Below are 56,877 nucleotides of genomic sequence, written 5' to 3'. Positions count from 1 at the left end.
GCAAGCATTGCCAGACGGATCATCGCCCGTTCAACAAGCGCCATTGCCGGGGCCGTCTGGCCTGCGGATCGCAATGTCAGGTCCGTATCTGTCAGAACGGTCAGGGCAGTCTGAAGTTTCGCTGCACCCCAGCCTTGCGCTTGCCTTACAATCCGATCCCGGCGCTTTCCATAGATTGGCGGGCGCATCTTGCTGATCCCCTGTGCCGCACCACCGGGGTCTGAGGCACATGCATATAACGTGCGGAAATGCCGAGTGGCCCCGATACACAACGCGACCGCATCGGTGCCCTGCGATTGCAACCTTCGGATCAGCGGACCAATCTCTCCGGCGCGACCCTCGGCAACGACGTTGAGAACATCATCCAATGCGGCCTCGGTCGAGCGCGGGGCGCAAGCTTCGATATCTTCGATCGTCAGTTCAGTTGCGTCGTCGGACTTGTAAAGCGACAGCTTTTCAATGGTCTGAGAGAAATCGCCGGGGCTGATGCCGGCAGCCAACTCGGTCAGGGCCGACATGGAATCGCGAGGGATGTTCTTCAAACCGGCTTGTGTCAGAACCCGCTCAATCTCGTTGCGCGAAGGCGGATCATCGTAAATTCCGGTCGCAAACGCTGCAGGATGTGCCTCGAATGCCTTGCGCATTTTTGAACTGGCCTTGAGCTGCCCAGCCGTAACGACAATCTGCGCATCGCCGGGGCGCCAATCCTCCAGCGCCGCAAGGATCGCAGGCGCTGCGGCATCGGTTGCGTCTTCGACCAGAACGGCGCGGGGGCCGGGAAAGAAGCCAACTGCCTTTACCGCATCCAAAAGCGCTGCGGGGTCCGTGCGCAAGTCGGCCCCCGGCAATCGGGTCAGGCGCATCTCTTCTTCGGCATTTGGGCCCAACAGCGCCGCAAGAACCTGCTGGCGCTTCAGCGCCACGCGCATGGCGTCGGCCCCGTAGATCAGCAGACCGGTCTTGTCTGCGTCCGGTTTAGCGAAATAGCCCTCGGCCTCGCGCGGGCTGAGTTTCATTGAGCCAGGCCCGGTGCCGCGTAAAGGCGGCTGACGATCTGATCAGAGAGAATGACCATCAACCTGTCAGTGGCGTCGCGCTCATCCGCAAGGGTCGACACTGTCGAACCCGCTGCCGAATACCCGACAAAGTCCGAAACCGTTCCAGAAGTCATAATCTGACCTGTTTCATTCGACTTAAGGGCGAATCTGGCACGGCCCTCGATCGTATACCGGTCGGTATCGTTGGTTGTTCGGATGGCCGCCCGCCGCGTCTGGGTGACCAAGTTTACATCCAGTTGATAATCCTTGACTGACCCGGAACTGCGACCCAGCCGTTGTTCCAGATTTTGAACCAGCAAATAGCTTTCAACATCATTTGGTGCGGAAACCTGAACTTTGCCGTTCAGGGCATCGCCTGATCCGCCGGGGGCGTAAACAGGCTCAAAACCGCAGGTGGCAAGCGCCAGCGGCAGCATTAACAGGGTTCTGCGGTCAAACAACGACATTCACGATCCGGCCTGGGACAACAATCACCTTTTTCGGCGCATTGCCATCCAGCGCCTTTTGCACAGCTTCGGTGCTGAGCGCGATTTTTTCAACCTCTGCCTTGTCCATATCCTTGGGAACGCTGATTTCCGCGCGGCGTTTGCCGTTGATCTGGATCGGCAGGGTGACGGTATCGTCAACCAGCATCGCCTCATCCGCGACGGGCCAGGGGGCGGTGGCAACCAGCCCCTCGCCGCCCAGTAACTGCCACAGTTCCTCTGACAGGTGTGGTGTCATGGGGGACATAAGTTGCGCCAGCGTCTTAGCGGCTTGACGTTTGGCGTCAGAGCCTGCCTTGGATTTGGCCAGCGTGTTGGTAAAGGCATAAAGCTTGGCGATGGACGCGTTGAAGCCAAAGGATTCGACCCCGCCGGATACATCGTGGATGGCCTTGTGCATTTCGCGCAGCAGGGTTTCGTCTTCGGCATTGGCCGGAGCGTCCGATTCCGCGATTTCCGACGCGATGCGATGCACGCGGCTGAGGTGCTTGAACGCGGCCTCGGCCCCCGATGCGGTCCATTCAACGTCACGCTCTGGCGGCGAATCGGACAGAACGAACCAGCGGGCGGTATCTGCGCCAAAGGCCGAGATGATGCTGACCGGATCCACCACGTTCTTCTTGGATTTCGACATTTTGGCTGAGGGGATGATCTCAACCTCGGTGCCGTCGGCCAGTTTGCCGTCGGTCACGTCCTCCGGCAGGTGATAAACCGGGCGGCCATTGGCGTCGCGGGTCTGGTAGATCTCATGCGTGACCATGCCTTGCGTGAACAGCGCATCGAACGGTTCAATCGCCTTTTTTGGTAGGTGGCCGGTGATCTGCATCGCCCGCGCAAAAAAGCGGGAATAAAGCAGGTGCAGAATCGCGTGCTCGATCCCGCCGATATACTGGTCGACATTCATCCAGTATTCGGCTTCGGCCAGATCGGTGGGTGTTTCGGCGCGCGGAGCGGTGAACCGGGCGAAATACCACGACGAATCGACGAACGTGTCCATCGTGTCGGTTTCACGCTTGGCCGGTGCTCCACAGGACGGGCAAACGCAGTCGCGCCAGGTCGGGTGACGGTCCAGCGGGTTGCCGGGTTTGTCAAAAGTCACATCGTCGGGCAGGCGGACCGGCAGGTTCTCTTTCTTCTCGGGCACCACGCCGCAGGTATCACAATGGACAACGGGAATCGGGCAGCCCCAATAGCGTTGGCGGCTTAGCCCCCAATCGCGCAGACGGTACTTGGTGACACCTTGGCCCCATCCGGCCTTTTCAGCGAAATCGACGGTGGTGTTGATGGCCTCGTCGCCTGTTGCCTCGGTCAGGCCAGCGAAGTGGTTCACCCAGCGGACTTTTTCGGTTTTCGGCGGAACGAATGCGAGTTTGTCGACCGGAGAGTCGTCATCCAGCGCAAAGAACGTATCGACCACGGGCAGGCCGTATTTGCGGCAGAAATCCAGATCGCGCTGATCATGGGCCGGGCAGGCGAAAATCGCGCCGGTGCCGTAATCCATCAGGATGAAGTTCGCGATCCAGACCGGCAGTTCCCAATTCGGGTCCAGCGGGTGTTTTACTTTGATGCCGGTGTCATAGCCCAGCTTCTCGGCGGTCTCGATCGCTTCTTCGGTGGTGCCACCCTTGCGGCATTCCGCAACAAATTCAGCAACTTCTGGGTTTTCCGCCTCAAGCTGTTTGGCGATCGGATGGTCGGGTGAAATACCGACGAAAGACGCCCCCATCAGCGTATCAGGGCGGGTCGTGTAGACGGTGATCGGTTCGCCGCCATCAGTGCGTTCAAAGCCGAACTGCAAGCCGCGCGACTTGCCGATCCAGTTTTCCTGCATCAGGCGGACTTTGGCAGGCCAGTTGTCCAGCGTATCCAGCGCGTCCAGCAATTCCTCGGAATAGTCGGAAATCTTGAAGAACCACTGCGTCAGTTCCCGGCGCTCGACCAGCGCACCCGAGCGCCAGCCGCGGCCGTTTTCAACCTGTTCATTGGCCAGAACGGTCATATCGACGGGATCCCAGTTCACCACGGCGTTCTTGCGGTAAACCAGACCAGCCTCGAGCATATCCAAAAACAGCGCCTGTTGCTGGCCGTAATATTCCGGATCACAGGTTGCAAACTCGCGCGACCAGTCGATCGACAGACCCAGCGGTTTCATCTGACCGCGCATGTCGGCGATATTGCCATAGGTCCAGTCTTTGGGGTGGCCGCCAATGGCCATCGCCGCGTTTTCCGCAGGCATCCCAAACGCGTCCCAGCCCATTGGGTGCAGCACATTGTGGCCGGTTGCCAGTTTGTGCCGCGCGATCACGTCGCCCATCGTGTAATTGCGCACATGGCCCATATGGATTCGGCCAGACGGGTAGGGGAACATCTCAAGCACGTAATATTTCGGCTTATCCGCCTTGTGGTTGGCGGTGAAGATCCCGGCCTTGTCCCAGGCCTCTTGCCATTTAGCTTCGATTTCGTTGGCCGAGTAGCGCGACATCGTGCGGTCCTTCATGAATGAAAACGCCGGGAATGAACCCGGCGTGGTAATATTGTGATTTTCGGCGGGTTGCTAGAGCTTGTTGTCCGCAATACGCAACTGACGGGCGCGGGACAGGATGGCATCCTCGACCGCGCGTGTAGTTGCGGCGCTGACCGGTGCGCCGCCGCTGGATTGCAATGCCACCGACAAAGAGCGCGCCGCCAGAGCCGGGTCGCTGATATGAACCGTCGCCCGATACGAGCGCCCGCCACCCGGGGGTGTCCCGTAACCCGTTACAATTATGCCAGTAAATGGGTCGACCTCTTGTACGGGCAGGAAATTCAATACATCCAGCGACGCCGCCCACAGATAGCGGTTCACATTTGTAACCTGCTCTGCGTTTCTGGTGTCGAATACATCCCAGATGGTCGAACGGTTGGGATCGTTCAGTTCGCGTTCGCTTGATCGTCCGCTGTCTGTATTAAGCAGATCAGGGTTCGGCGCGGCCCCTCGATTCTGTCCGCAGGCCGACACTGCGGCGGCCACTATGATCAAACCGATAATCGTCTGCAGGCGCATCGTCGACTGGTCCTGTTTCACTTGGTCTCGTTCGTTCAGTGATACTCCTAGACAAGGTCCAGTGCGGCAACAACCCTCTTATTGTAACAAATAAGCGGTATTGCTGATGCTTTAAGGCTCAAAACGGACTGTGGCATCCTTGCACCAATCTGTTGCCAATGCGGGCTGTCCAATTATCCCGTGCTTGCGCGAAGGGGGCAAAAAGAGCGAAACGGTTCCCGTGCTGAGACATGTGCTGAGGCATGTGTCGAGTAGAAAAACTTTGAAACCGAGGGAAACAAGATGAAAAAAGTTCTCTTCGCATCGACCGCTCTGATCGCAACCGCAAGTGTTGCAGCGGCCGACGTACGCTTTAGCGGTTACGGCCGCTTTGGTATTGGATACCAAGAAGACCGCACCGGTTCGGTTGCGAACTTCACCACCACTACAAGCGGTGCAATCACCGGCGCTGGTACCGCCACTGTCGACACCGACAACACCATCCTGATCTCGCGCTTCCGTCTGAACATCGACGGCGTCGTTGAAACCGATGGCGGCGTTGAGTTCTCGGCTCGTGTTCGTCTGCAGGCTGACGAAAACGCCGGTAACGGTGAAGCAAACGCAGCCGGCCTGAACGGCGCACGCTTCTCGGTCATCTACGGTGGTCTGCGTGTTGACGCGGGCAACGTTGCAGGTGCCTTCGACAACTTGGCAAACTACTACGGTAACGAGCCGGGCCTGGAAAACTTCATCGGCCAGTACTCGGGCGTTAACTACAGCTTCCTGGGTTACTCGTCGACCGGTTCGGGTTCGAACGCTGTGTTCTTCCAGTACGCAGTTGGCGACTTCGCATTCGGCGCATCGTATGACCAGGCAACCGTTGCATTCGGCGGTGTTCCTGAAGATGCAGACCGCTGGGACATCAGCGCGACCTACACCTTCAACAACATCACCGCAGCTCTGGCCTACGGTCAGACCGATGGTGGCTCGTTCGGCATCGACCCCGACCTGCTGGTCTTCACCCTGGGTGGTGAATGGGGCGACTTCTCGGGCACCCTGTTTGTTGGTGACGAAAGCGACACCGCTCCGAACGCAGCTGGTGAAGCAACCGACGACACCTTCTACGGTCTGTCGGCAGCTTACAATGTTGGTTCGGCTCTGACCCTGACCGCCGCTTACGGTGACGGTTCGGCAGACGGTGACACCCGTCAGTATGGTATCGGCGCAATCTACGACCTGGGTGGCGGTGCATCGCTGCGCGGTGGTATCGGCGACAGCAAAGTCGGCAGCGCAGACAGCACCATCCGTGCTGACTTCGGTGCTCAGTTCAACTTCTAAGTTGATCTGAACAGCAAGGTTTAAGGGCAGGTCTTCGGACCTGCCCTTTTCTTTTGGGCCGACATGGTGTTTTGCTGCCTCAAACCAATTGAGGATCCCCATGTCGCTGCATGATATTGCCACTCGTATCCAAAAAGCTGAAACCGCTGCCGGGCGGCCAAACGGGTCTGTTAAGCTGATTGCCGTGTCCAAGGTACAGCCGAACGAACGCGTTCGCGGTGTTCTGGATGAGGGGCACCGCTGTTTTGGGGAAAACAGGGTGCAAGAGGCCATGGGGAAATGGCCCGACTTCATGCGGGACTATTCTGATATTGATCTGCATCTGATTGGACCGCTCCAGACGAACAAGGCGCGTCAGGCCATGGAGTTGTTCAGCGCGATACACTCTGTCGATCGCCCCAAGCTCGCCAGAACGCTGGCGCGTCTGGCGCAAGAGATCGGAGCCTGTCCCGACTTGTTCATACAAGTGAATACCGGGGAAGAGGATCAGAAGGCCGGTGTCATTCCTGCCGAGGCAGATGCATTCATCGCCGAATGCCGTGATCTGGACCTGCCATTGGCCGGGTTGATGTGTATCCCTCCGGTCGAGGAAGAGCCCGCGCTGCATTTTGCGCTGCTTGCCAAAATCGCAGACCGGAACGGGCTAACGGGGCTGTCCATGGGCATGAGCGGTGATTTTGAAAAGGCCATCGCATTGGGCGCAACCCATGTGCGTGTCGGATCGGCGATCTTTGGCGAGCGTGTCAAACCGCAGGAATAATCAGCCGTGTATCGGGTGTTATCCTTCCGGCGATCCAATGAAGGTGTTCCCTTCGAAACGCAACGCAACCTTCGGTGGGATAGCCCGGTCTCCTCCACTGATGCAGAAAAATTGCCGAACCTTTTCCCGGAACAGCGTTCGGCCAGTTCCAGTCGGTAAGCAGAACCAGATCGTATAAGGGATCCGGCCGGCGCAGCTTTTCATGGCTGAACGGGTAGGGCGCGCTGACCAGTTGGTTATAGCGATCATCGCCGCTGTCATCCGACCACAGATCCCACGGCCCAATCGGGATGGCCCATGGAGTTGGCGCCGCGATCCGGTCGGGCCGGAAAAGCATACCCACGATACGGTGAACACCGGTCGGGGTTGCGCTGTCGCCCTCACGCTTGGTGTTGCTGAGCCCACCCTTGCCGATCGAACAGGGAAACATACGCCCGGCAAACCGGACGCCCCGCGGTGTGAGCACAAGGTCATAGGGGGTCAAAGCAGATGGCCCGATTTTTCCGCCTTGGTCGCCAGATACCCGCGATTATGGGCTGTTTCTCCGACCTTCAGCGGAACGCGTTCCGTAACGGCGATTCCCGTCTTTTCCATCATCGCGATCTTGGCCGGATTGTTGGTCAGCAGCCGCACGGCACTGAAGCCCAGCGATTTCAAGATATCCGAACCCAAACGAAAATCCCGTTCGTCATCCTCGAATCCCAGCCGATGGTTGGCCTCGACCGTGTCGAAGCCCTGATCCTGAAGGAAATAGGCCCGCATCTTATTGGCCAGCCCGATACCGCGCCCTTCCTGGTTCAGATACAACAGCACCCCGGCCCCTTCCGTTCCCATCTGGGCAAGCGCACCCCGAAGCTGCGGGCCGCAATCGCATTTCAGGCTCCCCATGAGATCGCCCGTAAAACAGGCCGAGTGTAAACGGGCCAATACGGGTTTACTACGGTCGGGACGTCCGATTTCGATGGCGTAATGTTCCTCGCCGCCATCTTCCGGACGAAAGACGTGAAGCCGCCCGGCCTCGGACACCTCCATGGGCAGGCGCGCGGCTACCACTTCGTTCAGAATGCTGCGGTCTGCCAGATGCGGTGCTGCCCGGGTGTGATCAATGCAGGTGAGGCCATGTGCGCTGGCAAAGGCGCGCCCGTCATCAATGGGGACAACAACGGCTGCGGGAAGCAAGCGGGCGGATTTGGTCAGGGCAATGGCGATACGATGCAGGCTGGAGCTGCCCTGACGTTGCGTCATCAGGGGGCCTTTCATCGGTGCGTTCAGATCATCGGACGGGTCGGCGACCGCTTGAACCCAACCGATATCCGCATCGGCTGGAATAATCACCCGTGCCAAATCCCCATCATAGGCTCGCGCCCTGAGCGTTTCTGCCCGGCGCACGGTAATGGCGACGACCGGTTCACCGCCCAGCCCGCGCAAATCCGCAAGCCGTTGGGCGCTTAGTGTTTCTGACGCGATTGCAAGAACGCTGAAGCCGCTGTCATCTGTCAGGATGACAGGCACACCCATACGCAGGTCCGCACGCGCGCGTGCCAGCAGTTCCGAGATATCCGGGATGAGACTCATTTATGTTACCCTGTAACGATTAGCCCTTCCTGTAGCCTGATCGGACGGAAATGTGAAACATTTCCTCATCATCAGACACGAGGGCGTGAGACGATTGCAGCAAACCTTGTTGATTGCATCTTTGACGCGCAAGTGGTGGAAAAGGCTTAGGAGGACCAGATATGGCACAGCTTAAGAAAATCCTGCTGGTGGACGACGACGAAGATCTTCGCGAAGCTCTGAGTGAGCAGCTTGTGATGACCGAAGACTTTGACGTGTTCGAAGCGTCCGACGGGCAGTCCGCCATGGAGCGCGCCCGCGAAGCGATCTATGATCTGGTTATTCTGGATGTCGGCCTTCCAGATACCGATGGTCGCGAACTGTGTCGCCTGATGCGCAAGCAGGGTGTCAAAAGTCCGATCCTGATGCTGACGGGGCACGATAGCGACGCCGACACCATTCTGGGCCTTGATGCCGGTGCCAATGATTACGTACCCAAGCCTTTCAAATTCCCGGTCCTTCTGGCCCGTATCCGTGCCCAACTGCGCCAGCACGAACAGTCCGAGGACGCGGTCTTTGTTCTTGGGCCGTATACCTTCAAGCCTGCGATGAAGATGCTCATCACCGAAGATGACCGGAAAATCAGGCTGACCGAGAAAGAGACAAATATCCTCAAGTTCCTCTACCGCTCGGCCGACGGTGTGGTTGCGCGTGATGTGCTGCTGCACGAGGTTTGGGGATACAATGCCGGTGTCACCACGCATACGCTGGAAACCCACATCTACCGCCTGCGACAGAAGATCGAGCCCGATCCGTCGAACGCGCGCCTTTTGGTCACAGAGTCGGGCGGATATCGTCTTGTGTCGTAACTTTGATGGAATGATGCAGATCAAAGTGATACTCTGGAGATATATTTAGGTTACTCCCAACCCGTGCATGTCCGGGTAATGACATGTACCTCCCTGTTGGACTGCCGGGCCTTTGGCCCGGCTTTTTTTGTGGGAAGTTGGGGATGGGTGTCTGCTTTGAGCCCAAAGCGGTTTCTTCCTCCTGCCGGCAGAAATGATCATACGAGTCATATCCAGTATTCGCTTTTATGAACCCCAAAGCTGCAGGCCACAAAACCCAAATCGCGGTCTATTAGTGGTCATCGCAGCGGTGAAACGTCAGCCCTTGTCGCCGGGTTCAGATCGCCATTCGGGTCAGTCAGAACGCTTGCGGGAAAAGACACCGAGACGGGCATGTCACTCGTGTCTACGCAGAGCATGTGATTGTTGTCTCCGTCACCCAAGTTGGCCAGCGCAGCTGGCTTTATGTCGCGCCGGGTACCGTCGGCTGCGGCGACGGTGATCGTGTAAAGGTCGCGCTCTGCCTCGCCGGGTTCGGTGCCGTCTTCCAATGTCACGCCGCCCTCCCACGTGACACGGACTGCCTGTACGATTCCTTTTGTCGGACAAAGACTGCCTCTGACACGGCGAGGCCCCAGCGTACCGACTTGTGTCCAATCTTCCACGACTTCAGCCAGGGTTATCGATGGACCGTCTTCGAGGGGTATCACCGGCACACTAGCTCCCCGATAATCCACGGTCCCATCGATGGAATGCAAATGGCCGATGATGTCAACTCTGACAGGCGGGTCGCTGTCTGCGGGTCCCAATTGTCCTATCAAAAGAACCGTGCGCAACTCACCAGGGTCTGTGGCTGGCAGGACTGACGCGCAGTGCATTGTCCCAATTGCTCCTGATTGGGTCGTGACCCGAAAATCCCCCGCCTGCATCGTCGAAATGTCTATTTCAGTCGAGAAGATCACAGGCATTCCGGTATTACCCTCAGAACCTCTGCAAATCACATTCGAGACGCGAGGCAGTGCATCGAGCCCGTGAAAGGCTGAAAGGAGTTCAGCGGATTGACCGTTCGCCTCTCTTGGCAGGCCAGCATCTACGGTCGTATCAGAGAGGTCGCGATTGGATATGTTATCGGTCCAAACACCTGGTCCGTAAAGTAAGAACCACGTGAAAGCTAAGGTAATAAGCGCAACCACGGCACCCAAACCGCCTAAGATAAACCGCTTCGAGATGCCTTTGGGCATTCAATGTACCTCCGCGCTATGTTGCTTGCGATTTAAATTCTTAACCGAGACTTCCTATCGCCCAAAGCAACATTAGAGAGCTGCGGAAAAACCAAACGACTTGAACAAATGGATACCGATCGTGCTGAAAGCCCAAGTATTGCGCCATCTATGAGCGACTGTATTGTCCGCAGAACAGACTTGCAGTCTCTTTCCCCATGGCACCCCATCCCAACCCACGCTAACCTCCGCGCAACCCACGACAGAGGATTCCCCAATGCCCTTTACCCTTGCCACCTGGAACATCAACTCGGTCCGTCTGCGCGAGCCTATCGTGCTGAAATTGCTGCGCGACGAAGCCCCCGATGTGCTGTGTCTGCAAGAGTGTAAATCGCCGGTCGAGAAGATCCCGACCGAAGGCTTTGCGGAACTGGGCTATACCCACATGGTTGCGCGTGGGCAGAAGGGATATAATGGCGTTGCGATCCTGTCGCGTATCCCGATGGAGGAAGTGGGTGACAAGGATTTCGCTGGTCTTGGCCATGCCCGCCACATCGCGGCACGGCTGGAAAACGGCGTGACCATCCAGAACTTCTATGTCCCCGCAGGTGGCGATGTGCCGGACCGTGAGGTGAATGAGAAGTTTGGGCAGAAGCTGGATTACCTCACCGACATGCGCGACTGGTTCCATGCTGAAAAGCCCGAAAAGTCCATTCTGGTGGGTGATCTGAACATCGCCCCGCGCGAGGATGATGTTTGGTCGCACAAGCAACTGCTCAAGGTCGTTTCGCACACGCCGATCGAGGTTGAAGCGCTGGCCGAGACGCAGGATGCAGGCGGATGGGTCGATGTCACCCGCCAGGATATCCCCGAGGGGCAGCTTTACAGCTGGTGGTCGTACCGTGCGCGCGATTGGGATGCGGCCGATAAGGGACGGCGGCTGGATCACGTCTGGGCCACGCCTGATATCTCGAACGCGGGGCATTCCAGCCGCGTGTTGCGCGATGCGCGCGGATGGGAAAAGCCCAGCGATCACGCTCCGGTCTTTGCCACTTTCGACCTTTAATTCTGCAATTCAACCCTTGGTTTCTGCCCTATGCGGTTGCATATAGGGCGCAAGTTCGAACGAAAGAGTGAGTGTCATGGACCTTCTGAACAGCGCAGCCAGCCCCGATACAGCGGATCTGATCAAGGACGGGTCCGAGGCCACGTTTATGGCCGACGTCGTCGAGGCTTCGCAGGAAACTCCGATCATCGTGGATTTCTGGGCGCCATGGTGCGGGCCGTGCAAAACTCTGGGACCTCTGCTGGAAGACGCTGTGACCGCCGCCAAGGGCGCAGTGAAGATGGTCAAGATCAACGTGGACGAGGCGCAGATGATCGCCTCGCAAATGCGTATTCAGTCTATTCCGACCGTCTATGCGTTTTTCAAGGGTCAGCCGGTTGACGGGTTTCAAGGCGCGTTGCCGGGGTCCGAGATCAAGGCATTTGTCGACCGTGTCATCGAAGCAGCAGGGGGCGAAAGCCCAGGCGGGCAATTGGATGACGCCGTTCAAGCGGCCGAAGAAATGCTGTCGGAAGGCGCCGCTGCGGACGCGGCGCAGACCTTTGCTGCCATTCTGGGCGAGGATCCGAACCATGCGGCGGCTTATGGCGGTTTGGTGCGCGCCCATATCGCAGCCGGTGATCTGGAACAGGCCGAGGCCATTTTGAACGGTGCCCCTGCCGAAATTTCCACCTCTGCCGAAGTGGAGGCGGCGCATGCGCAACTGGAATTGGCCAAACAAGCCGCAGATGCGGGCCCTGTGGCCGAACTGACTGCGGCGGTTCAGGCTGACGCGAACAACTATCAGGCCCGTTTCGACCTAGCGCAGGCGTTGCATGCCAATGGTGATGTGGAAGAGGCCGTAAGCCAGTTGCTTGAACTGTTCCGTCGGGATCGCGAATGGAACGACGGCGCAGCCAAGGCGCAGTTGTTCACGATCTTCGACGCGCTCAAGCCAAACGACCCGATTGTTCTGAATGGGCGGCGCAAACTCAGCTCGATGATATTTGCCTAATCTCTGATCAGAGCTACACTGGGGTACATGATGCATCCCGCTGATCTGCCGGAAACGGTTTCCGTCTTTCCTTTGCCCGGGGCGCTGCTGTTGCCCCGCTCGCGCCTGCCGCTGCACATTTTCGAGCCGCGCTATCTACAGATGTTGGACGACGCCCTGAAAACGCCCGAGCGTTTGATCGGGATGGTGCAGCCGAACCCCTGCCAAAGCGACGACGACAAGCTGCACCAGATCGGCTGTGCGGGGCGGGTGACGCAGTTTTCGGAAACCGAAGATGGCCGTTACCTGATTACGCTGACCGGGATTTCGCGCTTTCGCGTCAAGTCCGAGTTGGACGCCTTTACCCCTTATCGTCGCTGCCAGGTGTCCTGGGATGGGTTTGACCGCGACTTGGGCCGGGCCGAACAAGATGACGGGTTCAACCGCACAAACTTTCTGACGCTGCTAGAGCGGTTTTTTTCGTCCCGGCAGCTATCGACCGACTGGGATTCGTTGAAGGACGCGGATGATGAACTGCTGGTCAACTCGCTGTCCATGCTGCTGGATTTTGACCCCGAGGAAAAACAGGCCTTGCTAGAAGCGCCCTGCCTGCGTACCCGTCGCGAAACTTTGGTAACACTGATCGAATTCGCCATGCGCGGCGGATCGAGCGAGGAAAAGCTGCAATGACCACACCTGAACATGCCTTTGACCGCCGTATGCTTGAGGCGTTGATTTGCCCGCAGACGCAGACAACCCTGCACTATGATGCGGAAAAGCAGGAACTGGTTTCAAAGGCTGCGGGGCTGGCTTTTCCGATCCGCAACGGCATTCCGGTGATGCTGGTCGACGAGGCGCGGCAACTGGATTAAATCGGACGCCCCTGAAGCAGTTTCGGCAGGTCCCCGGTCAGTCCGGCGGCCTCGCGCACGAAGCCCCGGCGCAGGCCCGGAAGTGACCCGACGATCCCCATCCCGATGTCGCGCCCAACGCGTAACAGGGGGTTGTCATTTGAAAACAGTTTGTTGAACACGTCTGTCGCCATCGCCAGCGACGCCGTATCAAAACGGCGCCACTCCTGATAGCGCTCCAGCACCAGAACCGATCCGATATCCTCGCCGCGCCGTCCGGCCAGGGTCAGCACCTCGGCCAGCGCACCCACGTCCCGCAACCCGGCATTAAGCCCCTGACCGGCGATAGGGTGCATACCGTGTGCGGCATCTCCGACTAGGGCCATTCGTTCGCCAATGAATGCGTTCGCGATCGTCAGGTTCAAAGGATAAGTGAACCGATCCCCGGCCAGCTTGATATCACCAAGGAAATCACCAAAGCGAGGGCGCAGGACCTGCAGATAATCCGCTTCGGGCAGGGCATTGATGCGTTTTGCAGCGTCGGTCCGTTCGCTCCAGACAATCGAGCTGCGGTTGCCGGTTAATGGCAGGATCGCAAGCGGACCCGGCGGCATGAAAAACTGATGCGCGATACCGTGATGGGGCAGGTCATGTTCGATGGCGCAGACCAGAGCAGTCTGTCCGTAATCCCATCCGCTGCGCTTGATACCCGCACGCGCAGCCGTACCGCTGCGGCGACCATCGCACCCCACAAGCAGGCAGCCCGTCAGGGTCGAGCCGTCATTCAGAGTTAGGGTGACGCCCGTTGCGTCGTGATCCTGCGCAATGACTGTTCGGCCACTGATCTGCGTGATGTTGCTGTCCGCGTCCATCGCATCCAAAAAGGCTCGGCGCAGATGGCGATCCTCGACCATGTATCCCATCGGGCCTTCTTCGATCTCGGCGTGATCGAAATGCATGAAGAAGGGTGATGGCCCGGTCCCTGCGTGCCCGTCCGTGACCTTGATCTCAAGCATCGGCTGGGCGTGGTCGGCGACCCGTTCCCACACACCAATTGTTTGCAGCAAGCGTTGAGAGGCCAACGCAAGCGCATAGGCTCGCCCGTCGAACGCGGCGTTTTTCCGAACTTTCTCGGCCAGGGCGTCGATGATGGTGACTGTGTGTCCTGTCTGAGCTAATGCCAGCGCCAAGGCGGGACCGTTCAGACCGCCACCAACGATCAGGATATCGGGCTTGTGTTCCATGCCGTGCAATATGCGCGCCCTTTCGGGATTGTCCATATGCGGTCCTGTCGCTACCGTCGCCCAAAGCGAATTTTTCCAAGGGGGTAGGAATGCAGGATTGGTTGACCATGACCGCGTGTGATCTGGGCCGAGGCATTGGAATGGGCCAGATCGACCCTGTCGAATTGACCGAAACCTACCTGTCCGCCATCACCGCGCACCCCCACCGGGACCGCATTTATGCCCGCGTTACCGAAACACGCGCCCGCGCCGAGGCCGAAGCTGCGCGCGTGCGGGTCAAACTGGGCTTGCGCCGGTCCCTGCTAGATGGTGTGCCGATCAGTTGGAAAGACTTGTTCGATACCGCTGGTACAGAGACCGAGGCCGGAACAGCCCTTTTAAAAGGGCGCGTCCCTGACCGGGATGCGGTTGTTGTCAGAAATGCAACGGCGATGGGGGCGGTTTGTCTGGGAAAGACCCACATGAGCGAACTAGCCTTTTCCGGGCTGGGTCTGAACCCGATCACCGGAACGCCGCCCTGTATAGACGATGTCGACGCGGTGCCGGGCGGGTCTTCCTCGGGTGCTGCGGCATCGGTCGCGTGGGGGCTGGCCGCGGGCGGTATTGGGTCGGATACAGGTGGGTCGGTCCGTATTCCTTCGGCTTGGAACAATCTTGTCGGGTTGAAGACCACTGCAGGGCGCGTAACGCTTGAGGGGACTGTGCCCTTGTGTTTGCGGTTTGATACGATTGGCCCATTGGCGCGTTCTGTCGAGGACGCCGCTCATCTGTTGGCGCTGCTGGAAGGCGGCACGCCCGCTGACCTGCGGGGTGCAACGCTGCAGGGCCGCCGTTTCGCCGATTTGCAGAATGTGGCCAAGGATGATCTGCGGGATGGCCCGGGCGCGGCTTACGAATCCGCACTGGACCGTTTGCGAGAGGCCGGAGCCGAGATTGTCCCGCTAGAGGTGCCCGAACTGAACGACGCCATGAGCCTGTCCGGTGTCCTCTATACGACCGAAGCCTACGGTCTGTGGCGCGACGTGATCGAGGCCAACCCCGATGCAATGTACCCAGAGATTCTGGAGCGGTTCCGCGCGGGCAAGAACGTGTCAGGGCCGGATTACATTGCGGCCTGGTCCCGGTTGAAAGCCTGCCGGACCGCATGGGATGCAGCGACGGCTGGTTTTGACGCTGTGCTGGCCCCAACCGCGCCGATCCTTCCCCCGAATCTTGAGCGGTTGATGACGGATCATGACTACTATGTCACCGAGAACCTGCTGGCATTGCGCAACACCCGGATCGGCAATCTGATGGGATTGGCCGCGTTGACCGTTCCAACGGGAACGGCGGGGTGCGGGTTGATGATGATGGGGTATCCGGGATCGGAAGAAGCGCTTTTGCGGGTGGGTGCGGCGGTCGAAACCGCTCTGGCGTGAATGCCACAATCCCCTGATTCGGCGTCGCTTTGTCTGGACTAAGCGGAATCCGACCTGTAATCTGCCAAAAAACGGGGCGAAAACGATCCCGGCATTGAGGCAGTAGTTATGAATTTTCCCGAGCGGTTCTCGAACCTACCGGAATATGCTTTCCCGCGTCTGCGCACCCTGTTGGATCATCACCAGCCGGGCGGTGATGTCATTCACATGACCATCGGCGCGCCCATGCACGATTTCCCCGCATGGGTGACAGATGTAATCATGGAAAACGCGGCCGGATTTCAGGGATACCCCCCAAATGAGGGCTCTGCCGAGCTGCGTGGCGCAATCATCGATTGGATCAAACGCCGCTATGGTGTGACGATGGACCCAGACGCCAATGTCATGGCGCTGAACGGTACGCGCGAGGGGCTGTACAACGCGGCAATGGCATTGTGCCCCGAGGAAAAGAACGGTCATAAACCGGTCATCCTATGCCCCAACCCCTTTTATCAGGTCTATATGGTCGCCTCGATCTCGATCGGGGCCGAGCCGGTATTTGTGCCTGCCACCGCTGCAACCGGCCATCTGCCGGACTACGCAGGTCTGCCCGAGGATGTTCTCAACCGCACGGTTGCGGCCTATATCTGTTCCCCGGCCAATCCGCAGGGCGCGGTGGCGTCGCGCGACTACTGGGCCGAACTGATCCGGCTGGCCGAAAAATACGATTTCCGCATCTTCGCGGATGAATGCTATTCCGAGATCTACCGCGATGAGGTCCCGACCGGCGTTTTGACCGTCGCGCAGGAACTGGGCGCAGATCCTGAGCGGATCACATTGTTCAATTCGCTATCCAAGCGGTCAAACGTCGCCGGCTTGCGTTCCGGCCTGATCGCAGGTGGCCCCGAGACGATCAAACGGGTCAAACAACTGCGCAACTACGCGGGCGCACCCTTGCCGCTGCCTTTGCAGGCGGCTGCGGCAAAGCTGTGGGCGGATGAGGCGCATGTGGCCGAGAACCGCGCGCTCTATCAGGCAAAATACGCCATTGCGGATCAGGTATTCTCTGGCATTCAGGGGTATATGGCACCGCAGGCCGGGTTTTTCCTTTGGTTGCCGGTCGATAATGGCGAAGAAACCGCATTGAAGCTGTGGCAGGAAACCGGGGTCCGGGTACTGCCGGGCGCATATCTTTCTCAAGGCGATCCGGGGCAAAACCCGGGCGAACAATTTATCCGGGCTGCTTTGGTGGCCCCAAAAACAGAGTTGCAGCAAGGGCTGATCAAGCTCCGCGACTGCATCTATTCGTGAGGTACGAGGGCAAAATGGCATCATATAACGCGCGCAATCGCGATCCATTGCTGGACAGTACGACGCAAGCCGCCATTGAGCGGCGCAGCAAAGAGCTGATCGGCATTGCCTTGATCCTGCTGGGCCTGGCCGCAGCCGCGATGATCTGGTCTTACACGCCGGACGATCCCAACTGGATGGTGTCGACCGATGCGCCGGTGCAGAACTGGATGGGCCGGATCGGTGCGTCGATTGCCGCGCCCCTGTTCATGATTGTCGGCTGGGGCAGTTGGAGCATTGCGCTGGTTCTGATCGGATGGGGCGTGCGATTTGCAGGTCATTTTGGCGAAGAACGTGCGATTGCCCGGCTAATCTTTGCTCCGATCTGGATAGCGATTGTGTCCGTATACGCGGCAACGCTTGTCCCAGGCGAGGCGTGGCGTACCACGCACAGCTTTGGGCTGGGTGGTCTGTTTGGTGACACGGTTATGGGCGCTTTGCTGACGCTGTTGCCGATCTCGTCGCATTTCATGGTCAAGGTGATGTCTTTGGCCATGGCGGTCGGAATGTTGTCGCTTGGCGTGTTTGTTCTGGGGTTCACCAAGGATGATGTGCGCAAAGGGTTCCGTGCATTCCTGTTGGGTCTGGTCATGTCATACGATGGGTTGATGAACCTGCTGGGCCGGGGCGCCGCAGCGACAGCGCAGGCCGCCCGTGATCGCCGCGCGCAATGGGACGACCGTAAAACGGCAAGGGCAGAAGCCGCCGAAGCTGTTTTTGAAGATGAACTGGCCTATGCCGACCCCGTATTCGACGAACCCCCACTCGAGTCGCCGGAGTCTGTGAAAACAGGCCTTCTTGCGCGGATGCCTTCCTTGATCCGCCGCCCAGAGCCGATGCCCGAGCCTGAATTGCTGGATCGTGAGCCCGTCGCCGGGTTTGACGAGATGCCGGGAGAAGACCGTATTCGCTCAAAAATTTCCGCCGCCGTGCGCAACCGCAAGGTCGCAGCCGGTGAGATGACGCCTGAGCCTGATCCGAACCTGCCGCTGACCAAAGGGCGCGGCAGGGGGCCGGATCCGCTTATCCTGAATGCAGGCGGGGCTGGTGACTTGCCGCCTGAACCCCCGATGACGTCGGCGGGTTTGCCGGTGGAACCGATGATGTCAGTACCTCAGGCCACCGACTGGCAAGAGCCCGTGGATCAGGCGGATGATTTTGGCACGGGTTACGAGGATGAGGCCGTGTTCGAAGATGTGGCGGAATCCGTGCCGCAACAGCGCCCGGCTGTGAAAATCCCGGTTGCCGAACCCCGCAAACCGGTCGTTGCGCAGCCCGTGCGCCGCGCACCGCAGCCGTCGCGCCGAGCGCAGGCCGAGGCACAACCAGCGCTGTCCTTCGAGGAAAAGCATTCTGATTTCGAACTGCCGCCCTTGGGGCTGCTGTCGAACCCCTCCAGCATTCAGCGCCACCACCTGAGCGATGAGGCGCTGGAGGAAAACGCGCGGATGCTGGAAAACGTGCTGGACGACTACGGCGTGAAGGGTGAGATCGTAAGCGTCCGCCCCGGCCCCGTTGTCACCATGTACGAGCTTGAGCCCGCACCGGGCCTGAAAGCAAGCCGGGTGATCGGTCTGGCCGATGACATTGCTCGGTCCATGTCGGCGCTGTCGGCGCGGGTTTCGACATTGCCGGGCCGCTCGGTCATCGGGATCGAACTGCCCAACGAAAACCGCGAAATGGTGGTGCTGCGCGAAATCCTCGCCAGCCGGGACTTTGGCGACGGCAACCACGCGTTGCCGCTGGCCTTGGGTAAGGATATCGGTGGTGAATCCGTTGTGGCGAACCTTGCGAAAATGCCTCACCTGCTGATCGCGGGGACCACGGGGTCCGGTAAATCGGTGGCGATCAACACGATGATCCTGTCGCTGCTGTACAAGCTGACGCCGGATGAATGCCGCCTGATCATGATTGACCCCAAGATGCTGGAACTTTCGGTTTACGACGGCATCCCGCATCTGCTGTCCCCTGTTGTGACCGACCCGAAAAAGGCTGTGGTTGCCCTGAAATGGGTCGTGGGTGAGATGGAGGATCGTTATCGCAAAATGTCCAAAATGGGCGTGCGCAACATCGCAGGCTACAACGGCCGTGTGAAAGACGCGCTGGCCAAGGGTGAAATGTTCAGCCGCACGGTCCAGACCGGATTCGATGATGAGACGGGCGAACCGGTGTTTGAGACCGAAGAATTCGCGCCCGAAGCGATGCCCTATATCGTGGTCATCGTCGACGAGATGGCCGACCTGATGATGGTTGCAGGTAAAGAGATCGAAGCCTGCATTCAGCGTCTGGCTCAGATGGCGCGGGCTTCGGGTATTCACCTGATCATGGCCACGCAACGACCTTCGGTCGATGTGATTACCGGTACGATCAAGGCGAACTTCCCCACCCGGATTTCGTTTCAGGTGACGTCCAAGGTCGACAGCCGCACCATTCTGGGCGAGATGGGTGCCGAACAACTGCTGGGGCAGGGGGACATGCTCTATATGGCGGGTGGTGCCAAGATCACGCGCTGCCATGGTCCGTTTGTCTCGGATGAAGAGGTCGAGGAAATCGTCAGCCACCTGAAACAGTTCGGCCCGCCAGATTACATGAGCGGCGTCGTGGATGGCCCGGCCGAGGAAAAAGCCGACAATATTGACGCCGTGCTGGGCCTGAACACTGGTGGCAACACGAACGGTGAGGACGCTTTGTACGATCAGGCCGTGGCGATTGTGATCAAGGATCGAAAATGTTCGACCTCGTATATTCAGCGAAAACTCGCCATCGGATACAACAAAGCCGCGCGACTGGTCGAGCAGATGGAGGATGAAGGCGTTGTTTCCTCGGCAAACCATGTCGGAAAACGCGAAATCCTTGTGCCCGAGCAATAAGTGGCTTTGCGGAATACCGCCGTATCAAAATCAAGTGACGCGCTGAAATTATGGGTTTCAGCGCGTCTGCTGCTTTAGGCACCCCTGAAATCGGATTTGGATATTTGATAACAGCGGCGAAACGCATATCTGGTAGATCATGAAACAGATTGCTTTTGCCCTGGCCCTGACGCTGGCTGCGCCGGCTGCGTGGGCCGCTGAAAAACTGCCTTTGTCGCAGATCTCCAACTATCTCAACGGTCTGAAAACCGTTGAGACCACGTTTACGCAGGTCAATGATGACGGTTCATTGAGCACTGGTAAACTGTGGATGGAACGGCCGGGCAAGATGCGGTTTGAATATGATCCACCAAACAGCGCGGTTGTTCTGGCGCGTGCAGGAACGGTTCAGATATTCGACCCGAAATCCAACCAACCACCCGAGCAATACCCGCTGAAGCGCACACCGTTGTCGCTGGTACTGGCGCGCAACGTCAATCTGGGGCAGGCCAATATGGTCGTCGGGCATGAGTTTGACGGAACAGCCACGGTCGTTACCGCTCAGGACCCGAAAAATCCCGATTCGGGCCGGATTGAGTTGATGTTCACTGGCGATCCGATAGAGCTGCGCAAATGGGTCATCCACGACAATGCCGGTAGCCAGACTACTGTTTTGCTGGGCCAATTGGATACGGATAACAGGTTGGATCAAAGCCTGTTTTCCAACCGCGCGCGAAGCGGGTCAGGCAATCGCTGACCCGCTGAGTTCTCTTAGTACCGACAGCCGGCCAACTGTGCCTGATACAGCTTGGCGCGCGCATCCACGTCATTTGCGACGTTCAACAGCCAAGTCTTGCTGTAGTGGCTACCACGTGCATATCCCGTATGACCTTCGTGATAGGCGAGATACTGGTTGCGCGTGTCGCTGGGATGAATCCCGTTCCGCTCATAGCTTTTGTTCATGTACCAGCCGATGAAATCCGAAGCGTCCCGGATACGGTCGCGCTTGGCACGGCGTTTGCCGGTCTCTTTCTGGTATTCATCCCAGGTTCCGTCCAGTGCCTGACTGAACCCATAGGCGCTGCTTTGACGGCCCATCGGGATGACGCCCAACACGTATTGATGCGGTGTCCTTGCGTCATGGCGATAGCGGCTTTCCTGATAGATAGTCGCCATCTGGACGTGAACCGGGACGCCCCATTTGCGCTCGGTGCTTTTGAATGCCTTGATATAATCCGGCCGTTCGCGCGCAATGCTGCACGCGTCATTTAGCTTGCTGGGCGGTTGCTTTGACCCGCCCCCACAGGATGCCAAAAGCAGCACCCCGAAGAGTACGATAAGAATTCTGCTCATGTGCCTCGTGCCTTTTTTCTTTATTCTAGCGCAGATTGCGCTCCGAGGAAATCACAATCGCTATAGAACGATAGCTAGAATAATAGGCAAAGCGGCAACAGACAGAACAGTTGAGACCATGACCAGCCCGGCGACGGCGTCTGAATCTGCGTCAAACCGCTCGGCCAGCAGGTATGAAGTCACCGCAACCGGCGTGCACATTTGCACAAGCAGCACCCCAAATGCGACGGCATCAAGGTCAAACGCCACCGCGATCCCCCACCCTAAAACAAAGCAAACCGCGAGTTTTAGCAATGAAAGCCAGATGGCCTGACCCAACTTGCGGGTGGTCAGGCGCGCGATGGCGACGCCCACGGTGATCAACATCATGGGAATCGCCATTTGCCCCAGCAAGTCCAGTGTATTGGTCAGAAAGACCGGGGTCTCCCATCCGCGCCACAGGAACAGCGCGCCGAGCAATGTGGCCCATACCATCGGTTCGCGGGCAACTTTGCCAAACGCGCCTTTGCCCGCGACCAGATAGATGCCGTAAGTGAACGAAAGCAACGCGGTAACGGCCAGAAACACGACCGCAAACCCCAAACCCGCCTGACCAAAGGCAAACAGGCACAAGGGCAATCCAAGATTTCCGGTGTTCCCAAAGATCAACGGCGCCAGATACGTCCGTCGATCCAATCCGCCAAGCCGCACGAATACCTCAAAGGCAACTGCAAGCACGACGTGACCCGCAATGGCCGCCACAGTGAAACGCGTCAGTTCTCCGGCCGGGATCTCGGTCTGCATCAGCGCAACAAAGATAAGGCTGGGCACCGCAAGGGTAACCGCAAGGCGGGTTACAAACTGCAGCCTGTATTCAAACCCCAGTTTGACCCAGACAAAGCCGATACCCGCCAAAAGAAAGACAGGGGCCACGATTTCAAAGACTGTCAGTAAGAGGTTCACAGACTGTTTCCCTAAATTTCAGATCAATGATTGGCATTCTCGCGCGGAAAGAGGTAGTAAGACCCTTGGGGGCTGTGAAAATGCTTAAGACAAACGCCAAGTACCGTTTGGGCCAGGTGGTCCGCCACAAAAAACATCCCTTTCGGGGGGTGATTTTCGACGTGGATCCAGAGTTTTCCAATACCGAAGAATGGTATCAGGCCATTCCGGAAGACAGCCGCCCGATCAAGGATCAGCCGTTCTATCATTTGTTGGCAGAGAATGATCAATCCTTCTATGTTGCTTATGTTTCTGAACAAAACCTGATTGCCGATCAGTCGGGCGAACCTGTGGAACATCCTGATATCCCCGACATGTTCGGCCCGTTCGAAAACGGGGCATATCCGCTGCACTTTCATTTGAACTGATCGGGTGCGCGCTCTGCGCTCGGATCAATATCCCAGCGCACAACCGTCTTTCCTGGGATCGCTTCCGCCTTCCAAGACGCCATCTTCACGGATCCTGATTGCCTGGGCGCCGCCAAGTGGTGTTTCTGGAGTTTGGACATTGTGACCCATGCTGGCCAATTGTTGAGCGACCTTGGGCGGAATTCCGCGCTCTAGCTTAAGAACGCCTGCATCTGCAAAGGCACGCGGGGCGTCAATACTTTGCTGAAGTCCCAGCCCGTGATCTGTCAGGTTGGACAAAAGCCGGGCGTGCCCGGTTGGTTGAAAAGCGCCGCCCATAACGCCGAATGGCATGGTGACGCGCCCATTTTCGCAGAGCATACCCGGGATGATCGTGTGCATCGGGCGTTTGCCGGGGCCCATTTCATTGGGGTGCCCGGGTTCAAGCGTGAATCCGGCCCCTCGGTTTTGCAGCAGTATCCCGTATTTCTCGGACGCGATGCCCGAGCCAAAGCTGTGGAAGATCGAATAGATCAGGGAAACGGCCATCAGGTCGCGGTCAACGACCGTAATGTAAACTGTGTCTTTGTGGATTGCCTCGGTCAGGGGGGCCGCCGCAGGCATCGCGCGTTTGGGGTCGATCAGGGCTGCCAGCCTGTCGGCCAAGACCTGATCGCAGAATAACTCGGCCCGCGCAGTGTGATCAGGGTCTGCAATGAACCGGTTCCGCGCATCATATGCCAGTTTCGAGGCTTCGGCCTCGATATGTATGCGCTCGGTCCCGAAGGGATCCATGCTGGCCAGATCGAAGCTTTTCAGAATGTTCAAAAGCAGGATCGCGGTCGCACCCTGACCGTTTGGTGGGTGTTCGACAAGGTCAACACCCTGATAATTGCCAACTACGGGCTGGGCTTCGGTGCATTTGGTTGCCTGAAAATCAGCAAGCGAATGTCCCCCGCCCATTTGCGTCAGTGCATCGACCATGTCTTGCGCGATATCGCCAGAATAGAAGGCGTCGCGCCCCCGCTTGGCGATCTGGCGCAGAACTTCGGCTTGACCAGGCGCGCGGAAGACCTGCCCGACCTTCGGCACTTTACCGTCGATCAGGTAATGACCGCGCGCGGGACCCTGCAGTGTTGCCTCGCCAGTTTGCCAGTCGAACGCGACCCTTGGTGCGACCGGCACACCGATGTCGGCGTAGTGAATCGCAGGCTGAAGGATCGCGTCGAGGCCCAGTCTACCTTCGGTTTCGGCCAGATGGCATATAGCGTCCACCGCACCGGGTATGGTGACTGACTCCGTTGTATTCAGCGGCACAGTCGTCAGACCGGCATTGCGCAGTTTCTGGGGGTCCGCCGCCGAAGGTGCTCGCCCCGAACCATTCAGCGCGCGGATTTCATTTTCTCCGGCCCGGTTGAAAAGCACAAAGCAATCGCCGCCCAGCCCAGTCATCTGCGGTTCGCAAATACCCAGAAGGGCGGCCCCGGCGATCGCCGCATCCATTGCGTTGCCGCCTTTTTGCAGAATGTCCACTGCGACTTGAGCTGCCAAAGGGTGCGATGTGGCACACATGCCTTCTGTCGCCAGAACTTCGGATCTGCCCGGAGTGTGAAAATCCCGCATAGCTTTGTTTCCCTGATTGAACGCGCCGAAGGTATCGCGCAGGCAGATATTGTCCAGTCAAATCAATGGGAAGTTCCTCGGCGCCGTTCACTGGGTGGGGGCTGTGACACTGGACGCCGAGGGAAGCTATCTGAGCTACGAGAATCACTATGCCCTTTGTTTGCGGCGTGACCATGGTTTGATTGTGGCGATTTTGGGTCAGCCGGAGTCTGGAAAGTCGAACCGAAGCGACAGCCTGTTGCAGCCCCTTTTGCGCTCATATCGGATGTCGCTGGTCAATTCATGGATCAGGAACCAGCCAAACCCACCCTCGGGCAATTCATCAATCGTTTCGCCCAATGCTGCAGGAATGCCTTCGGGAATACAAAACCCTGGCAGAGGCATGCCGGTGTCGGAAATCAGGATGTCGAGCCAGTTCTGGTGAAAGCGGCAATGTACCTGCACCCGGGCCGGGGTTATCCCGGCATACGCATGTTCGACCACGTTGTTGATAGCCTCTGCCAGCGCGATTTTCACGTCACCGGCCTTGTGACCGGGCAGGCCCTTTTCTTCTAGGCACAAGCTCAACCTGGCGATGCCAAGGCTGGCTTCTGCTTCTGTCGCGACAAAACTCAAATCCAGGCAGTTACAGTTACTCATTGGTGTCGTGCCAATTCCGTTGAGCGGCTGGTTAGTCTGTGGGGGCGGACAGCGCGTCGTCCAGCGACGCAAACAGCTTGAAAACCGTATCCATGCGCGTCAGCCGAAATACCTTTTCGACAAAGGGATGCAGTCCGGCCAAATCCAGCCTGCGACCATTGCCGAGCTGCTTCATCGCAGCGACGATGGCGCCAAGACCGCTGGAATCAATGAACTCTACATGGGTCAGATTCAGAATGACCCGCGCATTGCCACCTTGAGCTTCGTTCCTCATGTCTTCCTTGAACTGGATGGCCATAGCTGCATCTATCCGGTCTGAATGAACCGTGATGATCTGTGTGCCGCCTGTTGTTTCGCTGGTCAGGCTCATGCGCGATGATCCTTTAAACTGAAATTCAATCGTAGAAATACGCTAGACGGCAATTCTTACCATTCGGTATCCATCATTCCGGAAAACAGGAGGAGCACCCCGATGAATCATGTTGTTATTGCAGGCGCGGCCCGGACACCCATGGGCGGATTTCAGGGCGTGTTTGACGGTGTGCCAGCGGCCGATTTGGGGGGCACTGCCATTCGCGCTGCGTTGCAAGGGGCCGGAACCCAGACGGTAGACGAGGTTCTGATGGGTTGCGTTCTGCCCGCTGGTCAGGGGCAGGCACCGGCGCGGCAGGCCGGGTTTGCGGCGGGTCTGGGCGAAGACGTCCCCGCCACAACGCTGAACAAGATGTGCGGCTCTGGCATGAAGGCTGCGATGATGGCATTCGACCAGATCGCGCTGGGACACGCGGACACGATGGTCGCGGGTGGGATGGAGAGCATGACCAACGCCCCTTATCTGCTGCCGAAAATGCGCGGCGGGGCCCGGATCGGGCACGGGCAGGTGGTTGACCACATGTTCCTTGATGGATTGGAGGATGCCTACGACAAGGGTCGGCTGATGGGCACCTTTGCCGAGGATTGTGCGGAAGCCTACCAGTTCACCCGCGAAGCGCAGGATGAATATGCGCTGCGGTCCCTGTCCAATGCTCTGGCTGCACAGGAAAGCGGGGCGTTTTCGGACGAGATCACTCCGGTCGTTGTCCCGACCCGCAAGGGTGAGGTGCAGCACGCCGCGGACGAACAGCCGCAATCTGCCCGACCCGAGAAGATACCCACACTGAAACCTGCATTCCGCAAAGATGGGACCGTGACGGCAGCCAACTCATCCTCGATCTCGGATGGCGCGGCTGCGCTTGTGTTGGCGTCCGAGGATGCGGCCAAAGATCAGGGGCTGACCGTACGTGCGCGAATTCTGGGCCATGCCAGCCATGCTCAGGCGCCGGGGTTGTTCACAACCGCACCTGTCCCCGCCGCCCAGAAATTGCTGTCTAGGATCGGATGGTCCAAGGATGACGTCGATCTGTGGGAGGTGAATGAAGCCTTTGCTGTTGTGCCGATGGCATTCATGCATGAAATGGGCTTGCCGCGTGACAAAGTGAACGTAAATGGCGGGGCCTGTGCATTGGGGCACCCGATCGGCGCTTCGGGCGCGCGCATTATAGTGACGCTTTTGAATGCGTTGGAAAAGCGCAACCTGAAACGGGGTGTCGCGGCGATCTGCATCGGTGGCGGAGAAGGCACCGCGATCGCGATCGAACGTGTTTGACCCATGGGCGGTTTCGGCATAGGTGGCGTAGCAAGACGACCTATGCCGGACAATCCAAGATGACCGTTGATTACGACCTGCTGGCGAAAACCATCTCAGCCCTGACCGAAGGGGAAACTGACGCGGTCGCGCTTATGGCAACCGTCGCGTGCGAGGTGCATCATTCCGACGACCGGTTCGACTGGACCGGGTTTTACCGCGTGACAGAACCGGATGTTTTGAAGATCGGCCCGTATCAGGGCGGTCACGGATGTCTGGTTATCCCGTTCGAGCGGGGAGTCTGTGGCGCCGCCGCGCGCACGGGCGAGGTGCAGCTTGTGCCCGACGTGGACGCTTTTCCCGGCCATATCGCCTGTGCATCGACCACGCGGTCAGAACTGGTCTTGCCGGTGCGAAACGCGTCAGGCGACATCATTGCCGTGTTTGACATCGACAGCGATCAACCGGACGCATTCACGCAGCAGGACGCGGATGCGCTTGGTGCAATTCTAAGTTCCGTTTTCGCGAGTTAACTCCGGCAAGTGCGGCACTGGCCGGAGCATTATTTGTTACGCGCTGAGGATCTTGGCTTTTTGGGCTGCGAATTCTTCGTCTGTCAGAACGCCCTTTTCCTTTAAGGCGGCAAGACGCTCCAACTCGTCCGCGGTGGATACCGTCGCGACGGATCGGATATAATCCTTCTGTGCTTCTTCGATTTTGTTCATCGCCTCGACATTGTGTTCATGCATCTTTTCGCCTCGTGCGATCAGATAGGACAGAACCCCAAGCCAGGGAACAAGGATAACAAACGCGATCCATGCGGCCTTGCCGAAACCGCTCAGGTCTTTTGAGCGGAACACATCGGCCACCACCGAAATCATTACCCAGAACCAGGCTACCATCAGGAATAGCCAGAAAATCGACCACACTATGTCGAAAAACCCGATGCCATTTTCCATGTCTCTTCCAACCCTTTGCCAATATAAGATTATTTCAGGAATTCAGTAACTACGTCAGTGTAGCAGACAGTTTCCTCTTTGGCTGCGGATAATTTTTGATTGAAAGTTCGCGTGTGTCAGGGTGGGAAGTGGGTGGCCAGAAAGTACAGAACAGCACCCTGCAGACCGAGCACCAGATAGAGGTAAATTGAAAACCGTCGCTTGCGGGTTTTGTGTTGGAAAATCCAGCGTCCCAAAACCGCGCCCGGTGCCCCGCCGATCACGGCGAGCCATAGCAGTTTGGCCTCGGGCACGCGGGTTTTGCGACGTTTGGCGCGCAGTTTGTCCCATCCAAATGTCAGCAGGGTCAGCAGGTTAATGACCCAAAGATACGCAACTGCAATCCACATATCCGACGAATAAACAATCCCCGTCAGACACCCAAGTGAAAAAATGCTTGGAAATTTCACCGACTCAGGTCATCGTGAAAAAGTCACTAAAATTTTCACGAACAACCGGAGCACCACGTGAACAGCCAAGCCCCAAACAGGTCGACTCTTGGCGCGGATATCCGGGCATTGCGCAAAGCGCGGGGTCTGACCCTGACCGAGATCGCGGCGCGTCTGGAGCGTTCGGTTGGATGGCTCAGCCAGGTCGAAAGGGACAAGTCCGAGCCGTCGATCTCGGACCTGCGCCAGATCGCCGAGTGTCTTGGTGTGCCGATGTCGATGTTGTTCGCACATTCAGCCGCACCAGCGGACGAACAGGGGTATATTGTGCGCGCTGGTTCACGCCGTCCTATGGGATCGGGTGAGGAAGGTTTGATCGAGGAATTGCTGTCACCTGATCTGACCGATGATTTCGAAATGGTGCATTCCACGTTCGAACCCCGATCCCAAATGCAGACCCCCGCCGATCGTCCGACGCAAGAGGTCGGCTATGTGGTGTCCGGCCGTCTAGACTTGATGATTGGAGGACGGCAGTTCTCGGTCGGGCCGGGGGACAGTTTCCGCATCAAACATGAACCCTACCAATGGGCCAACCCTTATGATGAGCCCGCCGTGACCGTCTGGGTCATCGCGCCACCGGTGTATTGAATGAGCTTCGAAGCCTGGACCATATTCGCGCTGTTTTGGGTGGTGTTCGTGACTACTCCGGGGCCAAACGCGGTGAATTGTATCTCGAACGGGATGAGCCTGCCGTTTCCCAAGGCAATGCTGGGGGTGTTGGCGATCCTGACGCAGGCCAGCGCGTTTCTGATCCTTTCGGCGCTGGGCATAACGGCGCTGATTGCGGCCTCTCCCACAGGGTTTTTCATCGCCAAGCTGATCGGCGCGGGGTTCCTGATCTGGATGGGCATCCGCGGTTGGATCAATGCCAGCAAGCCTGCGCCTGCGTCCGAGCGGCCAGCGCGCCATGTCTATCTGCATGCGTTGGCGGTGGCGACGATCAACCCCAAAAGCGTGGCCGGGTATCTGGCAGCGTTTTCTCAGTTCGTGCAGCCGGACGTGCCAGTCTGGCAGCAGATGGGGGTGATCATGCCGACCGCACTGATCATCACAACACTCAGCTATACCGGGTTCACCCTGTTGGGTGCGCTGATGGGCAAAGCGGCCTTGGGGGCTGTGTTCAACATCTGGGTCCGCCGCGTAATGGCGACCTGTTTCATCATTTACGGCGTGCTGCTGGGCACCAGCTCAACGCCAGCACCAAGGGGGTAAAGACATGCACACCGGTTCCTGCCTTTGCGGCAAGGTTGCGTTCAAAATTGTCGGAGATCTCACGCCGCCAAATGCCTGCCACTGCGGTCAATGCCGCAGGCAGTCGGGGCATCTTTGGGCCTCAACCGTCACGCATCAGGACAACCTCAGCTTTACCGCCAGCGATACACTGGGTTGGTATCGCGCCTCGGATATCGCCAAGCGCGGTTTTTGCAGCGCCTGTGGCTCGTTCCTGTTCTGGCAGCACAATGACGAGGACACGATTGCGGTTTCAATGGGGTCTCTGGACGAGCCCACTGGCTTGAAACTCGCTCGGCAAATCTTTGTCGCTGACAAGGGCGATTATTACGACATCCAAGACGATCTGCCCCAGCGGGCACACTGACAGAGGATCAAGACCATGAGTGATTTTCCAACCAAGGCCCGTGTGGTCGTTATCGGCGGTGGCGTTGTCGGCTGTTCGGCGCTGTATCATCTGGCCAAGAAGGGCTGGACTGACTGCGTTCTGCTGGAAAAGAATGAGCTGACGGCGGGCTCGACTTGGCACGCGGCGGGGAACGTGCCGACCTTTTCGACCTCGTGGGCGATCATGAACATGCAGCGCTATTCGACCGAGCTGTATTCGCGGCTGGCGGACGAGGTCGATTACCCGATGAACTACCACGTCTCGGGCTCAATCCGTCTGGCGCATAGCAAAGAACGGATGCAGGAGTTCGAGCGTGCCATGTCCATGGGTCGCTATCAGGGCATCCCGATGGAGATGTGGACCGCGGAAGAGGCCAAAGAGCGCTATCCTTTCCTTGAAACCCATGATCTTGAGGGTGTGCTGTACGACCCCACCGACGGCGACATCGACCCGGCGCAGCTGACGCAGGCGCTGGCTAAAGGCGCGCGGGATTTGGGACAAAAGATCATCCGCTTCTGTCCGGCGACTGGCGTGACTCAGCACGACGACGGCACGTGGACCGTTCACACCGACAAGGGCGATATTGCCTGTGATTACGTGGTTAATGCCGCCGGGTACTATGCGCAGCGCGTGGGCGAATGGTTCAAACCCTTTGGTGGGCGCACCGTGCCTGCCATGGTCATGAGCCATCAGTACCTGCTGACCGACGAAATCCCGGAAATCGAGGCGTGGTCGAAGGAAAACGGCGGCAAGCTGCCGCTGCTGCGCGACGTGGATATCTCGTACTATCTGCGGCAGGAAAAGAACGGCTTCAACCTTGGCCCGTATGAGCCCAACTGCAAGGGTCATTGGATGAGCGAAGACGATCCGATGCCCGAGGATTTCAGTTTCCAACTGTGGAACGACGATCTGGACCGGATCGAGGACATCGTCACCGACGCGATGGAGCGGGTGCCGTTGATGGCAACCTCGGGCGTGGGTCGGGTGATCAACGGACCGATCCCCTATGCGCCCGACGGGCTGCCGCTGATCGGGCCGATGCCCGGTGTTCGAAATGCGTTCGAGGCGCACACATTCACCTTCGGTATCGCGCAGGGTGGTGGCGCTGGCAAGGTGCTGGCCGAATGGATCGTCGATGGCGCGACCGAATGGGATATGTGGGCCGTCGATCCGCGTCGTTACACCGACTACACCGATCAGGACTACTGCAACCAGAAGGGTATGGAGGTCTACGGCAACGAATACGCCATGCATTTCCCGCATCACGAATGGCCTGCGGCGCGCGACAAGAAGCTGTCTCCGGTTCATGACAAGATCAAGGAACTGGGCGGGGTTATGGGTGCCTATAACGGCTGGGAACGCGCCAATTGGTTCGCCAAGCCGGGCGACGACACCTCGCTGGACGCGACGCATACATGGGGCCGATCCGGCCCGTGGGAGCAGCGGATCAAAGAAGAATGCGAGGCCGTCCGCGACCATTGCGGCGTGCTGGACTTGCCGGGTTTCTCGCGCTTCATGGTCAAAGGCGAAGGCGCGGCCGAGGCGCTGCGCGGGCTGGTGACGGGTGGTCTGCCTAAGGTGGGCCGGATCAATCTGGTCTATATCGCCGACGACCGGGGCCGCATCCTGACCGAGATGTCCTGCTTGCGCTTGGGTGAAGATGAGTTCGTCATGATCACAGCCGCCACCGCGCAATGGCATGACCGGGACATTCTGGTGAATGCGATGCCCTCTGGTATCAGTGTCGAGGATGTCACCACGACACGCGACACGCTGATCGTCACCGGGCCGAAGTCCCGGGACATTCTGTCGGGGGTGACCGATGCCGACCTGTCGCTGGGCTGGTTGACCCATCAGGCTGCCACGGTGGCCGGAAAACCTGCCTATCTGATCCGCGTATCCTTCGCGGGCGAACTGGGGTGGGAGATTCACGCCCTGAACGACGACATGCCCGCGATCTATGATGCGATCCTTGAGGCTGGAGCCACGCCGTTTGGCATGTATGCGCTGAACTCGCTGCGGATCGAGAAAGGCTACCGCGCATGGAAGGGCGATCTGTCGACCGATTACTCGCTGCTGGAAGGCGGGTTGGGGCGCTTCGTCAAACTGGACAAGCCGCAGGATTTCCCCGGCAAGGCCGCGATCCTGAACGAAAAGCAGCAGGGGGTGAAGAAGTCATTTGTGACTCTGACGGTCGAGGCCGGTGACTGCGACGCGCCCTACATGTCCTGCATCTGGCAAGGCGATCAGATCGTGGGTGAGACAACGTCCGGCGCATGGGGTTACCGCGTGGGCAAGTCTATCGCACTGGGCATGATCAAGTCGGAACTGGCAAATCCGGGCACGGCGCTGGAGGTTGAAATCTACGGTCGAAAATACCCCGCCGTGGTACAAGAGGACCAACCGCTTTGGGATCCAGCCAACGAACGGCTTCGGGCCTGATGGCTGTGCCAAACGTCATGCAAGGCGTCTATCTGACCCACCATGGTGGACCAGAGGCGCTTGAATGGCGCGCGGATATCCCGGTGCCACAACCCGGACCCGGTCAAGTGCTGGTTCGGGTTGCCGCCGCCGGGGTGAACAACACCGATATCAACACGCGCGTCGGTTGGTATTCCTCGGATGTGACCGGTGCGACAGATGCGGTGGATCAGGAGGTCGACGCGGGCGGCTGGGGAGGCGCGCTGTACTTCCCACGCATTCAGGGCGGCGATCTGTGCGGCATAGTTGAACAGGCCGCGCCGGGCACGGGTTTCACCAAAGGCCAGCGCGTAACCTGCCCGATCAACCTACCGCGCCCACGCCCCGGCAACCCGACTGGCTTCATCGCTTTGGGGTCCGAGATTGACGGGGCCTTCGCGCAATATTGTCTGGTCGAGGCGTCTGATCTGTACGATGTGTCGGCCTCACCCCTGTCAGATGTCGAAATCGCTGCCGTCCCCTGCGCTTTTGGCACGGCGGAAAACCTGCTGACCCGCGCAGGCGTGACTGCCGGGCACAAGGTTCTGATCACCGGAGCCTCGGGTGGGGTTGGTCTGGCCGCCGTACAACTGGCCCGGCTGCGCGGGGCGACCGTGTGGGGCGTCACCAGTCCTGCCAAGGCCGAGGTGGTGAGGGATCAAGGCGCGATTGATACGTTCGACCGAGGCGCGCCTTTGCCGAAAGACATGTTCGATGTGGTGATTGACGTGGTCGGCGGTCCCGCATGGCCCGATCTGATCCTGTCACTGAAGCCCGGCGGGCAGTATGCCGTCTCGGGAGCTATCGCCGGACCTATCGTTCAGGCCGACCTGCGCGATATCTATTTGCGCGACATCGCCATTCACGGCTGCACCCATCAGGCGTTCGAGGTTTTCGGCCGATTGGTCGAACTGATGAACGCCGGCCGGGTAAAACCATTGATCTCGAAAACCTATCCGCTAAGAGACATTGCCAAAGCGCAGGCAGACTTTCAGTCCAAGGCGTTTGCGGGAAAACTGGTTCTCATTCCCTGAGGAAAGGTATGGAAATGGCGGATATCACTCTGTTGGACGGCTCGATTGGGCAGGAGTTGGTCAAACGTGGCGGCGAAAAGCCTACACCTTTGTGGTCGACGCGGGTGATGATGGATCAGCCCGAATTAGTGGGGCAGGTCCATGCAGATTACTTTCGACGCGGCGCGACCGTGGCGACTACGAACACCTACGCTATCCACCGCTCGCGTCTGGTACGCGAAGGGATCGAGGATCAACTGCCGGCCCTGATCGACACGGCGTTGACGCAGGCGGAAGGCGCGCGACCTGCGTCGCGTGGGCGGATCGCCGGGGCGCTGGGGCCTCTGCTGGCCTCGTACCGGCCCGACCTGAAACCCGATGTTGAAGAGGCGGCGCTGAAATATGCCGAGCTGGTCGGTCTGATGAACGATCGGGTGGACCTGTTCCTGCTCGAAACCGTGTCCTCGCTGCAAGAGGCCGAAGGCGCGCTGCGCGGCACGGAAAGCGCGACTAAACCCGTCTGGCTGGCGCTGTCGGTGATGGACACTGACGGCACCCGCCTGCGCTCGGGCGAGCATCTGGCGCAGGTCGCGCCGCTGGTGGATCGCTGTAAGCCGCAAGCGGTGCTGATCAATTGCACCCGCCCGGAATCAGTGATGCCCGCGCTGACGATCCTTGAAACGATGGGCCGCCCGTATGGGGCCTATGCCAATGGCTTCACCGGCATCACGCAAGAATTTCTGGAGGACGCCCCCACCGTTGATGCGCTGGAAGAACGTCATGACCTGACCCCCGAAGCCTATGCCGATTTCGCAATGTCTTGGGTCGAGCACGGGGCCACCATTGTCGGCGGCTGCTGCGAGGTCGGCCCTGATCATATCGAGGCATTGGCCCACGCGCTGCACGCCGCCCGACACAGGATCGTGTAGGGCGATGGCGACACAGCAGCATTTCGATATCCTCGTCGCCCCCGGCTATGTGCTGCTGGAACTGGCGTCGCTGGTCGAGGTGCTGCGTCTGGCCAACCGCGTCTGCCCACATCCGCCTTTTACCTATGCGTATAAATCCCTGAAGGGCGGCCCGATCCATTCCAGCAGCGACGCGATGATCCAGACCGAGGCCGTCAGTGCCCAACCCAAGGCGGATTACTTGTTTGTCATTGGCAATACCGATCCCGATCACCCTGACCTGTCGTTGGGTCGCGTGGTGTCCGACTATACCTATCGCGGCGCGCAGGTGTTTCTGCTGGCCGAAGCCGCCAGTCGTTACATCGACGAACACGGAACTGAGGATATGGCGACCCATTGGGAGAACGCTTCGTTCCTGCGCGAACGCGGCGCCCGGTTCGAGGCCAAGCTGTCCATCGCCACCCAGCAAGGCGCTGTAGTGACGTGTGCGGGGATGGAGGCGACGACCGATGTGGCTTTGTCGGTGATCGGCCGTCACATCTCGGGGCCCGCCAAGATGACCGTGGCTGATATCATGTTGCACGAGAACATCCGCGATTTTTCCTCGATGCAGCCGTTTTCCGGCGCGCGCCTGACCGCCACCGGGGATGCCAAGCTGGACCTGTGCATCAAGCTGATGCAGGCTAATATCGAAGACCCCTTGCCGATCCATCAAATCGTCGAAGAACTGCACCTGTCCAACCGTTCGCTTGAGCGCAAGTTCAAGACTTTCTTCGGCACCACCCCAAACGGATTCTACCGCGAGATGCGGTTGGCCAAGGCCAATAACCTTCTGCTCAACACTACAATGAGCGTGCGCGAGATCGGCCTGGCCTGCGGGTTCCCGAACGGATTTTCGTCTGTCTACAAAAGCTTTTTCGGCGTCACGCCGTTTGTTCTGCGCCGCGAAAAGCGCGTAGCACATCGGTGAAAATTACCGATATTGTGACGCTTTTGGCACATTTATTGTCGATCTTCCATGCCAATTTGACCCAAACCTGACAGTGCGGAGGTTTCAGGATGGTTGATCTTCCCAACAAGGCCCGTGTGGTCATCATCGGCGGCGGCGTCATCGGATGCTCGGTCGCATATCACCTGACAAAAAAGGGCTGGAACGATGTTGTCCTGCTGGAGCGCAAGCAACTGACCAGCGGCACAACATGGCACGCGGCAGGCCTGATCGGGCAGTTGCGCGCAACGTCGAACATGACCAAATTGGCGCGCTATTCGGCCGAGTTGTATCTGGGGCTCGAAGAAGAAACCGGCGTGGCAACGGGGATGCGTCAAGTCGGGTCGGTCTCGGTCGCGCTGACCGACGAACGTCTGGAAGAGCTTTACAGGAACGCCGCAATGGCCCGCGCCTTTGGCGTCCCGGTCGAAGAGCTGTCTCCGACCGAGGTGAAAGAGCGCTACGGGCATATCAATCTTGATGGTGTGACCGGGGGGGTCTGGTTGCCGACCGATGGCCAGGCCGATCCCGCCAATATTGCGCTGGCACTGGCCAAGGGTGCGCGCCAACGTGGGGCGATTGTTCAGGAACGGGTAAGAGTTTCCGGCATTTCTCGGCAGGGGAGGCGGGTCAATTCTGTGGAATGGGTCAGCGATGATGGCATGACGCAAGGCCATATCGAATGCGATATGGTCGTGAACTGCGCGGGTATGTGGGGGCATCAGGTCGGCCGCATGGCAGGCGTAAACGTGCCGCTGCACGCCTGCGAGCACTTCTACATCGTCACCGAAGGCATCGACGGTCTGACCCAACTGCCGGTACTGCGCGTGCCGGATGAATGCGCCTATTACAAGGAAGACGCGGGTAAAATCCTGCTGGGGGCCTTTGAACCTAACGCAAAGCCCTGGGCGATGAATGGAATCCCCGATAGTTTCGAATTTGACCAACTGCCCGAGGATTTCGACCACTTTGAACCGATCCTAGAGGCGGCGGTAAACCGGATGCCGATGCTGGCCGAGGCGGGAATTCATACGTTCTTCAACGGGCCGGAATCTTTCACGCCCGATGATGCCTATCATCTGGGTCTCGCGCCCGAGATGGACAATGTTTGGGTCGCTGCCGGGTTCAACTCGATCGGTATCCAATCCGCCGGTGGTGCGGGTATGGCACTGGCCGAGTGGATGGACAGCGGAGAAAAACCCTTTGACCTGGGCGATGTAGATATTGGTCGGATGCAGCCGTTTCAGGGCAACAAACAGTATCTGTTTGAACGCTCCAAGGAAACGCTGGGCCTGCTCTATGCCGACCACTATCCCTATCGCCAGAAGGCGACCGCACGCGGGGTACGGCGTACGCCCTTCCACCATCACCTGCTGGAACAGGGTGCTGTCATGGGTGAACTCGCCGGGTGGGAACGGGCCAACTGGTTCGCCAACGCAGGTCAGGAACGCGAATACCACTACAGCTGGAAACGTCAGAACTGGTTCGAAAACGCGGCTGCCGAACACCGCGCGGTGCGCGAGAATGTGGGCATGTATGACATGTCCTCCTTCGGCAAAATCCGCGTTGAAGGGCCGGAGGCCGAGGCGTTCATGAACTATGTCGGCGGCGGCGATTACGCGGTACCCAATGGCAAGATCGTCTACACTCAATTCCTGAATCGCACAGGTGGGATCGAGGCGGACGTGACCGTCACCCGCCTGTCCGAGACCACCTATCTGGTCGTCACACCTGCCGCCACACGCTTGGCCGATCAGACATGGATGCAGCGCCACGCGGGTGCGTTCAACGTGGTCATCACGGATGTCACCGCAGGCGAAGGTGTTCTGGCCGTCATGGGTCCCAATGCGCGCAAGCTGTTGCAAAAGGTCTCGCCTGCTGATTTCTCGAACGCGGCAAATCCGTTTGGCACCGCGCAACAGATCGAGATCGGCATGGGCCTCGCCCGCGCGCATCGCGTCACCTATGTGGGTGAACTGGGGTGGGAGATTTATGTTTCCTCAGACATGGCAGGCCATGTTTTCGACATCCTGTTTGAGGCCGGGCAGGATATGGACCTGAAACTCTGTGGGATGCACATGATGGACTCGTGCCGGATCGAAAAAGGCTTCCGCCATTTCGGCCACGACATCACCTGTGAAGATCACGTGGTCGATGCCGGGCTGGGCTTTGCTGTGAAAACCGACAAGGGCTGCGACTTCATCGGGCGCGAGGCAGTGATCGCACGAAAGGAAACCGGACCACAAAGCCGATTGGTTCAGTTCAAACTCACTGACCCCGAACCGCTGCTGTTCCACAACGAACCCATCCTGCGGGACGGTGAATATGTGGGTTATCTGAGTTCGGGCAACTATGGACACACGCTGGGTGGTGCCATCGGTCTGGGCTATGTGCCCTGCGCGGGTGAAAAGGCTGCCGATGTTTTGGCCTCAAGCTATGAGATCGACGTCTGCGGGGTGAAAGTCACAGCAGAAGCATCGCTGAAACCGATGTATGATCCAAAATCGGAACGCGTAAAAGTCTGACGCGCGGCAATAGGGGGCTCTGCCCCCGCCGCGGCAAGCCGCGACTCCCCCGGGATATTTTTGGCCAGATGAAGCAGGAGATCCACTCTTCATCTGGCCAAAAATATCCCGGAGCGCGAGGCAGAGCCTCGCAAGGTGAGCCGTCGCAATTGGCGAGACATATCAGATTCCATGATGGTGTCCGTCACAGATTTTGCGGATTTCTTTTTTCTGAGTTTGTCTTACAGAGCTTCAAGATCAATCGGAGACTCACCATGGCAGACACCCCAGTCCCGTCGAACAATGGCGACACGCCTAAAGGGTTGGCGCTGGCGGTCACGGCCTATGTTTTGTGGGGGTTTCTTCCACTTTACATGAAGGCGTTGGTGCATATCGGCCCGGTTGAGATCGTGGCGCATCGGGTCATTTGGTCGGTACCTGTGGCAGGTGCGTTGTTGATCGCGCTTGGGCGAACCGCTGATCTGAAAGCGGCGTTGCAAAACCCCAAAATGTTGGGCATGGCCTGTTTGACTGCGGCGCTGATATCTGTGAACTGGGCGATTTACATCTGGGCCATTGCCAGCGGAAATGCGCTTGATGCCGCGCTTGGGTATTATATCAACCCGCTGTTCAGCATAACTTTGGGCGCGGTTCTACTGCGGGAGCCACTTAACAAAACGCAATTGATTGCCGTTGGTCTTGCTGCGGCCGGCGTACTGGTCTTAGTTCTTCAGGCTGGCAGTTTGCCTTGGGCGGCACTGGGCCTGATGGTCAGTTGGGGGTTCTACGCATTCTTCAAGCGATCTTTGCCTATCGGCCCAAATCAGGGGTTCCTGCTTGAGGTTCTGATCCTATTGATTCCGGCATTGGTTTACGTAACGTGGCTTGGTGCCAAAGGGACTGGGCATTTTGGGGCAACGGGTTCGGATACCCTGTTGTTGGCCGCTGCGGGGGTGGTGACGGCCGTTCCTCTGCTGGTTTATGCAAACGGGGCAAAGCTGGTGCGCCTGTCGACGATGGGCATATTGCAGTACATCGCACCGACCATGATCTTCATCACCGCGATCACTGTTTTCGGCGAGCAGATCGACAGGGGGCGCATGATTGCGTTTCCGCTGATTTGGGCTGCGTTGGTTGTGTACTCGATTCCAATGATCCGGCAGATGCGCGCTCAGGCCTGACGCAGGAGTGTCGCGGCTTCGGATGCCCAGATGGCATAAGTTTTTGGGCTGGGATGATAGCCGTCTGGCGCGGCCAATGCGGGATCGTCAGGCAAGTTGAGCGTTAGATGGCGCGCCTGAGAAAACCCGGCGGTGACCTCTTGCAAAGCCTGATCCAACCGGGCGGCCTGCTGGCCCAGAACCCAGGCTAATGGCTGCGGTAGCGCTGGAAACCGGGCCATTTGTGGAACGGCTGTCGCGACAATGCGACGAACGCCAAACTGCTGGACAAGAAGGTTCATCAACAGCGTTTGTTGGTCGGCGAACTTCTTGCGTGTGATGCCACGCGTGACATCATTCACTCCCAGCGCTGTGACTGCCATGTCAAATTGACCGTCCAAAACCTGCAGGCGGTTAAGTGTATCCTGCGTGGTGTGGCCGGTCATGGCTTCAAGCTGCCATTCGACGGTGTAGTGCCGGGACAGTTCCCGAACCAGATGCCCTGAAAGCGCCTGTGCCTGCGTGCCGGCGCCTACACCGGCGGCCGAGCTGTCCCCGGCGATCAAAAGGCGCAGTCGGGGCCCCCGACCATTTCGGCCGCTGCGGGGGCCTATGGGTTCGGGCAAAAGTTGCGCGCTCCGTCGGACAGACAGGCCCTGTGCGGCCAGAACTGGCAGCAGCGGCACCCGCAACAACTGGTCTGGGGCTACTGGCATCATCAGCTCAGTGCGTTTTTGTATTCCAGAAAACGCGGATCGGTCATGACGCGGGCCATCATCGCCTCGCGCAGGGCGCCAATCGTTTTGTAGGGGCGCATGACGACTTCGAACTCCTGTATCAGACCATCGTCATCCAACGTGATCAGATCGACGCCGACCGCATCCAAATCGCCGACCTTGCACTGAAATTCCAACGCCCAATCCTTGCCGTCGCCCATGACCCGGCGATAGTGAAAATCCGTGAACACCTGCCCCACGTGGCCCAGTACCGCCGCGACCGGGGCGCGCCCTGTCCATGTGCTGAAATAGGTTGGGGGTGAAAACCGCACATCCTCGGCCAGCAGTTCTAGAATCTGGGATTCGTCACCTTTGGCAACAACCTCTTGCATGCGCTCGATTGTGGGGTGCATGAATTTTCCTCCGCTTTTAGGGGCAGAGTTGCGGAACTATGCGGCGCAAGCAAGGACGACGTTGCGGGAGGCAGCGGGCTGCGGTAGGCAGGCGCGCATGAGCGAACCCTACGATCCACCCCAAACACCTCTGGACGTGTTGCACGAAGATGCGCAACTGATCGTGGTGAATAAACCATCGGGCCTGTTGTCGGTTCCGGGGCGCGGAGAGCATCTTGCCGATTGCCTGCAGACACGGGTGCAGGCAGCCTTTCCGCAAGCCTTGTTGGTGCATCGGCTCGATCGGGATACGTCGGGGGTGATGGTGTTCGCGCAGACCCCGCACGCCCAACGGCATCTGAGCATGCAGTTCGAGAAGCGCCAGACGCGCAAAACCTATGTCGCGCGTGTGTTTGGTCGGGTTGAACCCAAAACCGGCACCATTGATCTGCCGCTGATTGTGGATTGGCCCAATCGCCCGCGTCAGAAGGTGTGTCATGAGACTGGTAAACCTGCTGTCACGGATTGGCGGGTCGTTAAACACGAAGGCGACACGACCCGTGTGCGCCTGTTTCCGAAAACCGGGCGGTCCCATCAGTTGCGGGTCCACATGCAGGCTTTGGGTCACCCGATTTTGGGCGACCCGTTTTATGCGGACGGCGCGGCGCGCGACTATCCGCGCCTTATGCTGCATTCCGAAGAACTGCGCCTGAAAAACCCCGAGGGCGGCGTTTCTATGAAATTCCGCGCCGCACCCGAATTCTGACGTCAGACTGCGTTGGTCCAGAGCAGCTTGAGATTGCCCAGAGAAAACCGCCTTGCGCGGCGTCTGGCGGTGCAGCGTTGACGGTTAGCTGCGATTTCGCGTTCAATTTCAAAGGCGCGCAGGTTGTGCTTATCGGACCATTGACCCAGTTTGAGGGTCATCAGAACATGATTGTCTCGGCTTGGCATGGAGGGCATCCTTTTTTGTGTTGGTCCAGCCTTGCCGATCACTACTGACACCGCCTTGTCAGGGGGCTGTGTTAGAGTGTCAGCAGTTCAGCCGGAGATTTTCATGCGCCGTTCGACCCGTTTGTTTGAGATCATCCAAATTCTGCGCGCCTCAAACGCGCCCGTCACCGCCGAGATGCTTGCCGAAAAGCTCGAGGTTTCCGTTCGGACGGTGTATCGCGATATTGCCGCGTTGCAGGCGCAGCGCACCCCAATCGAAGGTGAGGCGGGCATCGGGTATCTGATGCGCCGTGGTTATGATCTGCCGCCACTGAACTTTGACGCGGAAGAGGTCGAAGCATTGTGGGTTGGTCTGTCCATGCTGGCGCGCACCGGCGACAGCACGCTGCAACAGGCCGCCGATCGGGTGTGTCGCAAAATCGACGCTCTGCGTGCGCCTGCGGATTGGCTGCAAGTGGCCCCGTGGGGCGCGCCCGCAGACGACCCCGAAAAGGGATGCGTTCAGGTTGTGAACTACCGTGAGGCGATCCGGTCCGAGCGCAAGATCCGTATTACCTATGTCAATTCTGCTGGTGTCCGGACGGAACGGACCGTGCGCCCAGTTGCGCTAATCTATCATATCGAGTGCACGATGCTTGCTGCATGGTGCGAGTTAAGAAACGGGTTTCGACATTTTCGGACCGACCGCATCTGGTCCTGTGATCTGATCGATGATCACTTTTGCGGTCAGGGCGCGCCGCTTCGCGCGATATGGCAAGAGCAAAATCGCTGGGACGCTGCCACACAACAATGACTGGCGGGTAACTGCCGATATCACCGGATTGTTGCTTGAGCCTGCTCGGCGTCGGCGCGATATACTGCGCTGAACAAGATGGTCCCGGCAAACGGGTACCAGAGCAGAAGGTGATTTCATGACCATTTCCAAGTTTGTTGTTTCCGCCGGGCTGTGCTCGGCAGTGTTTTTGGGCGCGTGCACGGACCCCGGTACGCTGAATTTGCCAGCCGACCCAAACCAGAACACAAAACAGGGTGCGATTCTGGGTGGATTGGTTGGTGCGGGTGTCGGAGCGATCGCGAATGGCTCTGATCCGCTTCTTGGTGCGTTGGCTGGTGGTGCGATTGGTGCGGCGGGTGGCGGCCTGATCGGTAACCAACTGGACAAACAGGCCGCAGAACTGCGTCAGCAATTGGCCAATCAGGGGATTACCGTAACCAATGCCGGAGACCGGCTGATTGTCACCGTGCCGAACGACATCACCTTTGACACCGACAGTTCGACCGTGCGCCCGGCGCTGCGGTCCGATCTGGTGCGGGTGGGGCAAAACCTGGTCAATTACCCCAACTCAACCGTGCAGGTCATTGGCCATACGGACAGTGACGGCGAGGCGTCGTACAATCAGGCCCTGTCAGAACGTCGGGCGCGTTCTGTCGCCGATATTTTGCAGGCCAATGGCGTCAACAGTGCAAGGATCAGCACGATTGGACTGGGTGAGAACCGTCCGGCAGCCTCGAACCTGACGCCAGAAGGCAAGGCCCTTAACCGACGGGTCGATATCGAGATCATTCCAAACGGGCGTACCTGAACCTGACGGGGCGCGATCAGGTGCTCTGGCTTTTTTGCACATTGACTGCGCGTCATGGGGGCTATGGCGCGCAGAGGTGTCGCGCTAATTAGTGAAAGACACTATCACGGAGCCCTACCATGACTGAACCGATCCTGCTTGGCCTGTCCGGATCGCTGCGCCAGAGCGCAACCAACCGTAAGTTGCTGCGCGAAGCCGCGCGGCTGTTTGACCCCGGGACATACGTCGAGGCAGACCTGAACCTGCCGCTTTATGACGGTGATCTGGAGGACGGCGAAGGTATCCCCGAGCCGGTTCAATTGCTGGCGGACCAGATCGCACAGGCGCATGCCGTGATCATCTCGACCCCTGAATACAACAAGGGTCCATCCGGTGTGTTGAAGAACGCGCTGGACTGGGTAAGCCGAACTAAGGGCAAGCCATGGGCCGACAAACCCGTTGCCGTGATGTCCGCCGCCGCGGGTCGCGCAGGCGGAGAGCGGGCCCAAATGGTGCTGCGCGGCTATATGGTGCCGTTCCAGCCACGTATTTTGCAGGGACCGGAAATTCATCTGGCCAGCAGTTCCAGTGAATTCGATGAGCAGGGAAAACTGACCAGCGAAAGATACGAAAGCGCTCTGCAAACTTTAATGCAAAAGCTGCGGGCCGAGGCTGGTTTCCAATAACCACAGGTCGCTTGTCGGTGCCTGTTCCGCTGTCTAATGTTTTGCCATGAAGGTAGAAACACAGACGGATGTTCTGGACCCGGCCCGCGCCGCCGCGCTTCAGATCGCGTTGGGGCAGGGCGGGACCATTAGGGCAGGCACACCCTTGCCTGCCTTTTTCCACCATCTTTATTTCTGGACACCGCAGCCACCCGACGGCCTTGGCCGGGACGGTCATCCAAAGGTTGGCGGTGGCCTGATCCCCGATTTGGGTTTGCCTCGCCGGATGTGGGCAGGTGGACGGCTAGAGTATCATGCGCCCCTTTTTGCGGGCAGGGTAGCCGAACGGCGCTCTGTCCGGGAAAATCTTGTGTCCAAAACAGGACGAACCGGGCCGCTGGCCTTTGTCACGCTGCGCCACGAGATATGGCAGGATGAAACGCATTGCCTGACCGAGTGGCAGGACCTCGTTTACCGCAACGATCCATCTGGCAATGAACCACGCCCTGCGCCGCCGGTCGCACGGACCGACGAGACCGCTCGGCGCGAGGTAACTTTCGACTCGACTTTGCTGCTTCGATACTCGGCGCTGACATTCAACGGTCACCGTATCCACTATGACCTGGACTATGCGCGTCAGGTCGAAGGGTACGATGGTCTGGTCGTGCATGGGCCGTTGCTGGCCCAGTTGTTGATGTTGTTTGCCGAGGATGTGATGGGTCCGCTTGCACGGTTCTCGTTCCGCGCGACTTCGCCGTTGATGCATACCGAAACTGCGACCCTGTGCCGGGACGGTCAGAGCATGTGGGTGCGCGGCCCCGACGGGCGGCAATGCATGATTGCCGATGCCGCCGCGCGGTCACAGTGACGCTTGGGGCCGGAAATCGTCTGGGATCGTATCGCGGTCGTCCAGTATCAGATCGGCCATGACTGCGGCCACCTTCGGGGCCATTCCAAAGCCGATCTTGAACCCGCCATTGGCGAGGAACTGCCCCTTGTGCAAAGGATGCGCGCCCAGCATAGGGGCCCGGCTTTTGCTGCGGGGACGAACCCCGGCCCAGCGTTCGATCACCTCGGCCCCGTGCAGAACAGGGACTGCGCGCGTGGCGCGCTCCAGCACGTCCTCAAGCGCGGCATCTGTGCTGGTTGGATCGTCATACTCCCGCTCGGAGGTTGAGCCGATGGCCAGCGTGCCATCCGCATGCGGGACAATATGGACCGTATCGGCAAAAAGCTGGGGAACCTCACCGGCGTCAAACCGCAACAATGCGGCCTGTCCTTTGACGCCATTGCCGACAACTTTCCCCAATGCGTCGTTTAGCTCCTGAAGTCCAGCCAACCCGGTGGCGTGAACGACTTGCCCCCTGTCCGGTGCCTCAGCCACGACATCAACACCCATGACGGCCAGCGCCGATACCAGCGCGGCACAGGCGCGCCGCGGGTGCATCCGGGCGCTGAGCGTGTCGTGGATTACGTATCCAGTTGGACTGGGCGGGCACCACGATCCCAGTTGTTCGGTTTCAATGACACGCCATTCGGCCTTGCCCTGCCACAGTTCATCTGCCGTGTCCGCGCGGGCGTGAGCCAGTTCCAAGGTTCTGGCGTCAGGTACAGGTTGAAGCCGCCCCAGCCTTGCGTAACCCGCTGAAACCCCGCCGATTTCCTCGACGCCTTTCCAAAATGGTTGGGCCATGATCAGGCTGGCGAACTGAAAGGCTTTCTTCGCGTTCCAGTTCTCGGGGACATGGGGGGCAAGGGCACCAACCAATCCGCCACTTGATCCTGAACCTGCGCCAAAAGGATCAACGACCTGAACTTTTGCACCGCGTCGGGCACAGGTCCAGGCGATGGACAGGCCAAAGATACCCGCGCCGCGTACCGTCAAATCGACCATTGCCAAACCCCTTTTCCTTGTTCAGTGTCGCGCCGCTTAGCTACAGGATTCCCCGATGGCAGACCAGCGTGCCGAACTGACTTGGACCGATGATCAAATACCCGTTTCAGACCGGTTCGACGACCCGTATTACTCGTTGCAAAACGGGCTGGCTGAGACGCGTCATGTCTTTCTTGACGGCAACGACCTGCCCGCGCGCTTCGCGCCGGGATTTCGTATTGCTGAACTTGGGTTTGGCACCGGCCTGAACATGCTGACCGCGTGGTCAGAGTGGGAGAAGTCCGGACAAACAACACCTTTGAGCTTTACCAGTTTCGAAGCCTACCCAATGGACCCTGCGGATATGTCCCGCGCATTGGAGGCTTTTCCCGAAATCACCCCCTGGAGCACGCGTTTTCTGCAGCACTGGCGCGGAGGGTCGTGCGATTTGGGTACGCTGCGGCTGGAGGTTATCGAAGGGGACGCGCGCGAGACGCTGGCCAATTGGACCAAGTCTGCCGAGGCGTGGTTTCTGGATGGGTTCTCTCCGGCCAAGAACCCGGAATTGTGGGGGGCCGAGTTGATGCAGCATGTGGCTGACCATACGACCCCCGGCGGTACTGCCGCGACCTACACGGCTGCAGGTTTCGTTCGCCGCGGATTGGAGGATGCGGGCTTTTCTGTCACTCGCGTCCCCGGATATGGCCGCAAACGCCATATGACGCGGGCGGTCAGATCATGACGCAGCAAAACAATACACGCGCAGGGATTGCCCTGATGATCGCGGCAACCGTTGTGTTCGCGTTGCAGGACGGAATGTCCCGCCACCTTGCAGGTACCTACAACACCTACATGGTCGTCATGATCCGGTATTGGTTCTTTGCTGCGTTCGTCCTGGCACTGGCCCTTCGCGCCCCGGGTGGCATCGGAGTGACGGCGCGGACTAGCCAACTGGGATGGCAGATATTGCGCGGTGTACTGCTTGCCGGCGAGATTTGCGTGGCCGTTTATGCCTTTACCGTGCTGGGTCTGATTGAAAGTCAGGCTGTGTTCATCTGTTATCCGCTATTGGTGGCGGCGCTTAGCGGTCCGGTATTGGGGGAAAAGGTGGGCTGGCGGCGATGGACGGCAATTGGCGTCGGCTGCATGGGCGTGCTGATTATCCTCCAACCCGGTATGGGCGTGTTCAACCCGCTGGCAGTGATCCCCCTGATCTCGGCTCTGATGTTCGCGGTCTATGGGTTGCTGACCCGGTATGTCGCCCGACAGGACAGCACTGCAACCAGCTTTTTCTGGACCGGTATCGCCGGAGCGGTCGCCATGACTGCGGTCGGCATGTGGTTCTGGGAACCTATGGAAAGCCGCGATTGGTTCTGGATGGGGTTGCTGTGTCTCAGCGGGGTGCTGGGACATTGGCTGCTGATCAAATGCTATGAAATGGCCGAAGCCAGCGCCGTTCAGCCCTTTGCCTATTTCCACCTGATGTGGAGCGCGATTCTGGGAATCTCAGTTTTTGGCGAAACCCTGCGGCCCCCGGTTGTCATCGGCGCCGGACTGGTCATCGCCGCTGGCCTGTTCACCTTATGGCGCGAACGCCGCCAGAGTTGAGCCAATCAGCTCTTGCGAAAACGGGATCGGCAGGGCCGGTTGACCCAGACGGGCGCGGTAGACCGGCAGGCTTTCGGCGACGCGCATCACGTAGTTGCGTGTCTCGCTGAACGGGATCGTTTCAATCCAGTCGACAACGTCAATCTCACCTGCGCGTGGGTCACCATACCGACCCATCCAAGAGATCGGTCTGCGCGGCCCGGCATTATATCCGGCGGCCATCATCACTACGTTGCCGTTGAAATCCGCCGCCAGCCCAGACAGGTAATTCGCACCTAGCTTGGCATTGTATTTCCAGTCAGACGTCAGCTTGCCCGTCTTATGACCACTGAGGATGCCCATGTTTTTGGCAACCAGTTGCGCGGTCGCAGGCATGACCTGCATCAAACCTCGGGCACCTGCCCCACTGACGACAATGGGGTCGAACTCACTTTCGCGGCGGGCAATGGCCAACGTCATCTCCTTGGCCATCGGCAGGCCCAGATCGGCCACCGGATGCACCGGGTAATAGGCAGCAGGCAGGACAACACCGGTTTTGGCCGCGCGCTTGGCAATCATTACGGCCAGATGAGGCTCTTTCAATTCGATAACCAGATCACCCAGTTGGGTTGCCTCGACCGAGTCCAGGTCCTCCACCAGATGTGTCAGGAACCGTTCCGACAGGTTTGCTTCGCCAGCTTGCAGCAGCAACAACCCCGCCTCCAGCACGCTGGACTCGGCGAATTCGGCCTGTTTCCAATGTGGCGCGCGTCTGGGGTTTGCCAATTCACCATCGAACGGGCGGCCAATCTGTTCAGCCGCCAGCAATCCGTAGAACGAGGTCTGATGGTCCGCTCCCATGGCATAGGCTTCGTAGGCCTTGTCCGCATTGCCCTGTGCCGCGTAAGCCCGCCCAAGCCAATATCCGGCCCGCCCTTTCGAGATAGGCGACTGAACGGCGTCCGAGAAATTCTGGAAATGACGCACGGCTGTTGCCGGGTCGTTCAGTTTGCGCAGGGCAAGGAACCCTGACAGCCATTCAAGATCGGCATACCCATAGCCCATTTCAGGCGTCATGTGATGGTTGGCCGCGATGTCATAGGCGCGATTGATATCGCCGCCGCGCATCTCCAGCCGCGCCAGGCGACGTCGGCCTTCTGCCCATTTGTCCGGCTCGCCCAAAGCCTCGGGGCCGGTGGACCGCGCCAGCATCAGGTCAATGGCGCTGTCGTCCAGTTCCTTTTTGTCCCGCCAGACAAACCGGTCAAACGCCAGCCCCGGCGCCTCTGCCAACGATTTGGGAACGGCAGCAACTTTACCATCCACACCAGGCAGGCGCTTTTGCAGCGCGATCCGGGCTTCGGCCAGCTTACGATGATCAGACCCGACCAAAGGCAGCATCTGTCCGGCGCTGACAAGGTGGTTATCCCACAGCATCCGATCCAGCCGGGCCTCATGGTGGGGCTTGAGGAGCTTCCCGAAGTTTTCAAGGTAATCCTTCTGCAGGCCTTTACCCATCGGCATGGTCCGCCACGCCGCAACGATATCTGCCTCGGCATCCCCTGGGCGCCCCTTGGCCTTGAGCGCCACCGCATAGTTCAATGCGCCCTCTGCCGTTTGCGGCGGTACATCGGCATAGAACTTCAATACACGGTCAGGATCTGCCCCGGTAAACGCCGGTTCGCTTTTGCGGCGCAGCCATGTCAGGCCCGGCCAATCAGGGCGACGGTCCAAAAAGACCAGTACGTCACCAGAGCTGCCAAAACCTTCGCGAAGCCAATGCCAGACGATTATGTCGCGTGATACCGATCCCCGCGCGCCTGCCTCACGCAAAGCGGCATTCCAGTCGCCATTGCGCATTTCATCCAGCCCGGCGCGCAGATCGCTTGCTGCGTCGGCATGCGCCTGCCCGAATGATCCCAGAATCATTGCCATCAATAGCGTCAGAACGCGTGTCATGCCTTGCATTTCCTAACCAACCAAGGATAGAGCCATTCAGGATAAACCTTGCGCCGCCGGGATCAACTCACATCACTCAGATTGTGATCGCTGGCGGCACAATAATTGCCAACTGCACTCTGAGGAGCGTGTCATGTTCAAAGGCTCGATGCCAGCCCTGGTCACCCCGTTCACTAACGGCGAGTTGGACCTGGATACGCTCAAACGGTTGGTCGAATGGCAGATTCAGGAAGGGTCAACCGGTCTGGTTCCCGTTGGCACCACCGGAGAAAGCCCCACCCTCAGCCATGATGAGCACGAAACCGTCGTTGCAGAGGTCGTGAAGGCGTCGGCCGGGCGTGTACCAGTGATCGCGGGTGCGGGATCGAACAATACGGTCGAAGCTATCCGTTTTGTGCGATTCGCTCAGAAGGTTGGCGCTGACGCCGCGCTGGTTGTGACCCCGTATTACAACAAGCCGACGCAAAAAGGACTGATCGCACATTTCCGGGCGCTGCACGACTGCGCAGATATTCCGATCATCATCTACAATATACCAGGCCGCTCGGTCGTCGACATGACGCCTGAAACGATGGGAGAGTTGGCGGAACTGCCGCGCATTGTGGGCGTTAAGGACGCCACCGGCGATCTGGCGCGTGTCAGCCAGCAGCGCGCCACCTGCGGCGCAGATTTCTGTCAATTGTCAGGCGAAGACGCAACTGCACTTGGCTTCAATGCGCATGGGGGCATGGGCTGCATTTCGGTAACAGCAAACGTGGCGCCGAAACTCTGCGCCGAGTTCCAGCAAGCGACGCTTCAGGGTGATTACGCCAAGGCGTTGGAATATCAGGACCGGCTGATGCCTTTGCACGAGGCGATCTTTATTGAACCGGGTCTTGTGGGCGCGAAATACGCCCTCAGTAAACTCGGCCTTTGCAGCACCGAAGTCCGTTCGCCTCTGACTGAGCTGGAAGAAGGTACCAAATCTGCGATTGATGCGGCATTGGTCCACGCCGGTCTCCTATAGCCCCGCTGACACTTGGCGGGGTCCGCCCTTCATCTGGCTGAAAATATCCCGGGGGATGAATTGGTCTGAAAGACCAAGAAGGGGGCTGGCCCCCTTCCTTATCTCTTTCCGTAATACAATCCGACCACGTGCTCGGCCTGCGCGAAAAACAACCAGCGTGACACGGCGACACCCGCCAGATGCGAGACCACCGCGATCAGCGCAAAAAAGTGGTTGAACGGCAAAAACAGCAGAACGACTGGTACGAAGAAAGCCAACAGAAACGAAAGGATCCTCAGTTTCTCGGCGTGTTTGCGCCCCACGACGTGCACGAACTCCCGCAATAGATAGTTCGTCCCCGTGTGAGGTGGCTCAAAAGCCCGAACTGCCCCGCGCGACCCCAGACTCGTTGCCGAGCCTAGGTTGGTTCCAGATTTGGCGAACGCTTTGTCGCCCTGCCACCAATAAAGGGCTTGAATGGTCGCGGCGATAAGTAACAAAGGTACGGCAAGCCGGGTTTGACCTGCAAGCAGAGCCCCGCCAGCCAGACCGAAACTCAGAAACAGAGCCGGTGTCAGCTTCATGTTCCAGCGAGGGATGGTCTTGAGTTGGGTATAGATCATGGACGTCGTGAAAACAGTCGCCAGCGAAAACACTGACCCGATGACCCCAAGCACGCTCCACTTTTGTCCCAGAAAGACCGCTCCAATCGCGTAAAAGCCCATGACGGTCAGCGCGATGACAGCGCACCAACCTTCACGACTAAGCCAACTGGACCTCCATTGTGTGAAGGCCTTCCAGGCGCGTTCAGGGTGCCCAAGGTGGAAGGTCGACGCCACAAGTCCGCCAACAGACAGGCCATAGGCGATAATAAAGAAGACGAACGCAACCCAGCCGGTGACGTCCGGCATCCCCAGACCCAGAAAGAAGAGAAGACCGAAACCCAGACCGGACAGGGTGGTGAAGATGATGACGGAAGGCGCTGGATGCATCAGAGCTTCTCCAGAGCTTTGTCGAGCCAGCCGATAAAGCCCTTGGGTTCTTCGGCGACCGGAGCCAGCAGGGGCGCGAGAATATCAATCTGGTCTTCCACCTGATCTTTGGGGCGCGGTGGCAGGTATTTGTTCACGGGTTTTGTGCCCATCTCGGGCATCAGGTCCATTCCTTCGCGTTCGGCCACCAATTTACTGACATCGCTTTCGGGGTCTCCCAGATCACCGAAATGCCGTGCCCCTGCGGGGCAGGTGCGAACGCAGGATGGAACTCGGTCCACTTCGGGCAGGTTTTCATTGTAAATACGGTCAACACACAATGTGCATTTCTTCATTACACCTTCCGCCATATCCATCTCACGCGCGCCGTAAGGGCAGGACCACGCGCAGAGCCCACATCCGATGCAGTCACTTTCATTGACCAGCACGATGCCATCCTCGACCCGCTTGTAACTGGCCCCGGTTGGGCAAACGGTGACGCATGGGGCGTCCTCGCAATGCAGGCAGGACTTTGGAAAGTGGATCAGTTGGGCCGGGCCTTGATTGGGTTGCACTTCGTAGGAATGAACTCGGTTCAGGAACGTGCCTGAGGGATTGCTGCCATAGGCATCCTGATCCGAAAGGGGAGCGCCATAGTTTTCTGTGTTCCAACCTTTGCACGATATTACGCAGGCATGGCACCCGACACAGGTGTCGAGATCGATCACCAGCCCCATTTTGCGCTCGGTGGATTGCGGGAGCTGGGTCATGGTTGCCTTGCCTCTGCGTTTGGGGTGACGGCGGGCTGGGGCTCTGCCCCAGACCCCGGGATATTTTGGGCCAGATGAAGAGCGGATCGGGTCATTTGCCAACCTTCCAAGCGAGGTCTTTGGGCCCGGTCCCCACAGGCGACTTGATCGGGCTAAATTCCGGTTGGCTTTCCGCATCCTCAGGCGGCGCGGCCTTTTCGATTTTGACCTTCAGGTCGAACCACGCGGCCTGTCCGGTAACCGGGTCGGAATTGGCCCAGCGCATTCCATCGCCTTTGTGTGGGAGGAGTTCGTGGATCAGGTGGTTCAGCAGGAAGCCTTTGGTGGCTTCGGGGGCGTCTTCTTGCAGGGCCCAGGCACCTTTGCGCTTACCAATGGCGTTCCATGTCCACACGGTATTTTCGTTCAGTGCAGCCATTTCCATGACTGGGACTGTGATTTCCCCATGCGGTGAACTGACTTTGGCCCAGTCACCGTCTTGCAGATCGTGTTCGCGCATCAGCTTTGTGGGCACGTAAAGCGGGTTGCGCCCGTGCAATTGGCGGAGCCATGCGTTTTGGGTGCCCCAGCTGTGATACATCGCCATGGGGCGTTGGGTTAGGGCGTTGACGGTGAAGCCTTCGTTGCCCTGCTGGTCGGTTTCGTACCAGATGGGCAGCGGGTCCATCGTGTCTTTGAGGCGCTGGCGCAGGTGCTCGGGGGGCTGGCGGTCACCATGCCCTTCGGCGGCCAGTTGGAATTTGCGCATCGGTTCGGAATAGAGCTGGAACAAGTAGGGTTGCGGGCTGTCATAGAGGCCCATGTCAACGGCCCAATCCTGATAGGCGGTGTTCCACGGTTTGTAGTAGTCCGCGCCTTCGGGGATGTGGGCCACGTAGAAGCCGCCGTTTTCGATGTACCGGTTTAACTGGTCCGGGTTGACCTCACCACGCCCTTCCTTGTCGCCGTCCTCACCCCGGAACCCGGCAAGCGGGCCGATGCCCGGTTTGCGTTCGTGGTTGACGATATAGTCAGCGTAATCCTTCCATTTTGGTGTGCCGTCTTCGTTTGTGAAGCCCGGCAGGCTCATGCGGTTGGCCAGTTCAATGAGCACCGACTGGAACCCGCGTACGTCGCGGTCGGGTTCGATCACGGGCCAGCGGATCGCGTCGGCGGCGGCGTCGGCCTCGCAGATTGGGCGGTCCAGAAGTGAGATGCAGTCGTGTCGCTCCAGATAAGTTGTGTCGGGCAGGATCAGGTCGGCATAGGCGACCATTTCCGAGGAATAGGCATCCGAGTAGATGATCTTGGGGATGACGTATTTGCCGTCTTCGGTCTTGGCCGAAAGCATCTCCATCACGCCCTTGGTGTTCATGGAGGAGTTCCACGACATGTTCGCCATATACATGAACAGCGTGTCGATCTTGTAAGGATCACCGGCGGCGGCGTTCGAGATCACCATATGCATCAGCCCATGCGCCGACATTGGGTTTTCCCATGTGAACGCCTTGTCGATGCGCTGGGCATTTCCGTTTTCGTCCAGCAGCAGGTCTTCGGGGCCGCGCGGGAAGCCAAGATGGGGGCCTTCCAGCGGGCGACCCGGGCGGCGGTCGCCGTGCGGGGTGGGGTGGGCCTCGACCGGTTTGGGGTAGGGCGGTTTGAAGCGGAAGCCGCCGGGAACCTCGACTGTGCCGAGCAGGATTTGCAGGACATGCAGCGCGCGACAGGTTTGGAAGCCGTTGGCATGGGCCGAGATGCCGCGCATCGCGTGGAAGCTGACCGGACGGCCCACCATCTCGGTATGTGTCTCGCCGCGGAAGTCGGTCCATTCGTGGTCCAGCTCGATCGCTTCGTCAAAGGCGACGCGGGCGATTTCCGCAGCGATGGCGCGGATGCGCTTGGCCGGTATGCCGCAGCGTTCGGCCACGGCCTCGGGCGCGTGGTCGTCGGACAGGTATTTCTCGGCCATCAGGTGAAAAACCGGGCGGTGCGTGACGCCGTCCTTGTCGTATGTGGCCGACAGGTCCGGGCGGACGCCGGGTTTGTCAAAGGCGGTGGGCTCGCCTGTCACGCGGTCGATCACCAGTGGTTTACCGTCGGCGTCGCGCAGGAACAGGCCCTTTTCCGGGCCCTCGGCAGCGTTCACCAGAACCGGCGCATTGGTGTAGCGGCTGAGGTAGTCGAGGTCGATCTTTCCTGCCTTCATCAGTACATGGATCAGCGACAGGATAAACAGTCCATCGGTGCCGGGCGTGATCCCGACCCAATCGTCAGCGACGGCGTTATAGCCCGAGCGGATCGGGTTCACACCGATCACCCGCGCGCCGCGTGCCTTGATCTTGCCGATCCCCATCTTGATCGGGTTGCTGTCATGATCCTCGGCCACACCGAATAGCATAAACAGCTTGGTGTGCTCCCAGTCGGGCTGGCCGAATTCCCAGAACGCGCCGCCCATGGTGTAGATCCCACCCGCCGCCATGTTGACCGAGCAGAATCCGCCATGGGCCGCATAGTTTGGCGTGCCGAAATGCTGCGCCCAGAAACTGGTAAAGCTCTGGCTTTGGTCGCGCCCGGTGAAGAAGGCCAGTTTCTGTGGGGCGGTTTCGTGCAGTTCGTTCAGCCAGCCGACAGCGGTGCTGATCGCCTCGTCCCATTCGATTTCGCGGAATTCGCCCGAGCCACGCGGGCCGACCCGGCGCAGCGGTTTACGAAGGCGCGAGGGCGCGTTGACCTGCATGATCCCGGCGCTGCCCTTGGCGCACAGAACGCCCTTGTTCACGGGGTGGTCTCGGTTGCCCTCGATATAGGCAACTTTGCCGTCCTTCATGTGGACATTGATACCGCAGCGGCAGGCGCACATGTAGCAGGTGGTCTTGCGGACCTCGTCTGAGACCTTGGGCGAGGTGTCGATCACTGGCTGGTTCAAAAGCGCCCCCCTTAAAGACTGCGATCCGACCTTTCTCATAAAATGAGGTAAATCGGAATAATGTTTTCACTTTTTCTTGTGAGGACGACTTACGTCCCGGAATCGTTGTGTTGCGCCTGAACGGCGGTGACGGCGATCATGTGCAGTATGTCCTCGGATGAACAGCCGCGTGACAGGTCGTTGGCGGGTTTCGCCAATCCTTGCAACACGGGGCCGATCGCCTCGACCCCGCCGATGCGCTGCGCGATTTTATAACCCAGATTGCCCGCGTTCAGGCTGGGGAAGACAAAGACATTTGCTTCACCTTTGAGTGGTGAGTCCGTGGCCTTGGCGGCGGCGATTTCAGGCACGAAGGCGGCGTCGAACTGTAGCTCTCCGTCGATCAGCAGGCTTGGGTCTTTGGCGCGGGCGATCTGCGTCGCTTCGACCACTTTCGAAACCTTAGGGTGTTCTGCGCTGCCCGAGGTGGAAAAGGATAGCATCGCCACCCGCGCAACCTCGCCGGTCAGGGTCGTGTAGGAGTCAGCCGAGGCGCGGGCGATCTCTGCCATCTCTTGTGCGTCGGGGTCCACAATCAGCCCGCAATCGGCAAAGATTCGGGCGCCTTTGACCTCGTGATGGTCCTGGCAGAACAACATCAGGAAAAAGCTGGATACCATCGCGGCTTCGGGCGCGGTGCCGATGATCTGTAACGCGGCGCGCACGGTGTCAGAGGTTGTCTCGACCGCGCCGCCGACCGTGCCGTCGGCGATGTCCTGTAGCACCAGCATTGCGGCATAGATCAGACGGTTGGTGATCTGCTGGCGCGCGTTTTCCAACGTCATGCCCTTGTGCTTGCGCCGTTCGTATAGCGCTTGCGCAAGGCCGGGCGTCAGGTCCGACGTGGCCGGATCGTGGATGTCGATCCGGTCTGAATCATACCCGTCATGGGTTTCAAGCAGGGCCGAAACTTCGGCCCTGTCTCCGATCAGGATGATCCGCGCGACATTCTCTTTTACGGCTTTCACCGCGCCTTCGACAACGCGGGGATCGTCGCCCTCGGACAGGGCGATGATTTTGTCCGACGCGCTTGCCGCCCCGAGAATGGCGCGCAGAGGCTTCACGGGGGTTACGCCCCGGCCTGTGGGGCCATGTCATCGGCGCTGATGCCCGCAACCGCCACCGGCTTTTTCATCGCGTCGCGGCGGAAGGGTTCGCCCAGTTCCTGATTGATCATGGCTTCGATCAGGGTGGTGATGCCGTTCTTCTGGTCTTCGATGGCCTGATTCAGGGCGGCCGTCAGCTCGTCCATCGTGCGCGCCACGACGCCTTTCAGACCGCAAGCTTGTGCAATTCCGGCGTAAGACACTTTGGTGTCCAACTCGGTGCCAACGAAATTGTCGTCAAACCACAGGGTCGAGTTTCGCTTTTCGGCCCCCCACTGATAGTTGCGGAAGACGATCTGGGTGATGGCGGGCCATTCCTCGCGCCCGATGGCGGTCAGTTCGTTGACCGCGATACCAAAGGCTCCGTCGCCCGAGAACCCGACAACCGGCACGTCCGGGTTGCCGATCTTGGCGCCCACAACCGACGGCAGGCCATAGCCACACGGGCCGAACAGGCCGGGCGCCAGATACTTGCGACCATCCTCGAAGGATGGGTAGGCATTGCCAATGGCGCAGTTGTTGCCGATATCGGACGAGATGATCGCCTCTTTCGGCAGGGCGGACTGAATCGCGCGCCACGCCATGCGGGGGCTCATCCAGTCGGGCTTGGCGGCGCGGGCGCGCTGGTTCCATGTGGTGCCCGGATCGTCATCTTCGTGGTCCATGCTGGAGAGTTGCTGCGCCCATGCGGATTTTTTCTGGGCGATGCGCGACTTGCGTTCAATCCGCCCTGCATCGCCTGCAGTATCGCTTAGCTGCGCTAGAATGCCCTTGGCCACCTTGGCCGCGTCACCGATGATGCCCACCGAAACCGTCTTGGTCAGGCCGATCCGGTCGGCGTTGATGTCGACCTGAATGATCTTGGCGTCCGTCGGCCAGTATTCCATGCCATAGCCGGGCAGGGTCGAGAACGGGTTCAGGCGGGTGCCGAGGCACAAAACCACATCAGCCTCGCTGATCAATTCCATCCCCGCTTTTGAGCCGTTATAGCCCAGCGGCCCGGCAAACAGCGGGTGCGAACCGGGGAAGGCATCGTTGTGCTGATAGCCAACGCAGACCGGCGCATCCAGACGCTCGGCCAGATCTTTAGACGCCCCGATCCCGCCTTCGGACAGAACCACGCCCGCGCCGTTCAGGATCACCGGGTTCTTGGCATTCGACAGCAGATCGGCCGCCTGCGCCACGGCGCTTTCGCCGCCCGAAGGGCGCTCGAACTCAACAACTGCGGGTAGGTCGACGTCGATGACCTGAGTCCACATATCGCGCGGGATGTTCAACTGCGCAGGCGCACTGGCGCGTTTGGCCTGCATGATCACGCGGTTCAGAACCTCGCACACGCGGGACGGGTCGCGGACCTCTTCCTGATAGGCGACCATGTCTTCGAACAGTTTCATCTGCTCGACTTCCTGAAAACCACCCTGACCGATGGTCTTGTTCGCGGCCTGCGGGGTGACCAGCAGCAGCGGGGTGTGGTTCCAATAGGCGGTTTTAACAGCGGTGACAAAGTTGGTGATGCCGGGCCCGTTCTGCGCGATCATCATCGACATCTTGCCGGTGGCGCGGGTATAGCCGTCGGCCATCATTCCGGCGCTGCCTTCATGCGCGCAGTCCCAGAACATGATCCCCGCCTTAGGGAACAGGTCCGAGATTGGCATCATGGCCGAGCCGATAATCCCGAACGCATGTTCGATTCCGTGCATTTGCAGAACCTTA

At 59.0% G+C, this 56,877-nt stretch carries 56 protein-coding genes (2 of these 56 cut by a window edge); 31 read left to right on the top strand and 25 right to left on the bottom strand.

What is annotated here, in order from left to right:
* The 4 genes from holA to GOX75_RS15190 form a co-directional block, all read right to left on the bottom strand.
* Positions 1-1,016, bottom strand: partial view of a DNA polymerase III subunit delta gene (gene holA, locus GOX75_RS15205; protein ID WP_171124468.1) — the 5' portion only. Its footprint begins 13 nt before the window's first position; only the first 1,016 of its 1,029 coding nucleotides appear in the window; it begins with the start codon at positions 1,014-1,016; its stop codon lies beyond the left edge, outside the window.
* Positions 1,013-1,504 carry an LPS assembly lipoprotein LptE gene (gene lptE / locus GOX75_RS15200; protein ID WP_171124466.1) on the bottom strand — a complete coding sequence of 164 codons (492 nt, stop codon included), beginning with the start codon at positions 1,502-1,504 and terminating at the stop codon, positions 1,013-1,015. Before lptE ends, holA begins: the two co-directional genes overlap by 4 nt.
* The gene (gene leuS, locus GOX75_RS15195) at positions 1,491-4,025 is read right to left on the bottom strand and encodes a leucine--tRNA ligase (RefSeq protein WP_171124464.1); all 2,535 of its coding nucleotides are present in this window, start codon (positions 4,023-4,025) and stop codon (positions 1,491-1,493) included. Before leuS ends, lptE begins: the two co-directional genes overlap by 14 nt.
* A gap of 72 nt (positions 4,026-4,097) precedes the next feature.
* Positions 4,098-4,586 carry a DUF3576 domain-containing protein gene (locus tag GOX75_RS15190; RefSeq protein ID WP_171124687.1) on the bottom strand — a complete coding sequence of 163 codons (489 nt, stop codon included), beginning with the start codon at positions 4,584-4,586 and terminating at the stop codon, positions 4,098-4,100.
* Positions 4,587-4,868: 282 nt separating this feature from the next.
* Here GOX75_RS15190 and GOX75_RS15185 point away from each other — a divergent pair, with 282 nt between their 5' ends.
* Both GOX75_RS15185 and GOX75_RS15180 read left to right on the top strand, forming a co-directional pair.
* Positions 4,869-5,903 carry a porin gene (locus tag GOX75_RS15185; RefSeq protein WP_171124463.1) on the top strand — a complete coding sequence of 345 codons (1,035 nt, stop codon included), beginning with the start codon at positions 4,869-4,871 and terminating at the stop codon, positions 5,901-5,903.
* A gap of 100 nt (positions 5,904-6,003) precedes the next feature.
* Entirely contained in the window at positions 6,004-6,663 is a 660-nt protein-coding gene (locus GOX75_RS15180) for a YggS family pyridoxal phosphate-dependent enzyme (RefSeq protein ID WP_171124461.1), read from the top strand.
* Here GOX75_RS15180 and GOX75_RS15175 read toward each other — a convergent pair.
* A complete protein-coding gene (locus tag GOX75_RS15175) occupies positions 6,647-7,147 on the bottom strand; it encodes a L,D-transpeptidase (RefSeq protein ID WP_171124459.1) in 501 nt (166 codons plus the stop codon). The genes GOX75_RS15180 and GOX75_RS15175 overlap by 17 nt on opposite strands.
* Entirely contained in the window at positions 7,144-8,238 is a 1,095-nt protein-coding gene (ribA, locus tag GOX75_RS15170) for a GTP cyclohydrolase II (RefSeq protein ID WP_171124457.1), read from the bottom strand. The genes GOX75_RS15175 and ribA overlap by 4 nt, the downstream gene beginning before the upstream one ends.
* 161 nt (positions 8,239-8,399) lie before the next feature.
* Between ribA and GOX75_RS15165 the strand changes: the two genes are divergently transcribed.
* A complete protein-coding gene (locus GOX75_RS15165; RefSeq protein ID WP_170415695.1) occupies positions 8,400-9,086 on the top strand; it encodes a response regulator transcription factor in 687 nt (228 codons plus the stop codon).
* Positions 9,087-9,364: 278 nt separating this feature from the next.
* Here GOX75_RS15165 and GOX75_RS15160 read toward each other — a convergent pair whose 3' ends face one another.
* Positions 9,365-9,622, bottom strand: a complete 258-nt coding sequence (locus GOX75_RS15160) for a hypothetical protein (protein WP_171124455.1) — start codon at positions 9,620-9,622, stop codon at positions 9,365-9,367.
* 940 nt (positions 9,623-10,562) lie between these two features.
* Here GOX75_RS15160 and GOX75_RS15155 point away from each other — a divergent pair.
* The 4 genes from GOX75_RS15155 to GOX75_RS15140 all read left to right on the top strand — a co-directional run bounded on the left by GOX75_RS15155 (position 10,563) and on the right by GOX75_RS15140 (position 13,196).
* Entirely contained in the window at positions 10,563-11,351 is a 789-nt protein-coding gene (locus GOX75_RS15155) for an exodeoxyribonuclease III (RefSeq protein ID WP_171124453.1), read from the top strand.
* A gap of 76 nt (positions 11,352-11,427) precedes the next feature.
* On the top strand, positions 11,428-12,345 hold the full coding sequence (locus tag GOX75_RS15150; protein WP_171124451.1) for a co-chaperone YbbN: 918 nt from the start codon (positions 11,428-11,430) through the stop codon (positions 12,343-12,345).
* A gap of 27 nt (positions 12,346-12,372) precedes the next feature.
* Positions 12,373-13,014 (top strand): LON peptidase substrate-binding domain-containing protein, encoded by a 642-nt coding sequence (locus tag GOX75_RS15145; RefSeq protein ID WP_171124449.1) that lies wholly within the window; start codon positions 12,373-12,375, stop codon positions 13,012-13,014.
* Positions 13,011-13,196 carry a Trm112 family protein gene (locus tag GOX75_RS15140; RefSeq protein ID WP_171124448.1) on the top strand — a complete coding sequence of 62 codons (186 nt, stop codon included), beginning with the start codon at positions 13,011-13,013 and terminating at the stop codon, positions 13,194-13,196. The genes GOX75_RS15145 and GOX75_RS15140 overlap by 4 nt, the downstream gene beginning before the upstream one ends.
* Here GOX75_RS15140 and GOX75_RS15135 read toward each other — a convergent pair.
* On the bottom strand, positions 13,193-14,455 hold the full coding sequence (locus GOX75_RS15135; RefSeq protein ID WP_254428818.1) for an FAD-dependent monooxygenase: 1,263 nt from the start codon (positions 14,453-14,455) through the stop codon (positions 13,193-13,195). The two genes, GOX75_RS15140 and GOX75_RS15135, sit on opposite strands and share 4 nt — an antisense overlap.
* A 53-nt stretch (positions 14,456-14,508) precedes the next feature.
* Between GOX75_RS15135 and GOX75_RS15130 the strand changes: the two genes are divergently transcribed.
* From GOX75_RS15130 to GOX75_RS15115, 4 genes are all read left to right on the top strand, one after another.
* Entirely contained in the window at positions 14,509-15,837 is a 1,329-nt protein-coding gene (locus GOX75_RS15130; protein ID WP_171124446.1) for an amidase, read from the top strand.
* A 108-nt stretch (positions 15,838-15,945) separates the two neighbouring features.
* A complete protein-coding gene (locus tag GOX75_RS15125) occupies positions 15,946-17,127 on the top strand; it encodes an aminotransferase class I/II-fold pyridoxal phosphate-dependent enzyme (RefSeq protein ID WP_171124444.1) in 1,182 nt (393 codons plus the stop codon).
* A 14-nt stretch (positions 17,128-17,141) separates the two neighbouring features.
* Positions 17,142-20,036 carry a DNA translocase FtsK gene (locus GOX75_RS15120; RefSeq protein ID WP_171124442.1) on the top strand — a complete coding sequence of 965 codons (2,895 nt, stop codon included), beginning with the start codon at positions 17,142-17,144 and terminating at the stop codon, positions 20,034-20,036.
* Between the two features lie 139 nt (positions 20,037-20,175).
* Positions 20,176-20,772 carry an outer membrane lipoprotein carrier protein LolA gene (locus GOX75_RS15115; protein WP_171124441.1) on the top strand — a complete coding sequence of 199 codons (597 nt, stop codon included), beginning with the start codon at positions 20,176-20,178 and terminating at the stop codon, positions 20,770-20,772.
* 14 nt (positions 20,773-20,786) lie between these two features.
* Here GOX75_RS15115 and GOX75_RS15110 read toward each other — a convergent pair whose 3' ends face one another.
* Positions 20,787-21,368, bottom strand: coding sequence for a lytic transglycosylase (locus tag GOX75_RS15110; RefSeq protein WP_171124439.1), 582 nt, complete (start codon positions 21,366-21,368; stop codon positions 20,787-20,789).
* Positions 21,369-21,428: 60 nt separating this feature from the next.
* Positions 21,429-22,310: an AEC family transporter gene (locus GOX75_RS15105; protein ID WP_171124437.1), complete on the bottom strand. Its 882-nt coding sequence runs from the start codon at positions 22,308-22,310 to the stop codon at positions 21,429-21,431.
* A gap of 80 nt (positions 22,311-22,390) precedes the next feature.
* On the opposite strand from GOX75_RS15105, the gene hspQ reads away from it, so the two are divergent.
* Positions 22,391-22,717: a heat shock protein HspQ gene (gene hspQ / locus GOX75_RS15100; RefSeq protein WP_171124435.1), complete on the top strand. Its 327-nt coding sequence runs from the start codon at positions 22,391-22,393 to the stop codon at positions 22,715-22,717.
* 24 nt (positions 22,718-22,741) lie between these two features.
* On the opposite strand, the gene ggt is transcribed toward hspQ, so the two are convergent.
* From ggt to GOX75_RS15085, 3 genes are all read right to left on the bottom strand, one after another.
* Positions 22,742-24,319 (bottom strand): gamma-glutamyltransferase, encoded by a 1,578-nt coding sequence (gene ggt, locus GOX75_RS15095; protein ID WP_171124433.1) that lies wholly within the window; start codon positions 24,317-24,319, stop codon positions 22,742-22,744.
* A 198-nt stretch (positions 24,320-24,517) separates the two neighbouring features.
* Positions 24,518-24,958 (bottom strand): ATP-binding protein, encoded by a 441-nt coding sequence (locus GOX75_RS15090; protein WP_171124431.1) that lies wholly within the window; start codon positions 24,956-24,958, stop codon positions 24,518-24,520.
* A 31-nt stretch (positions 24,959-24,989) separates the two neighbouring features.
* Entirely contained in the window at positions 24,990-25,328 is a 339-nt protein-coding gene (locus GOX75_RS15085) for an STAS domain-containing protein (protein WP_171124429.1), read from the bottom strand.
* Positions 25,329-25,430: 102 nt separating this feature from the next.
* Here GOX75_RS15085 and GOX75_RS15080 point away from each other — a divergent pair, with 102 nt between their 5' ends.
* Complete coding sequence (locus GOX75_RS15080; RefSeq protein ID WP_171124427.1) at positions 25,431-26,603, top strand: acetyl-CoA C-acyltransferase; 1,173 nt, start codon at positions 25,431-25,433, stop codon at positions 26,601-26,603.
* A 59-nt stretch (positions 26,604-26,662) separates the two neighbouring features.
* Entirely contained in the window at positions 26,663-27,115 is a 453-nt protein-coding gene (locus tag GOX75_RS15075; RefSeq protein WP_171124426.1) for a GAF domain-containing protein, read from the top strand.
* Positions 27,116-27,151: 36 nt separating this feature from the next.
* Here the strand turns inward: GOX75_RS15075 and GOX75_RS15070 are convergent, their stop codons facing one another.
* Complete coding sequence (locus tag GOX75_RS15070) at positions 27,152-27,541, bottom strand: SHOCT domain-containing protein (protein ID WP_171124683.1); 390 nt, start codon at positions 27,539-27,541, stop codon at positions 27,152-27,154.
* A gap of 116 nt (positions 27,542-27,657) precedes the next feature.
* Positions 27,658-27,990: a DUF1294 domain-containing protein gene (locus GOX75_RS15065; RefSeq protein ID WP_371808185.1), complete on the bottom strand. Its 333-nt coding sequence runs from the start codon at positions 27,988-27,990 to the stop codon at positions 27,658-27,660.
* A gap of 57 nt (positions 27,991-28,047) precedes the next feature.
* Between GOX75_RS15065 and GOX75_RS15060 the strand changes: the two genes are divergently transcribed.
* The 9 genes from GOX75_RS15060 to rarD all read left to right on the top strand — a co-directional run bounded on the left by GOX75_RS15060 (position 28,048) and on the right by rarD (position 38,701).
* Positions 28,048-28,617 (top strand): XRE family transcriptional regulator, encoded by a 570-nt coding sequence (locus GOX75_RS15060; protein WP_171124424.1) that lies wholly within the window; start codon positions 28,048-28,050, stop codon positions 28,615-28,617.
* Entirely contained in the window at positions 28,618-29,241 is a 624-nt protein-coding gene (locus GOX75_RS15055) for a LysE family translocator (RefSeq protein WP_171124422.1), read from the top strand.
* Positions 29,242-29,245: 4 nt separating this feature from the next.
* Complete coding sequence (locus GOX75_RS15050) at positions 29,246-29,626, top strand: GFA family protein (protein WP_171124420.1); 381 nt, start codon at positions 29,246-29,248, stop codon at positions 29,624-29,626.
* Positions 29,627-29,641: 15 nt separating this feature from the next.
* Positions 29,642-32,089: an FAD-dependent oxidoreductase gene (locus GOX75_RS15045; RefSeq protein ID WP_171124418.1), complete on the top strand. Its 2,448-nt coding sequence runs from the start codon at positions 29,642-29,644 to the stop codon at positions 32,087-32,089.
* Entirely contained in the window at positions 32,089-33,141 is a 1,053-nt protein-coding gene (locus GOX75_RS15040) for a zinc-binding dehydrogenase (protein ID WP_171124679.1), read from the top strand. Before GOX75_RS15045 ends, GOX75_RS15040 begins: the two co-directional genes overlap by 1 nt.
* Before the next feature lie 14 nt (positions 33,142-33,155).
* Entirely contained in the window at positions 33,156-34,049 is an 894-nt protein-coding gene (locus tag GOX75_RS15035; RefSeq protein ID WP_171124416.1) for a homocysteine S-methyltransferase family protein, read from the top strand.
* A gap of 4 nt (positions 34,050-34,053) precedes the next feature.
* Positions 34,054-34,998 (top strand): GlxA family transcriptional regulator, encoded by a 945-nt coding sequence (locus GOX75_RS15030; RefSeq protein WP_171124414.1) that lies wholly within the window; start codon positions 34,054-34,056, stop codon positions 34,996-34,998.
* A gap of 89 nt (positions 34,999-35,087) precedes the next feature.
* On the top strand, positions 35,088-37,541 hold the full coding sequence (locus tag GOX75_RS15025; RefSeq protein WP_171124412.1) for an FAD-dependent oxidoreductase: 2,454 nt from the start codon (positions 35,088-35,090) through the stop codon (positions 37,539-37,541).
* A 254-nt stretch (positions 37,542-37,795) separates the two neighbouring features.
* Positions 37,796-38,701, top strand: a complete 906-nt coding sequence (gene rarD / locus GOX75_RS15020) for an EamA family transporter RarD (RefSeq protein ID WP_171124411.1) — start codon at positions 37,796-37,798, stop codon at positions 38,699-38,701.
* Here rarD and GOX75_RS15015 read toward each other — a convergent pair.
* Positions 38,692-39,396 carry an SGNH/GDSL hydrolase family protein gene (locus GOX75_RS15015; RefSeq protein WP_254428819.1) on the bottom strand — a complete coding sequence of 235 codons (705 nt, stop codon included), beginning with the start codon at positions 39,394-39,396 and terminating at the stop codon, positions 38,692-38,694. The two genes, rarD and GOX75_RS15015, sit on opposite strands and share 10 nt — an antisense overlap.
* A gap of 2 nt (positions 39,397-39,398) precedes the next feature.
* The gene (locus tag GOX75_RS15010) at positions 39,399-39,809 is read right to left on the bottom strand and encodes a nuclear transport factor 2 family protein (RefSeq protein ID WP_171124409.1); all 411 of its coding nucleotides are present in this window, start codon (positions 39,807-39,809) and stop codon (positions 39,399-39,401) included.
* Between the two features lie 97 nt (positions 39,810-39,906).
* Between GOX75_RS15010 and GOX75_RS15005 the strand changes: the two genes are divergently transcribed.
* A complete protein-coding gene (locus GOX75_RS15005) occupies positions 39,907-40,554 on the top strand; it encodes an RluA family pseudouridine synthase (protein WP_171124407.1) in 648 nt (215 codons plus the stop codon).
* Between the two features lie 2 nt (positions 40,555-40,556).
* Here GOX75_RS15005 and GOX75_RS15000 read toward each other — a convergent pair whose 3' ends face one another.
* A complete protein-coding gene (locus GOX75_RS15000; RefSeq protein ID WP_171124405.1) occupies positions 40,557-40,742 on the bottom strand; it encodes a hypothetical protein in 186 nt (61 codons plus the stop codon).
* A 103-nt stretch (positions 40,743-40,845) separates the two neighbouring features.
* Between GOX75_RS15000 and GOX75_RS14995 the strand changes: the two genes are divergently transcribed.
* From GOX75_RS14995 to GOX75_RS14980, 4 genes are all read left to right on the top strand, one after another.
* A complete protein-coding gene (locus GOX75_RS14995; protein WP_171124403.1) occupies positions 40,846-41,535 on the top strand; it encodes a YafY family protein in 690 nt (229 codons plus the stop codon).
* A 118-nt stretch (positions 41,536-41,653) separates the two neighbouring features.
* A complete protein-coding gene (locus GOX75_RS14990; protein ID WP_171124401.1) occupies positions 41,654-42,325 on the top strand; it encodes an OmpA family protein in 672 nt (223 codons plus the stop codon).
* 119 nt (positions 42,326-42,444) lie between these two features.
* Positions 42,445-42,990: an NADPH-dependent FMN reductase gene (locus tag GOX75_RS14985; protein ID WP_171124399.1), complete on the top strand. Its 546-nt coding sequence runs from the start codon at positions 42,445-42,447 to the stop codon at positions 42,988-42,990.
* Between the two features lie 46 nt (positions 42,991-43,036).
* A complete protein-coding gene (locus GOX75_RS14980) occupies positions 43,037-43,837 on the top strand; it encodes a MaoC family dehydratase N-terminal domain-containing protein (RefSeq protein WP_171124398.1) in 801 nt (266 codons plus the stop codon).
* Here the strand turns inward: GOX75_RS14980 and GOX75_RS14975 are convergent.
* Positions 43,829-44,863 carry an FAD-binding oxidoreductase gene (locus GOX75_RS14975; protein WP_171124396.1) on the bottom strand — a complete coding sequence of 345 codons (1,035 nt, stop codon included), beginning with the start codon at positions 44,861-44,863 and terminating at the stop codon, positions 43,829-43,831. The two genes, GOX75_RS14980 and GOX75_RS14975, sit on opposite strands and share 9 nt — an antisense overlap.
* Before the next feature lie 55 nt (positions 44,864-44,918).
* Between GOX75_RS14975 and mnmD the strand changes: the two genes are divergently transcribed.
* The gene (mnmD, locus tag GOX75_RS14970) at positions 44,919-45,584 is read left to right on the top strand and encodes a tRNA (5-methylaminomethyl-2-thiouridine)(34)-methyltransferase MnmD (protein ID WP_171124394.1); all 666 of its coding nucleotides are present in this window, start codon (positions 44,919-44,921) and stop codon (positions 45,582-45,584) included.
* Positions 45,581-46,450, top strand: coding sequence for a DMT family transporter (locus GOX75_RS14965; RefSeq protein ID WP_171124392.1), 870 nt, complete (start codon positions 45,581-45,583; stop codon positions 46,448-46,450). Before mnmD ends, GOX75_RS14965 begins: the two co-directional genes overlap by 4 nt.
* Here the strand turns inward: GOX75_RS14965 and GOX75_RS14960 are convergent.
* Complete coding sequence (locus GOX75_RS14960) at positions 46,424-48,388, bottom strand: lytic transglycosylase domain-containing protein (RefSeq protein ID WP_171124390.1); 1,965 nt, start codon at positions 48,386-48,388, stop codon at positions 46,424-46,426. The two genes, GOX75_RS14965 and GOX75_RS14960, sit on opposite strands and share 27 nt — an antisense overlap.
* A 133-nt stretch (positions 48,389-48,521) precedes the next feature.
* Between GOX75_RS14960 and dapA the strand changes: the two genes are divergently transcribed.
* The gene (gene dapA / locus GOX75_RS14955) at positions 48,522-49,394 is read left to right on the top strand and encodes a 4-hydroxy-tetrahydrodipicolinate synthase (protein ID WP_171124388.1); all 873 of its coding nucleotides are present in this window, start codon (positions 48,522-48,524) and stop codon (positions 49,392-49,394) included.
* 98 nt (positions 49,395-49,492) lie between these two features.
* Here the strand turns inward: dapA and GOX75_RS14950 are convergent, their stop codons facing one another.
* The 5 genes from GOX75_RS14950 to xsc all read right to left on the bottom strand — a co-directional run.
* Entirely contained in the window at positions 49,493-50,365 is an 873-nt protein-coding gene (locus GOX75_RS14950; protein ID WP_171124386.1) for a DmsC/YnfH family molybdoenzyme membrane anchor subunit, read from the bottom strand.
* Positions 50,365-51,114 (bottom strand): 4Fe-4S dicluster domain-containing protein, encoded by a 750-nt coding sequence (locus GOX75_RS14945; RefSeq protein ID WP_171124384.1) that lies wholly within the window; start codon positions 51,112-51,114, stop codon positions 50,365-50,367. The genes GOX75_RS14950 and GOX75_RS14945 overlap by 1 nt, the downstream gene beginning before the upstream one ends.
* A 91-nt stretch (positions 51,115-51,205) precedes the next feature.
* Positions 51,206-54,058: a molybdopterin oxidoreductase family protein gene (locus GOX75_RS14940; RefSeq protein ID WP_171124382.1), complete on the bottom strand. Its 2,853-nt coding sequence runs from the start codon at positions 54,056-54,058 to the stop codon at positions 51,206-51,208.
* A gap of 50 nt (positions 54,059-54,108) precedes the next feature.
* Complete coding sequence (gene pta, locus GOX75_RS14935) at positions 54,109-55,122, bottom strand: phosphate acetyltransferase (protein WP_171124380.1); 1,014 nt, start codon at positions 55,120-55,122, stop codon at positions 54,109-54,111.
* 5 nt (positions 55,123-55,127) lie between these two features.
* A protein-coding gene (gene xsc / locus GOX75_RS14930; protein WP_171124675.1) for a sulfoacetaldehyde acetyltransferase crosses the window boundary here: on the bottom strand, positions 55,128-56,877 show its 3' portion. It continues 29 nt past the right edge of the window; only the last 1,750 of its 1,779 coding nucleotides appear in the window; the start codon falls outside the window, past its right edge; the stop codon is at positions 55,128-55,130.

Origin of the sequence: Ruegeria sp. HKCCD7251 (genome assembly GCF_013031165.1) — a bacterium.
Taxonomy (GTDB): domain Bacteria; phylum Pseudomonadota; class Alphaproteobacteria; order Rhodobacterales; family Rhodobacteraceae; genus Ruegeria.
The sequence above is the reverse complement of the archived record's forward strand: the minus strand, read 5'-3'. Positions and strand labels throughout refer to the sequence as shown.

Coding starts and splice junctions, on each gene's coding strand:
- lptE (WP_171124466.1), bottom strand. CDS start 1,504: ATGTCGTTGTTTGACCGCAGAACCCTGTTAATGCTGCCGCTGGCGCTT.
- leuS (WP_171124464.1), bottom strand. CDS start 4,025: ATGTCGCGCTACTCGGCCAACGAAATCGAAGCTAAATGGCAAGAGGCC.
- GOX75_RS15190 (WP_171124687.1), bottom strand. CDS start 4,586: ATGCGCCTGCAGACGATTATCGGTTTGATCATAGTGGCCGCCGCAGTG.
- GOX75_RS15185 (WP_171124463.1), top strand. CDS start 4,869: ATGAAAAAAGTTCTCTTCGCATCGACCGCTCTGATCGCAACCGCAAGT.
- GOX75_RS15180 (WP_171124461.1), top strand. CDS start 6,004: ATGTCGCTGCATGATATTGCCACTCGTATCCAAAAAGCTGAAACCGCT.
- ribA (WP_171124457.1), bottom strand. CDS start 8,238: ATGAGTCTCATCCCGGATATCTCGGAACTGCTGGCACGCGCGCGTGCG.
- GOX75_RS15165 (WP_170415695.1), top strand. CDS start 8,400: ATGGCACAGCTTAAGAAAATCCTGCTGGTGGACGACGACGAAGATCTT.
- GOX75_RS15155 (WP_171124453.1), top strand. CDS start 10,563: ATGCCCTTTACCCTTGCCACCTGGAACATCAACTCGGTCCGTCTGCGC.
- GOX75_RS15150 (WP_171124451.1), top strand. CDS start 11,428: ATGGACCTTCTGAACAGCGCAGCCAGCCCCGATACAGCGGATCTGATC.
- GOX75_RS15145 (WP_171124449.1), top strand. CDS start 12,373: ATGATGCATCCCGCTGATCTGCCGGAAACGGTTTCCGTCTTTCCTTTG.
- GOX75_RS15140 (WP_171124448.1), top strand. CDS start 13,011: ATGACCACACCTGAACATGCCTTTGACCGCCGTATGCTTGAGGCGTTG.
- GOX75_RS15135 (WP_254428818.1), bottom strand. CDS start 14,455: ATGGACAATCCCGAAAGGGCGCGCATATTGCACGGCATGGAACACAAG.
- GOX75_RS15130 (WP_171124446.1), top strand. CDS start 14,509: ATGCAGGATTGGTTGACCATGACCGCGTGTGATCTGGGCCGAGGCATT.
- GOX75_RS15125 (WP_171124444.1), top strand. CDS start 15,946: ATGAATTTTCCCGAGCGGTTCTCGAACCTACCGGAATATGCTTTCCCG.
- GOX75_RS15120 (WP_171124442.1), top strand. CDS start 17,142: ATGGCATCATATAACGCGCGCAATCGCGATCCATTGCTGGACAGTACG.
- GOX75_RS15115 (WP_171124441.1), top strand. CDS start 20,176: ATGAAACAGATTGCTTTTGCCCTGGCCCTGACGCTGGCTGCGCCGGCT.
- GOX75_RS15110 (WP_171124439.1), bottom strand. CDS start 21,368: ATGAGCAGAATTCTTATCGTACTCTTCGGGGTGCTGCTTTTGGCATCC.
- hspQ (WP_171124435.1), top strand. CDS start 22,391: ATGCTTAAGACAAACGCCAAGTACCGTTTGGGCCAGGTGGTCCGCCAC.
- ggt (WP_171124433.1), bottom strand. CDS start 24,319: ATGCGGGATTTTCACACTCCGGGCAGATCCGAAGTTCTGGCGACAGAA.
- GOX75_RS15090 (WP_171124431.1), bottom strand. CDS start 24,958: ATGAGTAACTGTAACTGCCTGGATTTGAGTTTTGTCGCGACAGAAGCA.
- GOX75_RS15085 (WP_171124429.1), bottom strand. CDS start 25,328: ATGAGCCTGACCAGCGAAACAACAGGCGGCACACAGATCATCACGGTT.
- GOX75_RS15080 (WP_171124427.1), top strand. CDS start 25,431: ATGAATCATGTTGTTATTGCAGGCGCGGCCCGGACACCCATGGGCGGA.
- GOX75_RS15075 (WP_171124426.1), top strand. CDS start 26,663: ATGACCGTTGATTACGACCTGCTGGCGAAAACCATCTCAGCCCTGACC.
- GOX75_RS15070 (WP_171124683.1), bottom strand. CDS start 27,541: ATGGAAAATGGCATCGGGTTTTTCGACATAGTGTGGTCGATTTTCTGG.
- GOX75_RS15055 (WP_171124422.1), top strand. CDS start 28,618: ATGAGCTTCGAAGCCTGGACCATATTCGCGCTGTTTTGGGTGGTGTTC.
- GOX75_RS15050 (WP_171124420.1), top strand. CDS start 29,246: ATGCACACCGGTTCCTGCCTTTGCGGCAAGGTTGCGTTCAAAATTGTC.
- GOX75_RS15045 (WP_171124418.1), top strand. CDS start 29,642: ATGAGTGATTTTCCAACCAAGGCCCGTGTGGTCGTTATCGGCGGTGGC.
- GOX75_RS15040 (WP_171124679.1), top strand. CDS start 32,089: ATGGCTGTGCCAAACGTCATGCAAGGCGTCTATCTGACCCACCATGGT.
- GOX75_RS15035 (WP_171124416.1), top strand. CDS start 33,156: ATGGCGGATATCACTCTGTTGGACGGCTCGATTGGGCAGGAGTTGGTC.
- GOX75_RS15030 (WP_171124414.1), top strand. CDS start 34,054: ATGGCGACACAGCAGCATTTCGATATCCTCGTCGCCCCCGGCTATGTG.
- GOX75_RS15025 (WP_171124412.1), top strand. CDS start 35,088: ATGGTTGATCTTCCCAACAAGGCCCGTGTGGTCATCATCGGCGGCGGC.
- rarD (WP_171124411.1), top strand. CDS start 37,796: ATGGCAGACACCCCAGTCCCGTCGAACAATGGCGACACGCCTAAAGGG.
- GOX75_RS15015 (WP_254428819.1), bottom strand. CDS start 39,396: ATGCCAGTAGCCCCAGACCAGTTGTTGCGGGTGCCGCTGCTGCCAGTT.
- GOX75_RS15010 (WP_171124409.1), bottom strand. CDS start 39,809: ATGCACCCCACAATCGAGCGCATGCAAGAGGTTGTTGCCAAAGGTGAC.
- GOX75_RS15005 (WP_171124407.1), top strand. CDS start 39,907: ATGAGCGAACCCTACGATCCACCCCAAACACCTCTGGACGTGTTGCAC.
- GOX75_RS15000 (WP_171124405.1), bottom strand. CDS start 40,742: ATGCCAAGCCGAGACAATCATGTTCTGATGACCCTCAAACTGGGTCAA.
- GOX75_RS14995 (WP_171124403.1), top strand. CDS start 40,846: ATGCGCCGTTCGACCCGTTTGTTTGAGATCATCCAAATTCTGCGCGCC.
- GOX75_RS14990 (WP_171124401.1), top strand. CDS start 41,654: ATGACCATTTCCAAGTTTGTTGTTTCCGCCGGGCTGTGCTCGGCAGTG.
- GOX75_RS14985 (WP_171124399.1), top strand. CDS start 42,445: ATGACTGAACCGATCCTGCTTGGCCTGTCCGGATCGCTGCGCCAGAGC.
- GOX75_RS14980 (WP_171124398.1), top strand. CDS start 43,037: ATGAAGGTAGAAACACAGACGGATGTTCTGGACCCGGCCCGCGCCGCC.
- GOX75_RS14975 (WP_171124396.1), bottom strand. CDS start 44,863: ATGGTCGATTTGACGGTACGCGGCGCGGGTATCTTTGGCCTGTCCATC.
- mnmD (WP_171124394.1), top strand. CDS start 44,919: ATGGCAGACCAGCGTGCCGAACTGACTTGGACCGATGATCAAATACCC.
- GOX75_RS14965 (WP_171124392.1), top strand. CDS start 45,581: ATGACGCAGCAAAACAATACACGCGCAGGGATTGCCCTGATGATCGCG.
- GOX75_RS14960 (WP_171124390.1), bottom strand. CDS start 48,388: ATGACACGCGTTCTGACGCTATTGATGGCAATGATTCTGGGATCATTC.
- dapA (WP_171124388.1), top strand. CDS start 48,522: ATGTTCAAAGGCTCGATGCCAGCCCTGGTCACCCCGTTCACTAACGGC.
- GOX75_RS14950 (WP_171124386.1), bottom strand. CDS start 50,365: ATGCATCCAGCGCCTTCCGTCATCATCTTCACCACCCTGTCCGGTCTG.
- GOX75_RS14945 (WP_171124384.1), bottom strand. CDS start 51,114: ATGACCCAGCTCCCGCAATCCACCGAGCGCAAAATGGGGCTGGTGATC.
- GOX75_RS14940 (WP_171124382.1), bottom strand. CDS start 54,058: ATGAGAAAGGTCGGATCGCAGTCTTTAAGGGGGGCGCTTTTGAACCAG.